Below are 56,766 nucleotides of genomic sequence, written 5' to 3' on the forward strand. Positions count from 1 at the left end.
GCGCATCGCGAGCAACGCTCGCTCCTACGTTTGTTTCGGGCCAATTATTCCTGGGGCAAACGCGCGCGACCGCCCTGGCGCATGACGCGATATCGCGTCGAACAAACAAGGCGGTCGCGCGCGCCTGTCACAGGCGTTATTGGCCAAAAACAAACGTAGGAGCGAGCGTTGCTCGCGATGCGCCGCGCGGGCGGCGCACGATCTCACAGGCGCCAAACCCCTCACGGCGAACACCCTGCTCAATCATCCCAACTCCCAGGGCATCCCGCACACCCTTCCATATTTGCCTCCTGAAAATTCCCATAATGCTGCCGCGCCCCACGCAGGTCGGCTTGCGCCAGGTTGCTCTGGCCAAACTTGGCTTCCTGCAGGTTGGCATCGCCGAGGTTGGCCCCTTGCAGGTCGGTTTTACTCAGCCAGGCCATCTCCAGGTCCGCCGCCCGCAGGTTGGCCTGGTGCATGTTCGCCCCGGAAAGCCTGGCGAACTGCAGGTACGCCGCACTGAGGTCGGCCTTCTCGAACTGCGCCCCCTGTGCAAACAGCCCCCAGCCTTGAATGGCAATCAACGTGCTATGGCTCAGGTCTGCCAACCGCAGGTTGCTCTGTTGCAGGCTGGCGCGGGTCAGGTTGGCGCCTTGCAAGCGGGCCTTTTCCAGGTTGGCCAGGTCCAGGCGGGCATGGCGCAGGTCGGCATCGCGCAGGTCAGCGCCGGCCAGGTTCATCTTGCGCAAGTCCTGGTTGGCCAGGTTGGCGCCACGCAAGTTGGCGCCCGGGCACTGGCTGCCTTCGGCAATTACGCAGCCGTTGACGGTCAAGGGGGCATCGTTGTCGTCGTCGGCATTCACCGCCAGGGCAGGGGCAAGGACCAACAGCAGGGCAAAGGGCAGGTAATTCATGAGCGAAGACTCTGGGTGACAGTAGGGTAGGTGCGGGGAGCGCGCTGGGCGCTCCCCGCAGGCGATCACCGCTGCGCGGTCTTGTTGTCCCAGCTTGGGATCTTGAACACCCAGAACGAGCCGCCCTGGGCCACCGGCTTGGTCAGTTCGGCCATGTCGCCGCCCCACAGCGGCACCGCGCCGCCATAGCCCACGGTCACGCCGATGTACTGCTCGCCGTCCTGTTCCCAGGTGATGGGTGGCGAGACGATGCCGCTGCCGGTCTGGAACTTCCACAGCTCCTTGCCCGTCTTGGCGTCGAAGGCCTTGAAGAAGCCGTCGCCAGTGCCGGTGAACACCAGGTTGCCCTTGGTCGCCAGTACGCCGGCCCACAGTGGCAGATGCTCTTTGTGCTCCCAGACCAGCTTGCCGGTGGCCGGGTCCATGGCGCGCAAGGTGCCGACGTGGTCGTCATACATACGCTTGATCCGGAAGCCCATGCCCAGGTAGGCCGAGCCTTTCTTGTAGTTCACTTCTTCGGTCCAGTACTCCTCCTTCCACTGGTTGCCGGGGATGTAGAACAGGCCGGTGTCCTGGCTGTAGGCCATGGGGTTCCAGTTCTTGCCCCCCAAGAATGGCGGCGAAACTTCCACCGGCTTGCCCTTGGTTTCACCCGGCAGCGGCTTGGCCGGCCGCTGGCCAGGGTTTTCCACTGGGCGCCCGGTCTTGAGGTCGATATGGCTGGCCCAGGTGATGTTGTCGACGAAGGGGAAGGCGTTCTGCAATTTGCCGTTGTTGCGGTCTACCACGTAGAAGAAGCCGTTGCGGTCGGCGTGGCCGGTGGCCTTGACCACCTTGCCGTCCTTGTCTTTGTAATCGAACAGCACCAGCTCGTTGTTGCCGGAGAAGTCCCAGGCATCGTTCGGCGTGTGCTGGTAGAACCACTTCACCTCGCCGGTGCTGGGGTCGACGCCGACCTGGCCCGAGGTGTAGAGGCTGTCGTAGTCGTGGGGGTTGCCGTCCTTGGACGTGCGCGCCCAGGTGTTCCAAGGGCCAGGGTTGCCGGCACCGACGATGATGGTGTTGCTCTCGGGGTCGAAACTGGCGCTCTGCCAGGGTGCGCCGCCGCCGTGGCTCCAGGCCTCGACCTTGCCGGTCTCGGTGGTCGGGTCGTCTGGCCAGGACGGCGCCTTGACGTCGCCGGTCGGGGTGCTGTCCTTGCCGTTCAGGCGGCCCATGTGGCCTTCGACGAAGGGCCGCATCCACACTTCTTCGCCGGTGTCCGGGTCGCGGGCGAACAACTGGCCGACCACGCCGAACTCATCGCCAGAGCTGCCGTGGATCAGCAACACCTTGCCGCTGGTCTTGTCTTTGATCAGCACTGGGGCGCCGGTCATGGTGTAGCCGGCGCTGTGGTCGCCGAACTTCTTGTTCCACACCACCTTGCCGGTGCGCTTGTCGAGGGCGATGAGGCGGGCGTCGAGGGTGCCGAAGTAGATCTTGTCGCCGAAGATGGCCGCCCCGCGGTTGACCACGTCGCAGCACGGGCGAATGTTGTCTGGCAGGCGGTGGTTATAGGTCCACAGGCGTTTGCCGGTCTTGGCATCGAGGGCAAATACCCGCGAGTAGGAGCCGGTGACGTAGACCACGCCGTCGCTGACGATGGCCTGGGATTCCTGGCCGCGCTGTTTTTCGTCGCCGAAGGAATAGGACCAGGCCGGGGTCAGCTTGAACACGTTCTGGTCGTTGACCTGGGCCAGCGGGCTCCAGCGCTGGGCATTGGTGCCCATGCCGTATTGCAGCACGTCCTGGGTGGTCAGGTGGTCGTTGGCGATGTCTTCCCAGGTCACCTTCTTGCTGGCAGGTGCCGCGGGGGCGGTGGCCGCGGTGGCCGCCGTGCAGAGGGCCAGGCTACCGGCCAGCAGCAGGGCCCGCACGCTGAGGGCCAGAGGGGAAAGGGCGGGTAGCGATCTTATTGTCATGGTTGCAGTTCCCTGTGGAGGTTTTGGCCTGCACAGGGTGGCGGCGGGACGGCGGCTGGGGATACGGAAAAAGTCCCGCCCTTGCCGGGAATAGTTCCCGGGCGGCACCTCATTTGGCCCTTCGCCACAAGCCCTACTACCAAGGGAGTAAGGCCCGGCCACCAAAGCAGCATACGGCCGCGCGCGGGCTGTTTCTAAGATGGCGGCACGGCCTCTGTGGTTGAGGCCTTGCGTGCAATCTTGAGGGCATAACAATGACAAAAAAACGCAACGTCTTGCTCGCTACAGGCCTGCTGGCCGGTGCTTTGCTGACGGGCACGGTGTGGGCTCATGGCAATGTGGTGCCCCAGGCGGTGGAAACCCAGGGCCTGACCCCGATCAAAGACGCTGGGGTAAGCCTGGACGGCGACGGCTGGGCCGCGGTCAACCCGTACCGCACCTCCCCAGAGCACGACAAAGCCGTGGAAATCGGCGCCTCGGCCTACAACCAGAACTGCGCTGCCTGCCATGGCCTGGAAGCCAAGTCTGGCGGTATCGCCCCGGATTTGCGCCTGCTCGATGTGGGCGAGGCCGGGGATGAGTGGTTCGTCGAGCGGGTGCGCCACGGCGCGGTGCGTGACGGGCGGGTGTACATGCCGAAGATGGCCGATTACCTGAGCCAGGAAGCCCTGTGGGCGGTACGCACCTACCTGGACAGCGTGCACGTCGAGGAGTGATCGCCATGCGTCTGTCGGCCGTGCTGTTGAGTGGCCTGCTGCTGTGCTGTGCGGCAGTGCAGGCTCAGGTGCGCAACTACGACGCGATCATCGCTGCCGGTGAATTGAAGGTGGCGGTGTACAAGGATTTCGCGCCCTACAGCTTCGAGGACCACGGCCAGCCGCGTGGCGTCGATGTGGAGCTGGCGCAAGCGCTGGCCACGGCCTTGGGGGTGCACCTGCAATTGATCTGGGCGCCGCCAGGGGAAAAGCTCGACGACGACCTGCGCGACTACATCTGGCGCGGCAGCCCGCTGCGCCACCAGCAGTTGGGCGACCTGATGATGCGGGTGCCCTACGACCACGCCTACGCGCAGAAGCGCAACGAGCTGGGCGAGCTGGAAAACGCCCAGGTGGTGATGTTCGGCCCCTATCAGGAGGAGCGCTGGCAGGTGGCCTATGACCGCCGCCGCCTGCCCTCGGTGGCCAGTGTCGCGGTGTTCCAGCAGCACCCCATCGGGGTCGAGGTGGACAGTGTGCCGTCGTTCTACCTGACCTCGGTGTTCAACGGCATGCTCAGCGCCAACACCCACCATTACCCCAGCGTGCAACAGGCGTTCGGCGCGCTACAGGCCGGCCAGGTGGACGCGGTGATGGCGATGCGCGGCGAGGTTGACTGGCAGTTGCATCAGGCCGCCGACCCGCAACTGGCCCTGGCGGAAAACGCCTACCCGAACTTGGGCAAGCAGGCATGGGACATCGGCATGGCCGTGCATGAAAGCAACCGGCAGTTGGCCTATGCGGTGGAGGAAGCCCTCGAGGCGATGATCCGCGATGGCCGGCTGAAGGCGCTGTACGCCACCTACGGCCTGCGCTACGAGGTCCCGGAGATGTACCAATGAACTGGCGGGCGACCTTACTGCTGGCCTGCTGGATGCCTTGGGCAGCCCAGGCCGGTGAACCGAGCAGCAAGACCGACCCGGTGCCCTCGGTGATGTGGGATTTCTACCACAAGCAACTGCTGGGGCAAGCGCCGTTCGTTTTCGATGAGCGGGTCAAGCTGCTGGCGCCGCCCTTTGCCGAGGACGCCCGGCAAGTGCCGCTGGAGATCGACGCCCGCGCATTCGCGGGCGACGTGGTACGGATTCTCGCCTGGGCCGAACTCAACCCCCTGCCGCGTATTGTCGACTTCGAGCCTGGCGAACGTGTGCTGCCGTGGCTGTCGATCCGCATCCGCATCGAACAAGCCACACCGCTGCGCGCTGCGGTGCTGACGCGTGACGGCCTGTGGCATGTCGGCTCGACCCTGATCGATGCGGCAGGCGGTGGTTGTACCGCACCCAGCGTAGTGCGTACCCAACCTGGCTGGGAGGAGCATGTCGGTGAGGTGCTAGGCGGGCGCTACCCGCGCGGTGATGGCAGCCGCTTGCGCCTGCAGGTGTCCCACCCGATGGACAACGGCCTGGTCAGCGGCATCCCTGAGTTCTTCCTCGAACATGCCGAATTGCAAGGCGCCGATGGCCAGCGCCTGGCCAGCCTCGCGCTGTATCCGGCAGTCAGCGAGAACCCCAACCTGGGGTTCGATATCCAGGGCCCCGGGCTTACCCGGCTACTGTTGCGGGACAACAGCGGTAACCAGTTCGAAGCGGCGGTGCCCTGAGCGCGTTGCTCGCCTTCACCCCCTGACCAGAGGCGCCTGTCATGCGTTGGATGCTGCTGTTGTTGCTGTGCCTAGGCCTACCGGCCTGGGCTGACTTGGACTATCGACTCACGCCCCGGCAAATCGCGGAAGGCACTTGGCTGCTGGAGGGCAGCACCGACAATTTCGCCAAGGCCAACGGCGGCAATATCGTCAATACCGCGTTCATCGTCACCGACAGCGGCGTGGTGGTGATCGACAGCGGGCCGTCCAAGCGCTACGGCGAGGCCCTGCGCCAGGCTATTGCCGCCACCACCGACAAGCCGGTGGTTGAAGTGCTGCTGACCCACCATCACCCCGACCATGTGCTGGGCAACCAGGCCTTTACCGATGTGCCCATCGGTGCCCTGGCTGGCACAGGCGACCTGTTACGCCAGCAGGGCGAGGCGATGGCCGAGAACATGTACCGCCTGGTCGGTGACTGGATGCGCGGCACCGAGGTGGTGCTGCCGACCCGGGTGCTGGAACCGGGTGTGCATGAGGTGGGTGGGCACCGGTTGCGGCTGTTGGCGCTGGGCGGGCATACCGGCGCCGACCTGGCGATTCTCGATGAGAAGACTGGCGTGCTGTTTGCCGGCGATTTGGTGTTTTACGAGCGCGCCTTGACCACCCCCAACAGCCCAGGGCTGGACGTTTGGCTCAAGGACCTGGACACCTTGCAGGCCTTGCCCTGGAAGCAGCTCGTGCCGGGGCATGGGCCGGTGGCCAGCGATGCTAAGCCTTTTGCGCAGATGCGTGATTACCTGGGCTGGCTGGATGGCCTGATGCGCGAGGGGGCAGCGCGTGGGGATGACATGGTCGAGATGATCCGCAGCCCGATCCCTGAGCGGTTTGCCGGTATCAGCCTGACCCGTTATGAGTTGATTCGCAGCGTCAGTCACCTGTACCCGCGGTATGAGCGTTTGCGGTTGCAGCGTATCGACGGCAAGCCGCCTCTCTGATGAGTTAACTCGGCCTATTTGTAGGAGCGGCCTTGCGTCGCGAAAGGGCTGCGAAGCGGCCCCGGGATTTCTGCATCACCGCTGAAATTGCTGGGGCTGCTTCGCAGCCCTTTCGCGACGCAAGGCCGCTCCTACACCGGGCCGCGTGAGGGCAGGCCCTGTACCAAGGAACTAGAAAACTCCACATTGCGGGCAATTGTTGGCAAGCAGGTCGGGCACAAGAATTCTCGGCACACCGGGAAAATTTCCCGGGCACAACAAAAAAACCAAAGGTAGCCGTCATGACCCGATCCCCACGTCGTCCCTTGTTCGCCGTGAGCCTGGTGCTCAGCGCCATGCTGCTGTCCGGCGCGGCACAGGCCGCTGTCAGCGATGAAGAAATCCTCCAGGACCCGAAAAACCCGCAGCAGATCGTGACCAATGGCCTGGGGGTCCAGGGCCAGCGCTACAGCCCGCTGGACCTGCTCAATGTCGGCAACGTCAAGGAACTGCGGCCAGTCTGGGCCTTTTCGTTCGGCGGTGAGAAGCAGCGCGGCCAGCAGGCCCAGCCGCTGATCAAGGACGGCGTGATGTACATGACCGGCTCCTACTCGCGGGTGTTCGCCGTCGACGCCCGTACCGGCAAAAAACTCTGGCAATACGATGCGCGCCTGCCAGATGACATCCGCCCTTGCTGTGACGTGATCAACCGCGGCGTGGCGCTGTACGGCGACCTGGTGTTCTTCGGCACCCTGGATGCCAAGCTGGTGGCCCTGAACAAAGACACCGGCAAGGTGGTCTGGAGCAAGAAGGTCGCCGACCACAAGGAAGGCTATTCCATCAGCGCCGCGCCGATGATCGTCAACGGCAAGCTGATCACCGGTGTGGCCGGGGGCGAGTTTGGCGTGGTGGGCAAGATCCAGGCGTACAACCCGGAGAACGGCGAACTGCTGTGGATGCGCCCGACCGTGGAAGGGCACATGGGCTACGTCTACAAAGACGGCAAGGCCATCGAGAACGGTATCTCGGGCGGCGAGGCGGGCAAGACCTGGCCCGGCGACCTGTGGAAGACCGGTGGTGCAGCGCCGTGGCTGGGCGGTTACTACGACCCTGAAACCAACCTGTTGCTGTTCGGCACTGGCAACCCGGCGCCGTGGAACTCCCACCTGCGCCCAGGCGACAACCTGTATTCCTCGTCGCGCCTGGCCCTGAACCCGGACGACGGCACCATCAAATGGCACTTCCAGAGCACGCCCCATGACGGCTGGGATTTCGACGGCGTCAACGAGCTGATCTCGTTCAACTACAAGGACGGCGGCAAGGAGGTCAAGGCCGCCGCAACCGCTGACCGCAACGGCTTCTTCTACGTGCTGGACCGCACCAATGGCAAATTCATCCGCGGCTTCCCCTTCGTCGACAAGATCACCTGGGCAACCGGCCTGGACAAGAATGGCCGCCCGATCTACAACGAGGCCAGCCGGCCAGGGGCACCGGGCACTGAGGCCAAGGGCAGTTCCGTGTTCGTCGCACCGGCCTTCCTCGGCGCCAAGAACTGGATGCCCATGGCCTACAACAGGGACACCGGGCTGTTCTACGTACCGTCCAACGAATGGGGCATGGACATCTGGAACGAAGGGATCGCCTACAAGAAGGGCGCGGCGTTCCTCGGGGCCGGTTTCACCATCAAACCGCTCAACGAAGACTACATCGGCGTGCTGCGCGCCATCGACCCCGTCAGCGGCAAGGAAGTGTGGCGCCACAAGAACTTCGCGCCATTGTGGGGCGGGGTACTGACCACCAAAGGCAACCTGGTGTTCACCGGCACGCCGGAAGGTTTCCTGCAGGCGTTCAACGCCAAGACCGGCGAGAAAGTCTGGGAGTTCCAGACGGGCTCCGGCGTACTTGGCTCGCCCGTGACCTGGGAAATGGACGGCGAGCAGTACGTCTCAGTGCTGTCTGGTTGGGGCGGCGCGGTGCCGCTGTGGGGCGGCGAAGTGGCCAAGCGGGTGAAGGACTTCAACCAGGGCGGCATGCTCTGGACTTTCAAGTTGCCTAAACAGCTGCAGCAAGCGGCCAGTGCCGAGGCGCCAGCACCCAGCGCCAAGCCGCAAAGCTGACACCGGGCCGCTTGCGCCCCTACTACCAAATGACGAGAGCTCCGCTGCCAACGATGCATACGTCTGGCACGCGGGGCTTTTTACCATCGGTCCATCGCCTGTCGTTGGACAGGCATCGACCCGCAGAGGCTCAGCATGATCTACGCACAACCCGGAACCCCAGGCGCCATCGTGTCGTTCAAACCCCGCTACGGCAATTTCATCGGCGGCGAGTTCGTGCCGCCGTCCGGTGGCCAGTACTTCACCAACAGCTCGCCGGTCAATGGCCAGCCGATTGCCGAATTCCCACGCTCCACCGCCGCGGACATTGATCACGCCCTGGACGCCGCGCATGCCGCTGCCGACGCCTGGGGCAAAACCTCGGTGCAAGACCGCGCCCTGGTGCTGCTTAAGATCGCCGACCGCATCGAGCAAAACCTGGAAGTGCTGGCCGTCAGCGAAAGCTGGGACAACGGCAAGGCCGTCCGCGAAACCCTCAATGCCGACGTGCCGCTGGCGGCGGACCACTTCCGTTACTTTGCCGGCTGCATCCGTGCCCAGGAAGGTGGGGCGGCAGAGATCAACGAGCTGACCACGGCCTACCATTTCCACGAACCCCTGGGTGTGGTCGGGCAGATCATCCCGTGGAACTTCCCGCTGCTGATGGCCGCCTGGAAGCTCGCCCCGGCCCTGGCCGCCGGTAACTGCGTGGTGCTCAAACCCGCTGAACAGACCCCGTTGTCGATCACTATTTTCGCCGAGCTGATCGCCGACCTGCTGCCAGCAGGTGTGTTGAACATTGTCCAGGGCTTTGGCCGTGAAGCCGGTGAGGCCCTGGCCACCAGCAAGCGCATTGCCAAGATCGCCTTTACTGGCTCCACCCCGGTGGGCTCGCACATCATGAAATGCGCGGCCGAGAACATCATCCCGTCTACTGTCGAGCTGGGCGGCAAATCGCCGAACATCTTCTTTGAAGACATCATGCAGGCCGAGCCTGCGTTCATCGAAAAGGCCGCCGAAGGCCTGGTGCTGGCGTTCTTCAACCAGGGCGAGGTGTGCACCTGCCCGTCGCGGGCGCTGATCCAGGAATCGATCTACGAGCCGTTCATGGCCGAGGTGATGAAGAAGATCGCCAAGATCACCCGTGGCAACCCGCTGGACACTGACACCATGGTGGGTGCCCAGGCCTCCGAGCAGCAATACGACAAGATTCTCTCCTACCTGGAGATTGCCAAGGAGGAGGGCGCGCAGTTGCTCACCGGCGGCGCTGCCGAGCGGCTCGACGGTGACCTGGCCACCGGGTACTACATTCAGCCGACCCTGCTCAAGGGCCACAACAAGATGCGCGTGTTCCAGGAGGAGATCTTCGGCCCGGTGGTGGGCGTGACCACCTTCAAGGACGAAGCCGAAGCGCTGGCCATCGCCAACGACAGCGAGTTCGGCCTGGGCGCAGGCCTGTGGACCCGTGACATCAACCGCGCCTACCGCATGGGCCGGGCGATCAAAGCTGGCCGCGTGTGGACCAACTGCTACCACCTGTACCCGGCGCATGCTGCGTTTGGCGGTTACAAGAAATCCGGCGTGGGCCGCGAGACCCACAAGATGATGCTCGACCACTACCAGCAGACCAAGAACCTGCTGGTGAGCTATGACATCAATCCGCTGGGCTTCTTCTAAGGGCACACAGGCCCGGCGGTAGGGTGCCGCCAGGCCTGGATGCAACGACGCACGTGGGGAGGGCTCTGGGTGGGCGCCTCCCCGCGTGCGTCACCCGTGTGGGTAAAAGCCCGCGTCACCCCCTACCAACGCACGCGGCAAGTTCGTTCCAAAGTAGCATTCGGCCCCGCCGCCCCCCGTGCATTAATGCCTCTACCGGAATTGCCCGGCACAAGAAGAGGACTGCCCCATGTGGACTAAACCCGCCTTTACCGACCTGCGCATTGGCTTCGAAGTGACGATGTATTTCGCCAATCGTTGATGGCTCTGCGGCCATCGTAGCGATGGCCGTTCCTTCTCTGGGGATCGTTGTCCATGCACATTCGTGTTCTCGGCTCCGCCGCTGGCGGAGGTTTTCCGCAGTGGAACTGCAACTGTCGCCAATGCACCGGTGTGCGTAATGGCAGCCTGAGGGCGCAGCGGCGCACGCAGTCTTCGATCGCGGTGAGCGATGATGGCGAGCAGTGGATCCTGTGCAACGCTTCACCCGACATCCGCGTCCAGCTCGAAAGCTTCCCCGCTTTGCAACCGGCGCGCCGCCTGCGCGACACGGCAATTGGCGCGGTGGTGCTGCTGGACAGCCAGATCGACCATTGCACGGGCCTGCTCAGCCTGCGCGAAGGCTGCCCGCACACGGTGTGGTGCACTGAGCGGGTGCGTGAAGACCTGAGTAGCGGTTTCCCGCTGTTCACCCTGCTCAAGCACTGGAACGGTGGCCTGCAGTGGCAATGCATCGGCCTGGACCGCGAACCGTTTCGCATCGCTGCCTGCCCAAACCTGCAATTTCGCGCGATCCCGTTGGTGAGCAACGCGCCGCCGTATTCGCCCAACCGCGGCAACCCGCAGCCGGGCGACACCCTTGGCCTGCTCATCGAGGACCGGCGCACCGGTGCCTCGGTGTTCTACGCGCCGGGCCTGGGGCAGGTCGATGCCGAGGTGGCGAGCTGGATGCGCCATGCCGACTGCCTGCTGCTGGACGGCACGCTGTGGCGCGACGACGAGATGCGAGTGTGCGAAGTCGGCCAAAGCCTGGGCAGCGAAATGGGCCACCTGGCGCAGAGTGGCCCCGGTGGCATGCTCGAGGTGCTGGAGGGCTTCAGCCGCCAGCGCAAGATCCTCATCCACATCAACAACACCAACCCGATCCTCGATGAAGACTCGGCCGAACGGGCCTTGCTGGATCGACGGGGGATTGAAGTGGCGTACGACGGCTTGTCTATCACGCTGTAAGGGCTGGCACCGCGTGCCCTGGAGAACCGCAATGACCGACACCCCCATGACACCCCCTGAATTCGAAGCGGCCTTGCGTGCCAAGGGCGCCTATTACCATATCCACCATCCCTTCCATCAGGCGATGTATGCCGGGCGTGCGACCCGTGAGCAGATTCAGGGCTGGGTTGCCAACCGCTTCTACTACCAGGTCAACATCCCGCTCAAGGACGCGGCAATCCTCGCCAACTGCCCGGACCGCGAAGTGCGCCGGCAATGGTTGCAACGGGTGCTCGACCACGATGGCGCGCCGGGCAGCGAAGGCGGTATCGAAGCCTGGTTGCGCCTGGGGGAGGCGGTCGGGCTGACGCGTGAGCGCATCCTCTCCCAGGAGATGGTCCTGCCTGGGGTGCGTTTTGCCGTGGACGCCTACGTCAATTTCGCCCGCCGCGCAGGCTGGCAGGAGGCTGCCAGCAGCTCGCTGACCGAACTGTTCGCGCCGCAGATCCATCAGTCGCGCCTGGACAGCTGGCCCCAGCACTACCCCTGGATCGATGCCGCCGGCTACGACTACTTCCGCACACGCCTGGGCCAGGCGCGGCGCGATGTCGAACATGGCCTGCGTATCACCTTGGCGTATTACGTCACGCGTGCCGGCCAGCAGCGGATGCTGGAGATTCTGCAGTTCAAGCTCGACGTGCTCTGGAGCATGCTCGATGCCATGAGCATGGCGTATGAGCTGGAGCGGCCGCCTTATCACAGCGTGACCCAGGAAAACGTCTGGCATCGGGGGATCGCCCTGTGAAACTGATCGACGGCGAACAGGTGCTGGGGTTGCGCCGTGGCTACCGCCTGCAATGGGAGCCGCGCCAGGATTGCCATGTGCTGCTGTACCCCGAGGGCATGATCAAGCTCAATGCCAGCGCCGGTTGGGTGTTGGAGTTGCTGGACGGCCAACGGTGCGTAGCGGCGATCATCGACGGCTTGGCGCAGCGCTTCCCCGATGTACAGGGGCTGGACGAGGATGTGCTGGCGTTTCTGGAGGTGGCCCGTGGCAAGCACTGGATCGAATGACACCCGCCCGGGGCCGCCGCTGTGGTTGCTGGCGGAGCTGACGTACCGCTGCCCGTTGCAATGCCCGTATTGTTCCAACCCGTTGGACTTTGCCCAACATGGCCAGGAGCTGAGCACTGAGGAGTGGATCCGCGTGTTCCGCGAAGCGCGGGCGATGGGCGCCGCGCAGTTGGGCTTTTCAGGCGGCGAACCGCTGGTGCGTCAGGACCTGGCGCAGCTGATCAAGGCCGCGCGGGACATGGGCTACTACACCAACCTGATTACCTCGGGTATCGGCCTGACCGAACAGAAAGTCCGCGACTTCAAGGTCGCCGGGCTCGACCATATCCAGATCAGCTTCCAGGCCGCAGATGAGGCGGTCAATAACATGCTGGCCGGTTCGCGCAAAGCGTTCGCCCAGAAGCTGGCGATGGCCAAGGCAGTCAAGGCCCAGGGTTACCCGATGGTGCTGAACTTCGTGACCCATCGGCACAATATCGACCAGATTGCCGACATCATCGAGCTGTGCCTGGCGTTGCAGGCGGACTTCGTGGAACTGGCGACCTGCCAGTTCTACGGTTGGGCCGAGCTCAACCGTGCCGGCCTGCTGCCGACCCGCGAGCAATTGCAGCGGGCCGAAGCCATTACCCAAGCGTATCGCCAGCGGCTGGAGGCCGAGGGGCATCGGTGCAAGCTGATTTTCGTCACGCCGGACTACTACGAAGAACGCCCCAAGGCCTGCATGAACGGCTGGGCCAACCTGTTTCTCGATATCACCCCAGACGGCACTGCGCTGCCGTGCCACAGCGCCCGCCAGTTGCCGGTGGCTTTCCCCAACGTGCGCGAGCACAGCATCGAGCACATCTGGAACGATTCTTTTGGCTTCAACCGCTACCGTGGCAATGACTGGATGAAGGAGCCCTGTCGCTCGTGCGATGAAAAGCACCAGGACTTGGGCGGCTGCCGCTGCCAGGCGTACATGCTCACCGGCGATGCCGCCAATGCCGACCCGGTGTGCAGCAAGTCGCCGCACCACGGGGTGATCCTCAAGGCCCGGGAGCAAGCGCAAACAGCGGGGCAGGGCATAGCGCAGCTGACCCTGCGCAACGAGCAGGCGTCGCGGCTGATTTTTCGTGGCTAGGCTGGGCCCCCGCTTTGGTCTGGTTGCTTTCGCCGCGGGATGCTTTACGCTGGCGATTACCTTCCAGAACAATAAGAACAGGCTTTCCAATGAGCCAGAGTTTCAGCCCGCTTCGCAAGTTCGTTTCGCCTGAAATCATCTTTGGTGCCGGCTGCCGGCACAACGTCGCCAATTACGCCAAGACCTTCGGTGCGCGCAAGGTGTTGGTGGTCAGCGACCCCGGCGTAATTGCTGCGGGTTGGGTGGCGGATGTCGAGGCCAGCCTGCAGGCCCAAGGCATCGACTACTGCCTGTACACGGCCGTGTCGCCCAACCCGCGGGTCGAAGAGGTCATGCTCGGTGCCGAGATCTACCGGGAAAACCACTGTGACGTGATCGTCGCCGTCGGCGGCGGTAGCCCGATGGATTGCGGCAAGGCGATCGGCATCGTGGTCGCCCACGGGCGCAGTATTCTCGAGTTCGAAGGGGTGGACATGATCCGCGTGCCCAGCCCGCCGCTGATCCTCATCCCCACCACGGCTGGCACCTCGGCGGACGTGTCGCAGTTCGTGATCATTTCCAACCAGCAGGAGCGCATGAAGTTCTCCATCGTCAGCAAGGCGGTGGTGCCCGACGTCTCGCTGATCGACCCGCAAACCACCCTGAGCATGGACCCGTTCCTGTCTGCCTGCACCGGCATCGATGCGCTCGTGCATGCCATCGAGGCGTTTGTGTCCACCGGCCACGGGCCGTTGACCGACCCCCATGCGCTGGAAGCCATGCGCTTGATCAATGGCAATTTGGTACAGATGATCGCCAACCCGACCGATATCGCCCTGCGCGAGAAGATCATGCTGGGCAGCATGCAGGCGGGGCTGGCGTTTTCCAATGCGATTCTGGGTGCGGTCCACGCCATGTCCCACAGCCTGGGCGGCTTCCTCGACTTGCCCCACGGCTTGTGCAACGCGGTGTTGGTGGAGCACGTGGTGGCGTTCAACTACAGCTCGGCACCCGAGCGTTTCAAGGTGATTGCCGAGGTGTTCGGCATCGACTGCCGCGGCCTTAACCACCGGCAGATCTGCGGGCGCCTGGTGGACCACCTGATCGCCCTGAAGCACGCGATCGGCTTCCACGAAACCCTGGGCCTGCATGGGGTGCGTACGTCCGACATCCCGTTCCTGTCGCAACATGCGATGGATGACCCGTGCATCCTCACCAACCCCCGCGCGTCGAGCCAGCGTGATGTCGAGGTCGTTTATGGCGAGGCCCTCTGACGAGCAGCAGCGAGCGCTCGCCGGGCTGCTGGGGCTGGGCGACCACTCGGCACGCAAGAGCCATTACCCGGAGCTGGCAGCCCGCCTGGACGAGCTGGAGGCCGAACGCAACCGCTACAAATGGCTGTTCGAAAATGCCGTCCACGGGATTTTCCAGGCCAGCCTGCAAGAAGGCATGCGCGCCGCCAACCCCGCGCTGGCGCGCATGCTTGGCTACGACAGCCCGCAGGCGGTGCTGTTTTCCCTGACGGACCTGGCCGCCAACCTGTTTGTTGGCGGCGCCGAAGAGCTGCATGCGATCACTGCGACGCTCGCGCGCGAACACAGCCTGCACGGCTACGAAACCCGCTTGCGGCGCCGCGACGGCAGCCACCTCGATGTGCTGATGAACCTGCTGCTGAAGCCTGGCCACGAAGGGCTGGTCGAAGGATTTGTCGCCGACATCACCGAACGTAAGCAGGCCCAGCAGCACCTGCAGCAACTCAACGACGAACTCGAACAACGGGTCGCCGCGCGGACCGATGAACTGCTCGAGGCCAACCGCAACCTGCAGCAGCAAATCACCGAGCGTAAAGCGATTGCCCGCGCCCTGCGCGATGCCCGCGACGCCGCCGAAACCGCCAACCGCAGCAAGGACAAATACCTGGCTGCTGCCAGCCATGACCTGCTGCAACCGCTCAATGCCGCCCGCCTGTTGATTTCGACCTTGCGCGAACGGCAGTTGCCGGAGGCGGAGCAGGTGCTGGTGGAGCGTACCCACCAGGCCCTGGAGGGCGCCGAAGACCTGCTGACCGACCTGTTGGACATCTCCCGGCTCGATCAGGCGGCGGTCAAGCCCGACGTGGCCTTGTACCGCCTCGACGAACTGTTTGGCCCGCTGGTCTCGGAGTTCAGTTCGGTGGCGGACGCTGAAGGGCTGAAGCTGCGGGCGCACATTGGCGACTATGCCATCAACACCGACCTGCGGCTGATGACACGAATTTTGCGCAACTTTCTCAGCAACGCCTGCCGCTACACCGACGAAGGCAAGATCTTGCTCGGGGCCAGGCGTCGCGGCAGCCACTTACGCCTGGAGGTCTGGGACACCGGGCGGGGCATTGCCGAAGATCGGTTGGAGGCTGTTTTCCTTGAGTTCAACCAACTGGACGTCGGCCGTGCTGCCGATCGCAAAGGCGTGGGCCTGGGGTTGGCTATCGTCGAGCGGATCGCCAAGATTCTCGGTTACCGCGTCCAGGTACGATCGTGGCCGGGGCGTGGCTCGATGTTCAGCATCGAGGTACCGATCGGCACAGAAGTGCCGCTGCCTGCTCACCCGGCTATGCCGCAAGCCAGCGCCGGAAACCCGTTACCCGGCCGCCGGCTGCTGGTGATGGACAACGAAGTGAGCATCCTCGAAAGCATGGGCGCGCTGCTTGGGCAGTGGGGCTGTGAGGTGGTGACTGCAACCGATCAGGCCGGTGCCCTGTTGGCCTTGCGGGGGCAGGCGCCGGAGCTGATCCTGGCGGATTATCACCTGGACCACGGCGTTGTGGGTTGCGAGGTGGTCAGGCACTTGCGCGAGCATTTTGCCGTCGCCATTCCCGCGGTGATCATTACCGCGGACCGCAGCGATCAGTGCCGGCGGGCCTTGCAGAAGCTTGGCGCGCCGCTGCTGAACAAGCCCGTCAAACCGGGGAAGTTGCGGGCGGTGTTGAGCCAGTTGTTGGGGTAGGGCGGTTAGGGCAAAAGGGTCCGCTGCGATGGGCTGCGCAGCAGCCCCAATAACAGCCCACTCAGTCGCCCAGGCAATCCTGCACGATCCTCACCCAACAATCCGAACCCAAGCCAATCAACTCATCATTGAAATCATAATGTGGGTTGTGCACCGAGCAACCATGGAACTCGCCTTCTCCATTCCCCAAGAAGAAGTAGCACCCCGGGACCTCTGTGAGCATCCAGGCGAAATCCTCAGTGGCCATCAGCTTTTTGCCGCGTGAGAGCAGTGCCTGCGGCGCGAACAAGGGCGCCAAGCTTTGCCGCACCTGGCGCGTTTGCTGCTCGCTGTTAACCAGCGCAGGCGCCAGTTGAACTGTTTCAAGGGTGATCGTCACGCCATACACCTGTTCATGCCCACGCACAATCTCTTCCAACCGACGGTTGATCTTCTGCTCGGTTGCTGGGGTATCGGTGCGCACGCTCAGCAGCATCGAGGCAGTGTCTGGAATGATGTTGTAGACCGTGCCGGCCTTGACCATGCCAATGCTGATCACGGCATGCTCATCGACCCCCAGGTTGCGCGACTTGATGGTCTGGATGGCATTGATCAGGCTGGCTATTACCGGGAACGGGTCGACGCTGCGTTCGGGCATGGCACCATGCCCGCCGCGCCCTTGAATCTGGATGCTGACTTGCTGCGAAGCGGCCATCGTCGGTCCGGCTTGCACGATTGCAGTGCCTACGGGCACGCCGGGGAGGTTGTGCAGTGCAAAAATGGCGTCGCACGGGAAACGGCTGAACAACCCGTCATCCATCATCGCTTTGGCGCCGCACAACCCTTCTTCATCCGGTTGGAAAATCAGGTTGAGCGTGCCATCGAATTCGACTGACTGCGCGATGCGCCAGGCCGCGGCAAGCAGAATCGCGGTATGCCCGTCATGGCCACAGGCATGCATGCGCCCGTCAATGCGGCTGGCGTGGGCAAAGGGGTTTGCTTCCTGCATGGGCAGTGCGTCCATGTCGGCACGTAAGCCGATGCTGCGGGTGCTGGTGCCTTTGCGCAGTACCCCGACTAGCCCATGGCCGCCGATACCGCAGTGCACCTCATAGCCCCAGGAGGCCAGTTTGTCTGCCACCAACTGCGCAGTGACAGGCGTGTCGCCACCCAGCTCGGGGAGGCTATGAATTTCGCGTCGCAGGCGGACGAAGGCTTCGAGTTCTGCCAGCGAAGCGGCAGCGGTGAGGGTATTCATAGGGTCATTCCCGTCCAGGGTTTTCAGGGTATAGCGCCAGGCAGATCAGGCTGATCACACCGCCGACGAACAGATAGAGGGCGGGCGCTAGGGGGCTTTCGAGTGCACCGGTCAGCCAGGTGGCAATCAAGGGCGAAAAGCCGCCGAACAGCGTCACGCCGAAGCTGTAGCTCACTGCCGTACCCAGCGCGCGCGAGCGTTTCGGGAAGGCTTCCATGATCAGCGCGAAGAACGCCCCGGAGCCTATGCAGCCAGGCAGTACCAAGACTGCGATAACCAGCATGGCCAGCATCAGGTTGTTGCTCAGACTCAGTACATACAGGGCAGGGCCTGCAAGTACGACCGGCAAGGCAATGGTCCAGACCAGCAGTTTTTTGCGCAGGACATGGCGATCGGCAAAGCGTCCGGCCAAGGGCGTGATGATGGCCAGGCAGGCGCTGGCGACACAGGCCACTGCAAGGGCGCTACGTTGCGGGTAGCCGAGCGAAGACGTGAGGTACGCAGGCATGTAGAAAATGAACAGATAGATACTGATGGTCGCACTGGCCATCAGGCCAATGGCAAGCAGCGTATGGCGCATGTCGAAATGGTCACGCCAGTGCCCCTGGTTTGTGGATTCTGCTTCATGGGTTTCCGGCAGGCAGCGGCGGATGTACCAACCGACCGGCCCTATCAGCAAACCCAGCATAAAGGGAATGCGCCAGCCCCAGTGCTCCAGCGCATCGGCCGTGAGGCAACTGCTCAACAACAGCCCGATGCCAGCACCAACCAACGCGGCGTATCCTTGGCTGGCCGCTTGCCAACTCACGTTGTGGCAGCGGTTGGCTGTGGTGCTGGACTCCATGAGAAACACCGACGCGGTGCCGATCTCGCCACCTGCCGAGAACCCTTGGGTCAGGCGGCCTACGATCAAAATGACTGTCCCCAGCACGCCGATCTGGTGGTACGTGGGCGCGAACGCGATCATCGCCGTGCCCAAGGTCATCAAGCCGATGGTCAACCCCAGTGCTGCCTTGCGACCCTGCCGGTCGGCAAAACGGCCAATCACCACAGCGCCCACAGGCCGCATCAAAAAGCCCACGCCAAAGGTGGTCAGGGATAACAGCAACGAGGCCATTGCTGATTGGGCGGGGAAGAAGTTTTTAGCGATCACCACGGCAAAAAAGCTGTAGATGGTGAAGTCGTACATCTCCAGGGCGTTGCCTAGCGCGCAAGCTACAGTGGCCTTTCTTGACGCAGGTCGTGTGCTGCGGGAAGCGCAGGCGAGGGAGGGCGCGTGTGCAGTGGACATCAAGGTGGTCCCGTCTTGTTATGGTGTCCACCGACTATCAGTTATTTTGTTGTCCCTGGCGCTTACGCTTTTGGGCGCGACTTAACCATTGGTTAATCCATTACGGATTGCTGGGTGGCTAGCGCACTCAAACCGAGCCGTTGCCGTCGTTTTATCGAGCGCCTGCACCTTCACTGCACAGCAAGGCACCTGAACATTGGGCCAAGGTTCGATCACAACAGGGGATACGCGCCTGATACTGCAGGGCAGGCGGGGTACTTAACCAAACGGCAAAGCGTTGCGTTAATTCGATATCAAATGGGCCCACATGCTGCCGCGGGTCATGCGCGCAGCGGCTCGCTGGTGCTCAGCGTCGCACGAATCTCGTAGTACAAGTCGCGTGCAGACGTCGTCATGCTGTGCCGGTCTGTGCAGACTTGATAGATGGGGTACTCAGGAATGCTCTCTTCGACCCGCACCTGGACCAGGTCCTCGCTCAAACCGTGGGTCAGCATGTTGTCCAGGGCGGCTTCGCTCAGTGTCATGATGGCATCGGAGTGGTGCAGCAGGTGCAGGGCCAAGTGTACGGACGAGCATTCGGTGATCCGCGAAGGGAGTTGAATCTGATTGTCCTCGAACATCTGGTAGAACTGCGAGGAGTGATCATCCATCGCATCAAGGCTCACCCAACTGGCCTGCAACAAGTGGCGCAGTGAGCGCGCATTTCTGAGGGGATGGGTTTTGCGGCAAACGACAAGCCCGGGCATGCGGGTTAGCGCTTCCCAGTCGAGGTTGAGGCGTTGAGTGTGCTGCTGCGAGGTCACTGCAAAATCCAGTGTGCCGTCGCGTATCTGCTGGATGATCTGGTAGGGGCGCAGTTCGATCAACCGGATCCGCACACGCGGGCTACGCGCCTGAAAAGCGGTAATGCTGGTCCCCAGGCCTTTCAACACCGCGGTCAACGAGGTCACGCCGACGGTGACCTCGCCAATCTGCATGTCCTTGATGTTTTCGGCTTCTAGTTGCAGACGTCGCAGGCTTTCCATCGAAGACTGCGCGTGACGGATCAGGCGCCGCCCTTCTTCTGTAAGGGTCATGCCTTTGTGCGAGCGCTGCATGAGCGACAGGCCAAGTTCACTCTCCAGTTCCTTGATCGATCGGCTCAATGCAGGTTGAGTGACATGCAGCGCTTGAGAGGCCTCGCTGAGGCTACCGGTCTGATGTACTGCGACCAATGCTCTGATTTGGTGAAATTTCACGTGCAGTCAGGTCCTTGCTCTGGCGTGGGGAAGCGAGCCTGTACCGGGGTTTACAGGGGCTGACATGCTCAATGATTTGACTTCACCTATCAAGATGGGGCGTCAAGACTTCAGCGGCACAGGCGCTCAATCTAGAAGTGGTAATACATGCCGACAGCCAGGTTGCGGGGATCATCGCCCGTTTCTTCGAGCGGGATGCCCGCGTAACTCAGTGACGATTTGGCGCTGTTATGGATCATCGCTACGCGTCCATAAACCGCCCAGTTGGGCTTCAGAAAGTGGTCGTAGCCAATCATCACGCCTGTGGCGTCTTTGCCACCTGTTTCGACATTACGCTGCACCACCAGCAAACGCGCAACGTCGGTTTTACCGACCGGTGCCATGAGGCCGAGCGTCCAGGCCGTCATGCTAGGGGTGTTGTGCTGGTCCACCTCCTGGCGTTGCCACGTCAGGCTGGATGAGAAGGGGCCGAAATCGTAGAACGCAGAGGCGCTTGTAAAATGGTTGTGTGTTTGGCGCTGCTGGCCATTGTCCTGCCAAGGGTCGCTGAGGTAGTCGTTGAATGACCCCAGCAGCATCATCCTGGCGTTGGCGTACTGGAGCTTCACGCCTTTCCCCCGAACAGTTTTGCCCGCACTTGCGGTGTCATCAAAGCCGAACGTGACTGCCGTGCCTACGCTGAACCCGCCTAGCGTTGGCGTGGTGTAAGCCAAGGTATGCTTGGGGCGCATGTCCAGATAGTAGGCACCTTTGCCTGATGGCGGCAGGGTCAGGAAGGTGTAGGGCGACCCATATACAGCGAGAAACGGATCGGCGTAGCTGGGTGTACTCATGTTGTACGTTTTACCAAACTCCAGCTTGCCATAGCGCTTTGAGCGCAGCGCGGCTACCGCCAGGCGTAGCGAGCCCACTTGCTTCCAGTGATGCTCAAGTGCTTCGCCATTGAGGTTGAAACCCTCTTCGATATCCAGTTCCAGTGCCGTGTCATCCGCGACCGCCTTACGCAGGTAAAGGCCCAGTTTATTAGTCCATGCGCCACCCCCCTCGACCCGCAGGCCTTCGTGGTGTTGCGCGTCATGGTAAGAGGCAAAGGCGTCGACGGTTCCGTACAGCTTGAGGGTGTCGTCATAGCCTTTATCCACGTTGTAGTACCCGAACCCTGGGGCGATCCTTGCCAATGCAGGAAATCCTTCGGCATTTGCCTGCTGCACACTGCCCAGGCTCACCACCATGATCGCCAGTAACGCGTGTTGCTGATGAAAAGAAATGCACATGCCCGAGACTCCTTGCGCCTCAATGAACCCTGTGCGCAGCCTCCATCAAGTTTGCTCAGACCAACATTAACTGTTTGGGCAGCCTATGTTTCTTGGCTAACGTGCGGCGCAAAGGGCCTGAATAGACAGGCAGACATGTACGCGTTGAATGGTAGGGGCGTGCGGGTAGGCGTGGGGCGTGTGCTGGAAACGCTGGAAACGGGTGCACACGGCCACTGCGAGGGCGATAGGCGCACCTGAAGTAGGCATTTCAGTGAGCCTGTTTAGGCACGCTTTACCTAAATGGTTAAGCCCTTGCACAAAGGGCAAGGCTTGCATTGAGCCCTTGCCGACGCTGGATGGCGCGCCGGCTAGCCTCGAATGGCAATTCAGTTCACTTCAGTTCGACAAGCCTGCCTTATCCAGCACCTTGTCGAGCCACGACTGGTCCAGTTTACCCGTGGCAATCTCTGCCTTGACGGCCTCTTCGTGAGCCTCATGTTCGCGCGCTTTGCCTAGCACGAGTTCAGCCAGGTTCTGGGGGAACGCGACGATGCCGTCTTCGTCAGCGACGATGATGTCACCGGGTGAGACGAGCATGCCACCAATCGAAACCGGCACGTTGATTTCGCCCGGCCCGCTCTTGTAAGGGCCGCAGTGCACGACAGCCCGTGCATAGCAAGGGCTGGTCTTGAAGCTATCAACGTCGCGAATCGCCCCGTCGACGATGAAACCAACGCAGCCACGCTGCTCTGCGTAGAGCTTGATCAACTCGCCGATGACCGCATTGTTGGTGTCACCCTGGGCATCGATGACCAGTACGTGACCGGGTTCGAGCAGTGTCAGTGCCTTGTAGATGAACAGGTTGTCGCCGGGGCGTGTTTTGACGGTCAGCGCAGTGCCGACCAGCTTGCCCGAGGTGTTGTAGCGGTTAAGCCCTCGCGCGCCAATGTGTCGACCCAGGTTGTCGCTGATGTGCGGCGTGACGACCGATCGGAACGATTCGATCACATGCGCAGGGGCGAGTGTTGGCGACGGCAGGATACGAGACCCGGGTAACAGCATGACAATCTCCTGAATGGCTTGACCCAGTGGGGTATGGGTCGATGGTAGGAGAGAACTGCCGTTACTTTTAGCGATATTTTTTGATTAAAAAACATCGCCTCAGGTGATGATAAGCCGGGTGAAGTCGCAGGCCTGTTGCGCCAACCGCGCCACTTCATTGCTGAGCCCTTGGTAGCGGTCAGCCCGGTGCACGCAGACATAGCTGATCGGCGGCAGTGGCAAGTCGGTTTGTATGACCTTCAATCGGCCCTGCTCGATCATCGAGCTCATGCATTGCCTGGGCAGGTAGCTGAGCCCGACACCCGAAATCGCCAACCCGACTTGTGCGACCAGGTAGTTGCTGGTGAGTGTCTTGGTCAGCCGCACGTCATGTTCCGCCAGCCAGCGTTCGTAGGTTTTCCCGGTGCCTGAGCTGCCTCCCTGGGTGAGTACCGTAAACGACGACAGCGATTGCAAGTCCATGGGCGCGTCACTCGGGTACAGCGAGGGTGAGCACATCCACGCGTTTTCGACAGAGGCGAGCGGGGTACTGATGAAGCGGGCATCGCGGAAGATGTCAGGCACGATGATCAGGTCAAGCTCGTCAGCCTCGAGCCGGCGCAACAGGTCGGTGCTCAACTCGATCGAGGGTTCCAGATCGACCTTGGGGTAGGTCTGGTGAATTTGATCGACCAGGTTCGGCAACCACGTGAGCGCCGTGAGTTCCGTTACGCCAAGCCTGAAGCGTCGGACCAGCGTTTCTTTAGAGCTGATGCGCTCCAGCAGGTTATCCCGCTGGCGCAACATTTCAACGGCGCAGCCATGCAGCTCCAGGCCTTTTTGGGTCAGCCGGGCGCTGCGTTTCGAGCGGTCGAAGATGGCTACGCCAAAGGCATCCTCGAGCTCTTGCACGCGTTTGGAGATCGCCGATTGAGACATGTTGAGTTTGGCGGCAGCCGCTTCAAAGCTGCCCAGCTCGACAATCCAGTAGATGGCCTCGATTTGCTTCAGCGTGATCATCGCGTGCTCCAGGTATGAAAAGCCCGTTTCAGAGCGGCCCCGAAGTGATTTCAAGGCAGGTGAGTGAAAGCGATTGTCCACTAAAAGTGATGATAAGTGGTGAGTATTTGTCGCTTTTTTTCTACCTTTGCGGCGCCTAGATTACCGCCGAATTACAAAAACAAAGGTATGTACCTATGTCGATCGCTGAAGTTGCCTATGCCAAAGGGCGCAGCAGTTACCGGTGGATCGTGGCTGGCATGATCTTCTCGATCTACACCATCGCTGCCGCCGACCGCGCCAATCTCGGCGTGGCGCTGCCTTTTATTCGCAAAGAGTTCGAGATGAGCAACGCCGAAGCGGGTGGGCTGATGAGCCTGTTCCTGCTGGCTTATGCCTTGGCACAAATCCCGGCAGGCTTGGCCTTCAGCCGCCTGGGCGTGAGCCGGATCTTGCCGACCGCCATGGTCATGACGTCGGTGCTGACCGGGTTGGTGGGTACCGCAGGCTCACTGCTGGCGTTGAAAATCTATCGGTTCGGCCTGGGCCTTGCCGAAGGGCCGCTGCCGATCAGCATGACCACCACCATCAACAACTGGTTTCCGCCGAGAGAAAAGGGCATTGCTTCAGGCATTTTTCTGTCTGCGGTCAAGTTCGGCCCGGTCATCGTACCGCCGCTGTGTGCCTTGATCATCGCGGTGTGGGGCTGGCGCGAGGTGTTCTATTTCTTCGCCGTGCCGGGCATTTTGCTGTCGATCGCTTGGTACTTTCTGATTGCCGACCACCCTTCGAAAAGCCGCTTCGTCAATCAGGCGGAGCTTGATTACATCACTGACGAAACGCCGCGCGACAACGTCGCCAGCACTGAACCCACCGTGCAGACGACCTCAGGGCGAGGCTTCGAGCGCCTGGACTTCTTCATTCGTCGGCGCGAGGTAGCGGCGCTGGAGACCAAGCGCCAGGTCTTCGGTTCGTGGTTGATCTGGGGGAGTGCGCTGGCGTACTGCTTCCAGCTGGGTGTTTCCAGCGTATTGTTGTCCTGGATCCCCACCTACCTGATCACCGTCAAAGGCTTCTCGTTGATGAATATGGGGCTGGTCTCGGCTGCGCCTTGGGTAGGGGCAGTGCTGGGCAACCTGTTGGGCGGCTATTGCTCGGACCGTTGGTTGGGCGGGCGGCGCAAGCCTGGGATGCTGCTTTCAGCTCTGGGTACCTCGGTGATGATGTACCTGTTGATTCATTCGCCTGCCGACCCGTTCTCGTATGGCCTGTTGCTGATGGCGACCGGCATCGTGCTGAGCTTCGGGTTCTCTTCTTACATGGTTTACCCAATGGCACTGGCGACCAAGCAGACGTTCCCCGTCGCCAACGCCATCGTCAACATGGTCGGGCAGCTAGGGGCCGCAGCGACGCCGTTTTTGACCGGCTTGTTGCTTGACAGTTATGGCTGGAACTACGTGTTCTCTTACCTTGCGATTGGTTCGTTCGCCAGCTTTGTACTGTTGCTGACGATTCTGGAGCCGGTGCCGAAGACTCAAAAGGCGTGACCTCACGGCCTGTGGTGTCACCCGTTGTGATCAATCCGTCTGTTTGAAAGGAGCTAATGATGCACGCAGAAGATAAAGCGCTGGTCGCACTGTTCGAAGGCCTGGACACGCCCGGCGTCTCGGATGCCTTGGACAAGCTCGGCCTGCCTGGCCATTGCTTTGGTGTGATGCCGCTCGACAATTACAAACAGGTGGTCGTGGGGCCGGCGTTCACGGTGAAGTACGTGTCGGCGAGCGTGCCACCGGGCACCGTTGGTGATTTCATCGAAGAGGTCGCTGAGGGCGATATCGTGGTGATCGACAATGATGGCCGCACCGACTGCACCGTGTGGGGCGATATCATGACTCAGTATGCCGGGGCCCGGAAGATTGCTGGCACGGTGATCGACGGCGTCTGCCGCGATGTGAACAAGGCCTTGGGCGATGGCTATCCGCTGTTTACCCAGGGGCGCTTCATGCGCACAGGCAAGGACCGTGTCCAGGTCGAATCGGTCAACCAGCCGGTTTCCATCGGCCAGGCCCGTGTCTGCTCCCGTGACATCATCGTTGCCGATGCCAACGGCGTTGTTGTAGTGCCGCGTGAGCGGGCGCAAGAGGTTGCCCAGGTTGCCCGTCAGATCGAAGCAGTCGAAGCGGATATCCGTGCGTTGATCAGCGAAGGGCGCACCCTCAAGCAAGCGCGCGATGCGCTGAATTACCACACCTTGCAACGCAAGTCCTAAGTGGCATTGTGCTGACCCTTGCAGGTGCAGGGGTCAATAGCTGTTATGCCCAGAGGGTTTAGCACCGCTCGCAGCATCGCCTTAAACTAGGCGCGTGCGTCCCGCGCACTGATTCGTTCGTCTTGTTGAAGGTTTACCGTGCACGCCGAAGCTCGTCTACCCGGGGCCCCTGGCATTTTTTGCCTGGGCATGCTGCAGATTCTGGTCTGGGGCGGCTCGTTCTTCTTGCTGGCGGTCATGGGCGAGCCGATAACGCGCGAGACCGGTTGGGGCAGCCAGTGGGTGTACGGTGCGTTGTCGCTGAGCTTGATGGTCTCGGCCCTGCTTGCGCCGCTGTCGAGCCGCCTGGTTGCCCGTTACGGTGGCCGGACACAACTGGCCAGCAGTGGCGTGATCGTTGCTCTCGGGTTGTTGATCATCGCGGCTAGCCAGACGTTGCCGACGTTTTTGCTCGCGTGGGTGATCATCGGTGTTGGCATGGCCGCCGGGCTCTACGAAGCGCTGTTCGCGACATTGGGTGCGCTGTATGCCGAGCGTGCGGGTAAAGCCATCACCGGCATCACCCTGATTACAGGGTTTGCCACAACGCTGTGCTGGCCGCTGGTGGCATTTGCCATCGAGCATGTGGGCTGGCGCTACGCGTGTGTCGGCTATGCCGCAGTGCTTCTGGTGACCACGCCGTTCTACCTCAAGGTACTGCCGAGCGCTGTCCGGTCAGCGCCGCGCAAGCGCCTCATCGAGCAGAGCAGTGCGGGCGTTAACCGACGCGTGTACCTGCAACTGACGTGGATCTTCGCGCTGGGTGCGGTCATCATGACCGCCATTTCGGTGCAACTGGTCGCCGTTCTGCAAGGGCTGGGCTATTCGCTGGCTGTAGCCATCGCGCTTTCGGCGTTGTTGGGGCCGAGCCAGGTCGCCTCGCGGGTGTTGCAGATGCTTGCAGGCAAGCGTCACCCCATTTGGACTGCATTGGTGTCAGTCGTGCTGGTTGCGGTAGGCGTATTGCTAGTCGCGTTTGTGCCAGGCGCGACAGCGGCAGGCTTGTTACTCTACGGCCTGGGCAACGGGCTGCGAGCGATCGTGCGCGGCCTGCTACCGCTGGCGTTGATGCCACCGTCGCAGTACGTGGTGTTGATGGGCAAGATGTCGCGGCCTTCACTGATCGGCCAGGCACTGACACCGTTAGTTGGCGGCTACCTGCTGCAGCACTTCGGTGCCATGGGGGTGCTCATGGCGTTGGGTTGCTTGGCGTCAATCAATGTCGGGCTGGTAGTGATGGTGTTGCGCGCGTTGCCAGCAGCCAAGTCGGCACCGAATGAAACGGACGAAACGATAGCGGTCGATGGAGATAGCGATGCACGATGATGCACGAAGCGAACAACTGATCACGGGCCCGGCCGGGCTGATCGAATTGATTGTCGATGAACCGGTGTTGCCCGTCAGGGGCATTGCGGTGGTCAGCCATCCGCAACCCTTGCTGGGCGGCAGCCCACACCACGTGGTACCGCTGACCTTGGCCCGCAAGCTGTGCGCTGCAGGCTGGCGCGTGGTGCGCCCGAGCTTTCGCGGAGTGGGGCAAACCGCTGGCACACATGCCGAGGGAGTAGGTGAGGCCGAAGACAGCATTGTCGTCGTCAGGCACCTGCAGGAACGTTACCCCGGGCTGCCCATCGCACTCGTCGGCTTCTCGTTTGGTGCGCACGTGTTTGCCCGGGTCGCGGTCACGCTGGAAAGCTCGCTGCATGCTGTCGCGTTGTTGGGGCTGCCGGTGGGAGAGGTGCCTGGCGGGCGGTTCTACCCAGCGCTGCCGTTACCCTCCCGCTGCCTGTTGCTGCATGGTGAGCACGACGAGATGGCACCGCTGGCCAACCTGCTTGATTGGGCACGGCCAGAGCACCGCCCGGTCATTGTCTATAGCGCGGCCAATCACTTCTTCAAAGGCTGCCTGGCGCAGGTAGCGGACCAGGTGGTCAGGCATTTGAACGAGAGAAGCTGAAAGCCAGGCAGGATTGATGTATAGCTGCCTGGTATCTCAGGCATTCGCGGGAAACACAGCTTTCCCTAGGGATGCTCCGATCAACTGTTGTCGAGCCATCCACAGGTTCGACAGGGCGAACAGCGTGGTCAACTGAGCGGTGTTTTACATCAGCCCACGAAAGCGCACTTTCACGTAGCCAAACTGACGCCTGACCACCCGAAACCGATGCTCGACCTTGGCGCCGATATGCACCTTCATGCCGAAGAAGTATTGGTTACCTTTCTTCGTCTGATGCATCTCGGGGGTTGGTAATGTAGTGGTCATGCAGTGTCCGGCACTCTCAAAACTATCACTTTTATCAGGTGTTGAAGTGTTCCCGTGTGTGTAACGTTGCTGAACGCACCTGCGCGTTTGTTTTCCTTACCTTGGACGGCTCCAACTGCATCGAAGGATTGAAAAAAATGAGCTCAACAGTGATAGCCCTCCCCGTTAATCCGAATAGCATTGTGCCAGGCAGTTCTGCTGGCATTGACGATCTGCGCATCGAGTTTGATCTTCACTTGAAGAACCGCTATCCGAAAGAGGCGATTTCAGATTATCCAAGTCCTATGGTCATCGGTGCCACCTGGCCTGTCTCAATCGCGGATGTGGGTATCAACCACGAGGAAGTCTGGGACCCTGACGACGGCGTGGTGGTCGTCATCCCTGCCTTCAAGGGCATGGCCGTGGATGATTGGATCATCGCAGACTGGAGCGGCAAGAGAGTACCCGCGAAGGTCGTAGCGGACGACGTGAGCAACCAGTATCTGACAGTGATCGTGCCCAGTGCCTTCATCAAGGGAAAAGATGACGCGCAAGTAAAGTATTCCGTTACACGCAAAACAGCGCTGGCGCCTATGGCACTGTGGGCACTTCACAGGTGTTGATTGTTAAGGTGCGATTCGGCCAACCGGGGCATGTGGGTAACGCAGCGCCTGTGCCGTTGAATGCACCCACCCTGACAACGCCGGCCACGGGGCCGGTAGGCGAAAGCGACGCCAAGAGCGGCGTGCAAGTGACGATTGCGGCTTACACGGGCATGGCGCCCTTCGATACGGTCGTACTGTATTGGGGCCATGAAACCGTTGAGGATAGCGTGGAGGCGGCGCACGTGGGCAAGCCGATTGTCGTCACCGTGCCGGAGGCTACAGTACTGGCAGCGGGAGACAGCAAAGACCTTGAAGTGGATTACTACGTCGTTGATGAGGTTGGCAACGAGTCCGAATGGTCGGTAACCACCCGTGTACAGGTCGCCGTATCGAAGCTTAAGTTTACTGCACCCACCCTCAGCGATCTGGAAGACCTGAAACGCACTATTGTCCAACCTTTCAATTTGGACATTTATGGCAGCAGGGGGCTGGAAATTAAAGCTGACCCCGGCAATTTCCAGCCAGGCGATAGTGTAACCGTCAAATGGAAAGCCACTACCGAAGCAGGCCTTGCTCAAGCATCCGATCTGGGAACTGTGGATATAACAGCTGCTGGCGAAGTGCTTACCTTTACACTGCCCCACACGGAGTTATGGGGCCTCGCCAATGGTTCAGGCAGCGCTTATTACGAAGTAAAACGCAATAATACGGTCACGCTGTCACAGTCAGCCACCCTTGATTTCATCGGCACGCGTGCATCCAACGCATTGCCCGCAGTGTCGATAGACGGCGCCGCAAGTGTGGATAATGGCTGGTGGATCGACTCTGATCTGGCGGTGGCAGACCTGGTCATTCCTCAACTGGCCAATCTGATGACGGGTGATGTTGTTGACGTCGTGATGCGCGGGGTTGCTGCCGACGGTCGTAGCCTGGTATTCAAACCCAGAAAGCATCGTGTCACCGCAGTCCAGGTCGGCAGTGAATTGCGGTTACGCTTGGACGGGCCTAAGTTCCTGCTGCCCCTGGAGGGTGGCTATGTGGATATCTACTACACCGTGAAGCGGGGCAAGAACAAGGTCAAGTCGTTATACCAGCGATTCTACGTTGGTTATCTTGCCGAGACGCTGCCGGCGCCCACCACTGAAACCGATCTTTCCGGTTCCAATAATGTGTTGGACCCCGGCCGGCAGGAGTTTGCACACGGTGTTTATATCGCGCTGCCGGATCTAAGCGCGGTGAAGGGGGATTATACGCTTCAAATGATCTGGGAAACCTCGGAAGGGGGGTACCATGAGCAGTCGCAAGACATAGACGCAGGCGATACCCCGACCTCGTTCCAGGTGCCTGCCGCTGAACTGACGCTCAATGGAAACCCGATTGATGTTGTTGTTTACTACATTGTGTCCCAGGCCAACACACCTGATCGTGCGTCTGCGGACCTGGAATTTACAATCGCAACGCCTGCGATGCTGGTTGCCCCGTTGGATGTCAGCCAAGCCCCGATGGTGCTGCGCGGAGGGGCCATCGAGATGTGTCAAATGGTGGCCAATGCCTGGGCCGTTATCCCGCCCAAAGTCAATGGCAATATCGCAAGGTCCCAACAGCGATTGCCCACCGGCGGCACCCCTCCGTATACCTATGCTTCAAGTACCCCAGCCATTGCTCGGGTAGATGCCGACGGTCGTGTCTGGCCATTACGCAATGGCGACGTAACCATCACGATCACCGATGTGGCGAACAAAACCATCAGCTATCCGGTGCAGGTGAGTTATTGCTTCAGGGTGCTGATCGGCCCAGGAAGCTACAATTTGGTCAGTGCCGAGAGTTTTGTCAGAGCGGAGTCGGCCCTGCCTGTGAACGACGACTTGATCCCGGATCTGCGTGTATTATACGGGGCACAGTTGCCATTAAATCGTCATACTTGGACAGGCCATAGGCTTTTTCATGAAGGGTTCAACAATGGCCCAGGCTCCGGGTCTTTCTATCACGTGGCAACAAAGACAATTCACTTTGCGAATTCTTATAACACGAATGTCACAGGCGCCATGGCAATGAAACCTGTCTAGGTTTTGTACGAAAAGTATGGTCATCCATCGTTGTGGGAGCGGGCTTGCCCCGCGATCTGCCGCAACGCGGCTGCACAGCAGCCCCAATAACAGCCGATGACGCTTAACTGACTGGCATTAGGCTAAAGCCCTGGTTATCAGGTCTTACCGGCGCACCCTCCGCAGATTTCACCGCGAAAACTGCGTGATCATTTGCGGCGCTCTTTCAGCACGGGTCAAGCGGACTGCGCTGGCTATATGGGCGTTTACCTAGCATTTTTGTCAGTTGTGGGCACTCAGTGAACGGTTCAAGAATGGCGCCATGATCCTGATCGGCATGGAGCTCTGCGTAATGTCAAACAACATTTCCGAAAGCAGTATCGACGCCAAACAGACCTTCCAGGTGCCCTACCTGATCACCAACCAACCCGACGGCTACCTGCCCGACATGCAGGACTTCGGCCTAGAGCGGGCGGGTACTGCTGAAGGTGGCTGGTACAGCCTCTGTCCGCTCAAGGCCGAGCGCGCCTTAGTCGAGGACGAAGTTGTCAGTGCCTGCCTGGTGCACCGTCGCACCGGCGAGCTGACCCGTATCGACTACACCGCGCAGGCCGGCAAGTTGCGGGACACGCAGTGGCTTCAGGACTTTGCCCAGAAGGTCGCCGAGGCCGGCATGCCCATCGCGGTCAACGGCCTTGGCGGCAGCAACGATTTTCCCAGCAGCCACGCGCTGCCGCGCCTGTGGTGCCAAGCCGACTACCGGGCGTTCAGCACCGCGCCGTTCAGCAGCAACCTGGTCCAGGTGCTGGCCTGTAACCATAACTTCCTGCTGGCTCAAGGGCAGACCCTGAGCCTGCAGGTACGCGACCTCAAGACCCAGGCCCTGCACGAGCAGCACCTGTTCACCGCCGAGGCGGACAGCGGCTGGGTGCAGGCCCTGTGCGCGCAGGTCAACCGTGACAGCCGTCTGCTACGAGCTGGGGTGCCGGGCGCCGACTGCTCGGTGACGCCGGGCGCGGTGAACAACGCGTTCTGGGGCCCGCAGCACGCCGAGCTGTGCGTGACCCTGGCCGAGGTCAACTGGTGGGCCAGTCGCACCCTCGATGACGCGGCGCTGCCTAGCGATAGCACGCTGCAGGCCTGGGTCTATGATGCGTTCTCTCAGCGCCTGCTCGGCCACTTTGCCTGGAGCCCGAGCGACGAGGCGCAACGTGCCAAGGACAAATGGCCGAAGGACTGGGCCGAAGCGCTGGCAAAATCGGATGTGGCGCCCTACTTGCGCGTCAACACGACCAGGTCGATGCTCGAACAGCGCGGCGACGGCCTGCGCATCGTCGTTACCCTGCCGGGTGACGATTATACGGTCGAAGGCCCGCTGCTGGCGTCGGCGTTCAAGGCGCCCGAAGATGCCGTGCTGGTGACCGTGCGCCCCCCCGGCAACGGGGCCTTGCTGCACCACGCGCTGTTTAGGCCCCAGGATTGTGCTGACGATGAAATGCCCAGCAAGCAGGAAACCTGGATACAGGCGCTGGCCAGCTTCATCGAAGCGCAGCAGTGGCCAGAGTTGTGCGTCAAGGACGGCGAGCAGCTGTGGCTACCGCGGCACGCCGAACTGCGGGTCGCGCTGGATAACGTTGGCGACGGGAACGGCTGGAAAGCCGAGGACTATGGGCTGGAACTGCTGAACGCCGATGAATGGCCAAGCGAGGAGGCTGCCGAACCGGCGCAGGTCACCCTCGAGCCGGACGAGGGGCGGACGGGGGTGACCATCAGCTCGCAGGGCGCAGAGCTGGAGTTTCGCTTGGACAAGGCGGCACGCGATAAAGGCTACCGGGTGATGGCGTGTGCCGAGGCAGGCAGCGGCCAAGCAACTAAGAGAGGCGTACATCAGCTATGTGGAGGCTTGTGTCAAGGCTCGTATCCCTGTCGCCATCTCGTTTGCCGAAGTCGGTACGTTAACGGCCCTCGCCGCCGCTGCTGCCGTCGTCATCGCCATGGAGTCGACCCCCCATGATTGCCCCGGCGCCATGGGCTTGGCCATCATCGGCACCGCAGCCGTCCTTACCGGAGGCACCGACTTCGTAGACACCGTTGCCGCCCGTGTGGTCGCCATTCGCGCGGATTTCCTCCGCGCGAATGGCGACGTCGCGAATTCCCTCCGCAATGGCGTCCGCCGCGCGGCCGCCGCCGCCGCCGACGCCCGCGACCGGGCCGGCAAAGACGCCTGTGCCGGAAAAACCTACAACAGCGACGCCCAGGGAGCCTACGCCACCGCCTACACCGCCGCCAACGCCGAAGCCGTCGCCGCTACTTACACCAGCGCCAAAGCCGAAACCAAAGCAGACGTTGCCGCTTACGCCACCGCCTACGCCGACGCCTACGCCGCTGCCTACGCCGTCGACGTCGCCGTCGTTAAGCTCGTCTGCACCGCCGCCGACGCCTACACCGCTGCCTACGCCTACGCCGACGCCAACGCCTACGCATACGCATACGCAGCCGCCGGTGCCGCCTACGTCGCCGCCGACGACCACGCCTACGACAACTACGCCGCCGCCGAAGACGACGACGCCTACGCCGCCGCCGCCGTTAAGCTCGTCTACGCCATTGTCGTCGCCCACAAGGAACCCCCTGCAGTGTGGCCAGCCTCGGTCACCGGCGACACCATCACCTGGCAAGGCCCACTGACCGGAACCCTTGTTCAAGGCGGACTACGTCACGCCGCAGGAGAAGACCGCGCAGGTAAAGATGCAGGTCTGGCCGCAGAGCAAGACCGAGCAGTACGAGGTCAAGCTGGAGCTCAAAGACTATCTGCTGCGCACGCTCAGGCGCGAGCAAAACGGCAGAGAGCTGCAGCAGGTCGACTGCGATTACGACGACGACCCGACCCTGGACCGGGTGCTGTGCAGCCTGCGCGAGCTGGACGGCTCGGTGGAGTGCGTGAAGTACCAGCCGTGGCAGGCAAAGTACGCCACACAGAAAGACCAGCGCCCGGGCCTGCCTCGGGTTGCGCTGCACACCCTGGTGCCAGGCGATGGGCAAGAGAACCAGGTGGCGACCTACCGTTACGACGGGGACTTCCTGGCGCCCGACCAGCGGGTCGTCAGCGTCGAGTACGAGAGCGGTGTGCATGCGACCCGGGAGCATCACCTGCTGGTGCACGGCAATGTCATGCACAGCGATCGCCTTGTGCGTTTCGAACTGTTGCGCGGGGTTGCCTCGGGGCAAGACCACTGGCTGGCCTTCTCCACACAAGAGACCGAAGAGGAGAACGACCAACGCAGGGTGACCAAGGGCTACCGCTACACGGGGGTGGGCGATGAGTTCGCCGAACTGCTCCACGGCCTTGAGGCCGGCGCCAACAAAGGCACTGTCAAGCTGAAGCTCGAACGGCAGAAGGCGCTGCGCAAATGGTTCTTTAGACATTCCCAAAGAGCCCACCGACCGAAACTGGCTGCGTGCATCACCCGGATGGTGGCCCATATCCCCCCTGCAGAGCGCGACGCGCTGGGGCGTACGGTGGAGGTGGCGACGCATGGTGAGGACAAGGCTGGCAACGTGCTGTGGCTGCACAAGAGCGACGAGCACCGGCTGTACCGCTGCTATTACACCGAGGCCGGCGGCAACCTGTTCACGCCCAAGGATGTCACGGGGCTGAAGGGTGTGGAGGGCCTCGGCAACCTGCCGGCCCTGAACTGCCCGTTCATCCCGGCGCATGCCTCGTTGCCCGTCATGGCTGAATACCAGTGTGACCCCTTCGGCAATCCCCAGGGCCTGCGCTTGTTCGGTTATAACAAAGTGACGCGTGGCAGTCGGGAGCTGCTGGAGCTGAGCGAGGTGGTGACGGTCGAGGGGGTCAAGGGCACGCTCACTAACGACAGGCTTGACGCCACAGCCACCTGGGCGCTGGCCGACTCGCCTGCCAGGTTGCTGTGGCGCCAGCGCAGCATCGAGATCACCGTGGTCACGCCCAAGGCTACACCGAGCGGGGAAAGCAAGGTCAAGCAGTGGTCGGTCAAGGATACCCAGCGCAGCTACCTGGGCGCGCAGATGTTCAAACTGGAGAGCGTCCAGCATTTCGAAGACAACCCGACCAATGACGGCATCGTGGTACGCGTCACCAGCAGCACCGAGCACGGTAGCGAACTGGTCAGCAATGTGCAGCGCTCACGGCATGGCTGGCGCTGCCTGGGTCGGCTAGAGCCAGGGACGCAAGTGCACTGGCAGTACGATGCGCTGGGGCGGGTGACCCAAGAGAAGCGCTTCCGGCTCAAGAAGGACGCCACCGGCCAGTACCTGAACAAGGACAAGGACCAGCAACCTGACGAGCAGATCGACACCGTGTATTCGCTTGATGGCAAGGTCGCGATGCACACCCATGCGAACCAGGACATAAGCCGCAGCTACCTGGACGGCTTGCAACGGGCCTGGGGGCACGAGTGGCGCAAGCACGGCACCCCGCACTATGTGCCGGTGGCTCAATACAGCCTGCAAGGGCTGGATACGTCGCAGCGAGTGGCCAGTTGCGAGTGGGACTACTTGCCGGGCGGGCAGGCCGTGGTGGCGATGGCCCCGCAGGTGTCGGCCGTGGGGCCGCAAACCTGGGTTAGGGAGCAAGGGGGCCTGGATGGGCCGGGTACACGAGCCCGGCTCGAAGAAGAAAAAGAAGAAGAAGAGGCTGCCAACGCGCAAGTCCCGGCGCCCGATGTGTTCTCGCTTGAACCCTTTGCGGATCAAGACATCTTGAGCAAACGCATCGTCGAAGAGGGCTTCGACGAGCACTCCCTGTACCAGCGCACCCTCGATTACATCTACTGCAAGGACGGCACCTTCGAGCAGGTGGAACACGTGACCGACGGTGCTGGGCAAGCGCAGTTGCAGGTGCGCCAACGCTTCGACGACTCGGGGGCCGTCATCGCTTATGGCCGCACCGTGGGCGGGAAAACCCGCGTGTATAACCTCGAACGCGACGCCGTGGGCCGGGTAACCAAGGTCACGCGCCCCGACCGCTCTACCGTCGAGTACCGCTACCATGGCCTGAGCAACCATGCCACCGAGCTCAAGGTGGACGGCAGGGTGGTGGCGACACAGACGGTGAATAACCCCAGCACCTTGACCTCGCGCACGGTAGGCGGGCGCGCGTACAGCTTCATGGACGATAGCGTGACCTTGCCCGACAAGACCACCCTCACCACCCCGCGCAATGCCGAGGGCCTGCGTTTCAAGGTGGATGATCGCACCCTCTCCAGCCTTACCGAGAACGACGACACACTGACCCTGGCCTCGGCCGCCAGTGACGCCGCGCTGAAGACCGACTGGGCACAGACCTACCGGAGCGCGAGCCTGCCCGGCCGGCAGTGGGTTGCGCAAACCTCGCCGCGCGCCAAGCGCCAGGGCTGCCGCTGGTTGAGCCTGCATGGCCGGCCGCTGGCCTCGCTGCGCGCCGACGGCCACTGGCAGCGCGTGTTCAGCGACGAGCAGGGCCGTGTGCTGCGCACCTGCCAGGACCACGAAGAGGTGGTGTACCGTTACGACGCCCAGGGCCGGCTGCAGTCACGCCAGGCCCAGGCGCTCAAGGCCGGTGGGCAGTGGCAGGTGCTCAGCGCGCATGACGGCTTTGGCCAGGAAGTCACCCGGCGGTTCCTGCACAACGGCAACGAATGCTTCAAGCAGTGCCTGACCTGGCGCGGCGACGGCCGTCTGACCAGCAAGGCGAGCTACGAAAGAGGCACGCTACTGCGCGCCGAGCGCTTCACCTACGATGTGCTCGACCGCCTGCAGCGTTATGAGTGCGAGGCGGACAAGGCCGAGCATTGCCCGCAGGACGCCCACGGCACGGCGGTCAAGGCCCAGGACTTCAGCTGGGACGCGCTGAGCAACCTGACCCGCTGCGTCACCACCGGCTTCGATGGCACGACGCAGACCGAGGAGCTGGCCTATGCGACCAGCGACCCGACCCGGCTGACGCGGATCACCCGCGGCCAGGACCAGCGCGCGCTGGCCTGGAACAGCAATGGCTACCTGACCGACGACGCTGACCACGGCAGGGAACACCGCTTTAGCTATAACGCCGCCGGCCAGCTCGACAAGGTCAGCGACAGCGCCGGCCAGTTGCTGGCCCGCTACGAGTACGACGGCAGCCAGCGCCTGGTGGCGCAGTACCTCAAGGGCGACGAAAGCACCCGTGAGCTGCGCTACAACGGCGATGAACTGATCGGCGAAATCCGCTATGACAAGGCCGGCAAGGTCAGCCAGACCACCAGCCTGTCCAGTGGGCTGGCCCAGTACGATGATAACGAGGTGCGTTGGCTGATCAACGACGCGAACGCGGGCGTCGCCGGGCAATTCAAGGACGGCGCGCTGGAGCTGGCACCGCTGCTGCCGTTCGGCGATGGCAAGGCGCTGGAAGGGCTGGTCGCCGGCTACAACGGCATGCGCCGCGACCCGCTTACCGGGCACTACCACGCCGGCAATGGCTACCGCAGTTATGACCCGACGCTGCGCCGTTATGCCCAGCCGGACTGGCTCAGCCCGTTCGGTGAAGGTGGGCTCAACGACTACGCCCACTGCCCGGACCCGATCAACCTACACGACCCCAGCGGGGCGATCATGCTCAGCCGCTGGGACCAGAATCACCAGCTGGCCACTTACGAACAGGCGCTGCAGGACACGCAGAAGATGAAGGTTGGCAGCCGCTGGCGGGACCTGGCGTTTTCGCTGACGTTGGCCGTGGCGGGCGGCGCGCTGACCGTTTTCAACGGGGGGCTGACGATGGCCATGCTGGCGTTCGTCACGGCGATGAGTGTGGCGTCGTTCGCTTTCGAAGTGGCGTCGGTATTGACGGAGGAATCCAACCCTGGATTGTCCAAGGCGCTGGGCATCGTCTCGGTTGTCACGGGGGCATTGAGTTGTCTGGGCTTCGCCGGGGTGATGAAGTCTGGCTTCAAAGGGCTACAGTTCGCGCACAAGGGGCCCAAGTTGATCGGAAACGGTGCCAAAGTGGGGAGCGCTGCATCGCGTGTTGGACGTGCAGGCTCACGCGTGGGAAGTGCAGGCTCTCGCGTTGGAAGCGCAGGTTCACGCGCTGGACGTGCAGGGCAGATTGCCGATAACGCGCTGGGGAGTCTTTATGTCCCTCGCACGGTGAGTGGTTTTATTGGCCCTCAAAACGTGGGCGCCCTGAGCCGCTTTAAGTACAACTACTTGGACCCCGCGGCGCAGTGGTTGGCTCGGAACGGCCTGAATGGCGCTCGGAAGCGGGCTTGGAGCTACCTGACAGCCCCCGTTGAAATTGCTGAACAACCCACGTCCACCTCGGGTTGGCTAGGGGGAATTGGCAATTATTTTCGCTCGTCGCTCGCGACACCCGGCACGTCGCGGCTCGGCTCGCTCGCAATTTACGTTACCAGCACGACGATTGAGTCCTACATTCTGTATTCGACGATCGACTCCAGCATAAGCCTGGCGCAGAAAAAAGAGGCTACGGTCAGTGCGAGGGGCGGGGGCGGTCATGAACCTGTCAAAGTGCCCAAGCTTCCGTCTTTGAGCATCGTGCAACACGACTTGCCAGTGGCCACGCACGGCGTGCGGTTCTGGTAGTGAGTGTGCCGAGGCCTGGCCATGGGGTACCTGACAAAAGTGCCAGTATCTGGGCGGTGGCAGGCGCAGTAGGCTTTTCCCGTACCCGCGTTTGGGCGCGGGGATAGCATCCACAGACAATGACATTGAGGATCGAAATCATGAGCACAGTAAAAACGGGCAAGCAAGGAACAGTGTGTCAACTCCATGCCACCCAGAAGTTCGGTTTCATCGAAGTCGAGGGCGATGAAGAGGGTGATCAGGTGTACCTGCCGCCCGCGGAGGCTGGGGACCTGAAGCTAAAGTCCAAGGTCAGGTTCAATATCAAGTTGGTGAATGGAGAATATCACGCCACTGATGTGGAGGAGATCAAGTAGGCCGAAGCGTACGCGACCGCGCCCAGCGCCAAGCAGCGAGGGTGCGGTCATTTGGCGGAGTGGCGCAACGCTGGCTGGCTTCGAACAGTACCTGGCACCCTCAATGCTTGTATATGAAGAAATTCCCCTGCTCGAGGCGGCGCTACGCAATTTCACCGCCGATCAAAGCGTGGCGGGCGGACAGCCGAAGGGCAGACGCCGCTGGAGCCTTACAGCGAGTGGCGTTGACAGGCGCATCTAAGGCGCGCTCAGCCGCCTTACGTCCACCACCGGCAGCCCACCGCGCCGCGCTGCCTCCAGGCCTTGCTCGCTGTCCTCGAACACCAGGCAGCGAGCAGGCGGCAGCCCCAGTCGCCGGGCGGCCTCTAGAGGGATAGCAGGATCAGGCTTGGCCTTGCCGACATCGTCGATGGTCACAATGGCGTCGAACAGCTCGGCCAAACCCAGGGCGGCCAGTGAGTTCAAGACAATCTCGCGTGATCCACTGGATGCCACCGCCATGGGCTTCACCCCGGCAAACCGCCTGGCGATGGCAGTCACCTGGCTGATCTCACGCACATGCCGGGAAAGGTTGGCCAGGTAGTGCTGGCGCATCGTCGCCACCACCCTGGGGCGATCCAGCGTGACCTGGTGGCTCTGTTCGAAATGCGTCATCAATTGCGTCTCGCAGAGCCCGCAGCGGGCGGCGTGCCATGCGCTGTCCATCCCCTTGCCAGACGCAGCGAAGCCCGCGCGCCAGGCGCTGGCGTAGGCGGGCAGGCTGTCGATCAGGGTGCCGTCGCAGTCGAAAATCAGGCCTTCGGCGGCCAGCAAGCGTGTTTCCAATGGGGTGTCGAGTGGGTGTTTCATAGCGCGTCGACCTGGCCGGGGTAGCGGGTTTGCAGCACCACGGCGAGGGCGTCCGGGCGCCAGAATTCCTGGTCGAACTCCACGGGCTGGCCGCGCTCGCCGAAGCTCAGGCGTTCCAGGTAGAAACTGCTCGAGCCTGGGGAGACTTGCAGCAGATCGGCCTGAAAGTCGTTCATCGTCTCAGGGTGCATGCACAACTCGCTGCGCGACTGCACGCGGCCGAAACGTTCGCGCAGCAGGGCGGTCAGCGAGGTGTTGAGGTCGGCGTCGAGCAAGCCGGGGCACCAGTCGGCAACCAGCACATTGCACTCGAGCAGCACCGGGCGTTGGTCCACGTAGCGACGGCGCTGCAGGTAAAACACCGGCTCCTCCGCATGCTCCAGGCCCATGCGCTTGGCCAGCCAGGCCCCGGCTGGGCGGCGCTCGGCTTGCAGGCACTCGGTGCGTGGCGTGCGGCCCTGGGTGGCGACGTACTCCATGAAGCCTGTGATGCCGGTTGGGTCGTAGCGGATGCGTGGGGGGCTGACGTACCAGCCGCGGCGGTCCTGGCGGTAGATGACGCCGTCGGTTTCCAGCAATTGCAGTGCCTGGCGCAGGGTCACCCGTGTGCAGCCGAAACGCTCGGCCAGGTCGCGCTCTGCGGGCAGCTTGCTGTCGGCGGGCAGGCAGCCTTTAGCCAGGTCACTGGCCAGTTGATCGCGGATACGCAGGTAATGGGGCTGGCTGGCGCGCCAAGTGGCCTGTGGCTGCGACTCGCTGACGAATGAGGTGCGAAACGGGTTCATGGCACTACCTCGGCGCCTGCAGGCAGGGGCTGTTGCTGGGCCAGCAGTTCGTTGCGCCAGGCCAGCAGGCCGTAGGCGGCCAATACCACGAAGCCGGCGTACAGGGCCGCCGTGAGTTGCAGGTCCTTGAACAGGAACAGCCCGACGTAGGCGCTGTCGAGCACGATCCACAGCCCCCAGCTGGCGACGTATTTGCGTGCCGCCCAGAAGCTGGCCACCAGGCTGAGCGAACTCAGCAGCGCGTCGATCCACGGCGCCGAGGCATCGGTGTAGCGCTGCATGACGGCGCCAAGCAGTACTGCGCCAGCAAGCCCCGCCGCCAGGCTGATGATGGCCTCGCGGCGCGGCAGGCGTTGCACGCCGACCTTGCCGGCGACGCTGTAACCCTGGCTCCAGCGCCACCAGCCGTAACCTTGCAGCACGGCGAAGACCAGTTGCAGCAGCATGTCGCAATACAGCTTCACGTCGAAGAATATCCAGGCGTAGAGCAGCACGGCGACCACGCTTACTGGCCAGCACCAGCGAATACGTTGGGTGGTCAGCCACACGCCGAGGATGTTGAACAGCACGGCGATGATTTCTAACGTTGACATGGGCGCCTCCTCGGCAGCGTCAGTACTGGGGCTTCAAGACCTTGTGCTTGAAGGCACGCTTCTGTTGTTCCGACAACCCTTCGCGCCCCTGATACGGCGCGCTGTACCAGCCGCCATAGGTGGGGTTGGGCAGCAGGAACCAGCGTTCACCCAGCCAGGCGAAGTAGGGGCGGGCCGCGTCGAGCTGGGCCTGCTGGCTGCCGCGGGTGGCCATGAAATCACCGAAACTGTCGCCCAGCTGCATCAGCACCCGCGCCTGGGTCCCCACCCAACGACGGCGGCAGGTCTTGTCCGAACCGCTGGCCTGGCAACCGCCAATGGCGGTGCCGGCGGTGAGAATCTGGGCGCTGCTGTCGATGGGGAAACCGGCGCGGCGCAGGTTTTCCAGGGTTGCCTGCTCCTGGCCTGGCGCTCGATTGGTCAGGTAATACGGCGTGACACCACGGCGCGCGGCGGCCTGCAGGAAGCCCACCGCGCCGGGCAGGGCAGGGGCTTTGGCGCGGTCGACCCACTGGTACCAAGCGTCGTAGTCATAGGGGCGGTCGTTGATAATCGAACGGGCGTTGAGCGGGACGTTATCCAACAGGGTTTCGTCGATGTCGATGATCAGCGCCGGTGGCAAACCGTGTAGCGCGCGCGGTGCCTGTGCCAGCGCATCCCAGGTGGGGTCGGCCAAGGCCCTATCGAGGTGCTGGGTAGCACTGGCATACACCTGGCGGAACAGCAGGTCGTGTTCCACCGACGTCTGGGTCCAGAGCACTGCATCGAGCTGGTCGTTAGCGGGCGGGTGCTGCTGGCAACCGGTGAGCAGCGTTGCCAGCAGGGTGGCGATCAGCGAGACGGACCGGGTCATGGCGATTCCTCAGAAATTCACGGTGGCGGACAGGCGAGCGGTGCGCGGCGCACCCTGGAACAGGTAGCCATCCCCCATGTATTCGCCCACATCACGCCAGTAGCGTTTGTCGAAGAGGTTGTCCACGGTCAGGCGCACTACGGTTTCGTAGCCTTCCAGGTCCAGGGTGTAGCGCGCCCCGGCATCGAACACCGTGTACCCGTCGACCTTCACGTTGCCGGCCTGGCTTGCATACTTGCTGGCGCTGTAGCGCAGGCCGCCGAGCAGGGCCAGGCCCTTGATGCTGGCGACACTGTAGTCGGCGTGCAGGCTGGCGCGCACGTTTGGCACGTTGATCGCCTGGTGCCCTTCGTAGCTGTCAGTGCCGCTGTCCTCGACCCGGGCGCGGATGGCCGCGGCACTGGCCGACACCTGCAACTGCTCGGTCAGGTGCCCGCTGGCGGACAGTTCGAGGCCGATGTTTTCCTGGTCGCCTTGCTGCACGTAGGTGAAGCTGCCGTCGCCATTGGGGCGTGAATACTGGTAGGCCTTGCTGATGCGAAACAGCGCGGCGCCGAGGCTCAAGCCCTGCCAGTCACGCTTGGCACCTACCTCCAGTTGCCGTGAAACCGTGGGCGGCAGGATCTCGTCGGCATTGGTGGTGAACCACGCCGCTTCGCCGCCCAGTGACAGGCCTTTGCTGTAGCTGGTGTACAGCGAGATGTCCGGGCGCGGTTTGTAGATCAGTGCCACGTTGGGCAGGAACTCCGAACGTTGGGTATGGCGCGTGGTGTTGCCGTCGATATCGAAGGTTTTTTCGTCCAGCCGCACCTGGCGGCCACCCAGAATGGCCTGCCAGTGTTCGCCGTAGCTCAGCCGGTCGCTGAAGAACAAGCCGTACTGGCGGCTGTCCAGGCGCCGGTAGGTGTGGCCCAGCGGTTCGCTGGTCGGCGCAAAGTCGGGTACCGGCTGGTAGATGTTGGCAGTGCCCACCCATTCGTTGACCGAGTCGCGGCGGTCGACGATACGGCGCAGGGCGCTGCTGCCGACGGTCAGCTCATGCTGCAAAGGGCCGCTGTCGAAGCGCCCGCTCAGTGCCGCCTGAAGCTCGTCGTTGCGGCGGGTATCGTCGGGGTTGCGGAAGTCGTAGACATCGTAGTCGCCCTCGGGGCTGAAGTAGTTGGGCACGGCTGAGCTGGCGCAGCTCGGGGCGCCATAGCAGCCCCAGGCGAAGGCGCTGTAGTCGTCGATCACCACCCGGCTGCGCGAAGCGCTCAAGTTGGCGCTCCAGTTGTCGTCGAAGCGGTACTCGAAGCGGCTGCCAAGGTTGAGCGAATCGATACCCACCGGTTTCGACCAGCGCTGGTCGGCCAGGCGGTCCTTGGGGTCGATGCCGCTGGGCACCACGCTACCACCGAGTAGCTGATAGCCCGGCACCGAGCGCTGTTCGCGGGTCTGGTACTCGGCATCCAGCTGCAGCAGGGCGGCATCGCTGAGGTTCCAGTCCACGGCCAGGGAGGCGAAATCGCGTTTGCCGTCCGAGTTGTCCACGTAGGAGCGTATGTCTTCGTGGGCGAAGTTGGCGCGCACGCCCAGGCGCTGCTCGCTGTCCAGCCAGCCGCCAAGGTCGGTGGCCACATAGCGCTCGCCTGATTCGTTGCTCGCGACGGTGACTGAACGTACGTTCTGCGGGCGCTTGGTGACGTAGTTGACCAGCCCGCCCGGCTCGGAAACGCCACTTTGCAACCCGGAAAGGCCTTTGAGCAGCTCGACCTGCTGTTTGTTTTCCAGCGCGACGTTCTGCTCGCCAGTGATGGTGCTGCCGTTGATCTTGTAGCTGTTGGCGGCGCTGAGGGAAAACCCGCGAACCACGAAGTTTTCGTAGTAACCGATCGGCGCATAGCTTTCGCCGGTCGAGGCGTCGTTGCTGAGCACGTCGCTGAGCAGCCTGGCCTGGCGGTCCTTGAGCAGTTGCTCGGTGAACACCGCAACCGAGGCTGGCGTATCGAGCAGTGGCGCTTCGCCCAGCCCCCCCACCGAGGCTGAGGTGGCTTGGTAGCTGTTGGCTTGGGCGCCCGTCACGGTGATGGCCTCCAGCAGGGTGCTGTCTGCCCAGGCCAGGGCCGGGTTCAATGACAGGCTCAGCAGCCCCAGCGCGAGGCCGTGGCGGTGTTGAAAAGACAAGGATGAAGCCATGAACGAACTCCTGGGTGACCAGCGGTGTGGCACCGAAAATCGGGTAAACCTGTGCTCGCGATGCCGCGCCTATGCAGCGGCGACAGCATCGTTGAGCGGGCGCTTGAAGGGGGTGTAACTTCAGGCCGGCGTTGCTCCGGTGGTCATTGGTAATGCAGGGTCAGCTGCCCATTCCTGCAGCGAGCCGTCATAGATCGAAACGCCCTGGCGCCCCAGGCGCGTCAGGGCCAGGGCAGTGGCGGCTGCGGAAATACCGCCGCCACAGTAGAGGACCAGTGGCTGGGTGCCTTCGACCAATGCTGGGCCGAGTGCGCGGGCCAATGCGTCGGGCGCCAGGTAGCGGCCCTGCTCGTCGAACAGTTGCCGCGCCGGTCGGTTGAGGCTGCCGGGGATATGGCCGCGTCGGGCATAGCGGGTCACCGCGCTGCCCTCGAACAGCCCCTTGGACAGCGCACACACCAGCGTGCCTGGCGCTTGTCCATCGAGTACGGCCAGCACGTCTTCGCGGTTTGCCCAGTACCCTGGATGGACGGTGAGCGACACTGGCGAACCCGCTACACCAGGCTGAGCTTGCTCACCGCGGGCCAAGGGCAGGTTGGCCTGGCGCCAGGCCTTCAGGCCGCCGTCGAGCACCGACGCGGCCACGCCCAGGCTACGCAGCATCCACCACAGGCGTGCAGCCCAAAAACCCTCATGCCGGTCGTAGACCACGATATGCCGTGCCTCGGCGATGCCCAGGCGTGCCAGCGCCGCGGCTGCCTCCGTCGGAGAAGGCAGGGCGAAGCTGTAGCTCGCTGCGGTGTCGGCCAGCTCGCGCGTCAGGTCGGCATGCCGCGCCGTCGGGATATGTTCGGCCAGCCAGGCCGCATGGCCACTGGCGACGCGGTAGTCGCCATCGAACTGGGCGGCGGCCAGTTCCACACTGGCGTCGAGCACCACCAGCCCCGGCTGTTGCAGGGCGTGGTGCAAGGCGTTGGGTGAAATGAGGATGTCGGGCATAGGGGCTCCTGTCAGCGCGCGCGTGCGATGCGGTGCAGATGATCGAGCAGGCGGGTGCCTTCGCTGTTGCCAAACCATTGGCCATGGCCGATCAAAAAATGGTGGTAGGCGATGTCGGCGTTGCTCCGGGACCCGACGATGCCTTGGAAGTAGTCGATTTCGGCGAGGGCGAAATCCACATGGACTAATGGCAGCAGCGCTTTGAGCGTGAGCAGGTCGGCCTGTGTCAGGGGCCGCTGGCTGTGGTAACCGGCCAGCAGTGCTTCGACGGCGTCGAGGTCGGCGGCGGCGCGCCCGCCTGCATCGAGTTCAAGCCAGGGAATGCAATTGCGTTCTACCGCAGTGGCCAGGTCGAACACGGCGAAAGTCCGGTCACTCAAGCCGAAATCAAGGACGCTGCGCACCTGCGTGGCGTCAGCCGATTCGTCCCACAGCAGGTTGGAGGCGTGCCAGTCGTTGTGGGTCCACAGCGCCGGCTGGTGCTGCAGCAGCGGCAGCAGGGCGCGGTGATGGGGCAGGTAGAGTTCGCTCAGGGCCTGCTGCCAGTGTTTGTCTGCGAGGTAGTGAGCCAGTGCGGGCTGCTGCGCCAAGGCCGTTTCGATGGACGACAGCGGCGCGTGGTGGCTGAAGAACCGCAGGTTGGCAATCAATACGGGCGTGCGTCGGGCGCCCGCAGTGAAGCCTTCGGCGGCCAGGTGCAGGCGAGCAAGGGCAACGCCCGCCGCATGGGCGTGCGGCAGGCTGAGGAAGGGTGTCCACGACAGCGCGTCACGGTACAGGTCGTGGCCCTGCGCGCAGGGCAGCACCTCGTAAGTCCATTCACCCAGGGCCACCACGCTGTCGCCGTTGCGGTCGAGCAACGGGGTAACAACGGGCGCGCCACGCTGTTCAAGGTGCTGAACGAAGCGGTGTTCTTCCAGCAGCCAGGCGGGCTGGCGGACACTGCGGTGGTGGCGTTTGACGAACAGCTCGCCCTGGTCTGTGCGCACCTGCGCGGCAGCCGAGAAGGGGCGGGGGCTGTGCCAGTGCAGCGGGCCCACGGTGCCAAGCCGCGGGAAATGGCTCAGTACCGCTTCCACATCCACCTGAGTCAGCGCGGGCCAGTCGGCTTCTACTGGCTGCACGCCCATGCCATGGGCCATGCGCAAGGGCTTGTTCATGCCTGTGGCTCCGGCAGGTAACGGTTACTGGTGGCACCACGCCAAGCGTCGGCGTCGGCCAGTACGCCGTGGTGGTGCAGCCACTGGGCGTAGGGCGCGATCAATTCTTCGCGTTGCTGGCCCCAGCGCTGCTCATGCAGCCAAGTGGGTGCGATGTGCTGTAGCGATTGGCTGAGCAGCGCCCTCGGAAAGTAAGGGGTGGCGGCCTCATAGGCGCCCAACGCGCTTTGCGGGTCAGCGGCCGCCGCGCGAAAGCCACGCTCGGTGGCGGCGAGAAAGGCGCGGGCGATCTCGGGGTTTTCCTCGAACCAGCGTTGCTGCCCGCCCAGCAGGTAGCTGTGATATCGCGGTGCGCCAATGTCATCGACTGGCCAGACCACACGTCGCTCGGCCGCAACCGGGCTGTCCATCAAGGCCTCCCAGGCCCAGTAGCCGCCAAAACTGGCGTCGGCAATGCCTGCCGCCAGGTCTTCCGGGCGGAGTTCGCGCACTTTGCTGTCGACGATGATCACGGCATCCGGGTCGCCGCCATCGGCGGCCACCAGATGGCGCACCATGGCCAGGCCACGGGGCGTGGGGTTGAGCGCCAGGCGTTTGCCAGCCAGGTCCCTGGGGCGGCGAATGCCGAAGTCGGTGAGGGTCTGGATCGATTCAAGGCCCCGATGGTTGATGGCCGCGACACCCAGCAGCGGCTGGCCGAGGCTGCGCCTGACCAGCAAGCGATTGCTGGGAAACACGCCGACATCCGCATCGCCGTTGAGCAGGTGCTCCAACGTGTCGCCATGGAAGGGGTCGGGCACTACCAGTTGCACCGACAAGCCGGCGTCCTGATACCACCCGCGCTCCCTTGCGACGTAGAACCCTGCCGAATTTGGCCAAGGGTGGAAATATTCCAGCATTACCCGTACCGCGTTCATCCTTTCGTGCTCCTTGGTGCCCTCAGGGCTCAGGGAGCAGATTTAACGGGTAGACATCTGGTATATACCAATATCGTTCGGTGCTATTTTTATTCCTTCAGGTAATAAATTGGCCTGCTTTAATTTCTTTTTGGCTGTGGCGCATTGGGTTCATGCAGCCCTTCGTTCGCCCTTGAGCATTTTCCTGTGCGCCTCCATGGCAATGCCCATCTCTTCCAGCTGATCTTTGCCCAGCAGTTTTTTCGCCGTGGGGAACAGCTCGCCTTCCTCTTCTTCGATGTGATGTTCAAGCAGCTCTTTCATCACCTTCACCCGCCCGGCAAATTCCAGGGTGCCGGTTTCGGTATGAAGCAGATCAGGAAGCACCAGCGAATCGACGGTACGGTGTTCTTCCTTGGCTTCGTAATACATCTTCGCCTCTTCCTTGCCGCCGGCTTTCTTGATGGCCGGGTAGAGGATGTCCTCCTCCAGTGCAGTGTGGACTTGCAACTCCTGCTCGATCCGGTGCAGCAGTTCGGCGCGCTTTTTCACCGCTCGCTCGGTGGTTGAAGACAATTCAGCCAGCAGCTTCTTCACCAATTTATGGTCTTGAATCAACAGGTCGATAGCGTTCATGCAGGCACCTCATGGCGGTCGGGGGAAACACGGATTGCTGGGTACAAACTCATCGGTTCTGTTGCGGTGGACGTGATGGGCGTGCGAATGGTTCAAGTCTTTACCGCATGGTTCGCAGCGCGCAGATGAAGCGGCGAGGCCTGCAACAGCAAGCCTCGTCATGGTCGTCAGAGGATCGGTTTGCCGCCCGTGACGCCGTAGCGTGAACCCGAGATATAACTGGCTTCATCAGAGCCCAGCAAAACGTAGATCGGCGCGACCTCGACCGGTTGCCCTGGCCGCCCCATGGGGTAGCCCGAGCCAAAGTTTCTGACGGCCTCATCCGGCATGGTGGCGGGGATAAGCGGTGTCCAGATCGGGCCTGGCGCCACGCTGTTGACCCGGATGCCTTGCTTCGCCAGCAACTGGGCGAGGCCTGCAGTGAAGTTGGCAATGGCGCCTTTGGTGGCGGCGTAGGCCAACAGGCTGGGTGACGGGTCATCGGAATTGACCGAGCTGGTGTTGATGATCGAGCCGCCCTTCGGCATTGACGGCAATGCCCGTTGGCAGATGCGGAAGATGGCGGTGATGTTGGTGTCGAACGTCTTCACCCATTCCTCATCGTCAATGTCGTCCAGGCTTTCATGGGCCATCTGGAATGCGGCGTTGTTGACCAGGATGTCGATGCGACCGAACTGTTCCACGGTCTTGTCGACAATGGCGTAACAGTGCTGTTTGTGCGCCAGGTCACCGGGTAGCAGGAGGCACTGGCGGCCCGCGGCTTCGACCCAACGCGCGGTTTCTTGCGCATCTTCGTGCTCATCCAGGTAGGCGATGGCAACGTCTGCACCTTCACGCGCATAGGCAATCGCAACGGCCCGACCGATGCCGCTGTCGGCGCCGGTGATCAAGGCGATTTTGCCTTCGAGCCGGTTGTGGCCTGTATAGGTCTGCTCACCACAGTCCGGGTACGGCTCCATCTTGCGCTGCGAACCGGGGACGCTTTGCGGTTGCGAGGGGAATGGCGGAGTAGGGTAGTCGCTCATGGTCGAAGCTCCTGCAGTTGAGAACGGTCATTACTGTTCGAGCGGTGCGAGCAGCCAGCGTTGAAGTGGATGCTGGATTTGAACGACGGACGGCCAGTAAGCCACTTGCAATGAATTTTCGTTGAAGGGATCGCTCTATCGCTGATCAGCAGTGCGCTGTACTCACGATTTTCAGGAGCGTCCCAGTGCCTCGAATCATTACGCCCACCACCTCTGAGCATGAAATCGATCAGCAGAATGCGCGGATGTTCGGTACGCCCAAGGAACGCCTGGATTTCTATCGACGCGAAATCCAGTACGAGACCACTATTCTGGCCAACCGTACCGATGCGTATCTGGCCGCTCAGTCGTTCCTGGTCATTGCCTTCGTGTCTTCGATGAGCAACCTGAACCACAGCTGGGGGGAAATGTTCACGTTGATCGTGCCAGCGTTTCTTGCCCTGCTCGGCGTGTTGAGCTCGTTGAATGCCTGGCCAGGCATCCGCGCGGCGTTCCGGATCATCGAGCACTGGCAGTTGAAGCAGAGCCACTTGCTGCGCAGTGAACCGATGATGGGGCTGGCCTATGACGAATCGCCGTTGTTTTGCGAGGCTGAAACGTCCCGGGCCGGGCACCGGAAATCGCTGCTGTTCTCCCTTCGCACGCCTTGGATTTTTCTCGGGTTCTGGGTTTTGCTGGGCAGCTACTCGGTGTATATCCAGCTCGCGTGACGGGCACGCTGCTTTAAGCAAATGACTGCCAGCAAGCCCTAGCGGCGCCTGCGTTGCGAACGCGTGAAGACAAACCCGGCAATGACACCCAGCAGCGCCGCACCCACCCATAAAGAGGTTTTATCTTTCTGAGTTCTCCAGCCACCGTCCACACTTCGCCGGTCATCGGGTGGCTCGAACAGATTCCCGGAAGATATCGCCGCGCTGGGGCTGCGGTTCAAGCCCCAGCGCGTGAGCCACCCTGACAACTGAGGCAGCCCCGGTACCAGGTAGCTGGCCAGATGGGCGAGGCGAGCGGCAGCGCCGACAGTGGTGCGCGCGCTCGGGGAAATGGCGCAGGCTACCATGGCGTTTGCCACCCGTTCCGGGTCGTAGATCGGCCCTGGGGGTGTCAGCGCGTGGCCGGTGTAGTTGCCTGCGTCTCGCAAGCCTGGCGTGTCCATGACGGCCGGATAGAGGTCGCAGACATGAATGCCGGGGAACTCCGTGAGCTCACCGCGCAGCGCTTCGGTCAGGCCACGCAGGCCGAACTTGCTCGCCGAGTAGGCTGCCGCATAGGGTTGGGCGATCCAGCTGCCAAGCGACAAGGTGTTGATCAGTATGCCGCTGCCCTGTGCCTTGAAGTAGGGAAGCACCACGTAAGCGCCGCGCAGATAACCGACCAGGTCGGTTTGAATCACCTGCTCATGCGCCTCAAGCGCTGTTTCGTCGAAGCTGCCTAACGCGCCAACCCCGGCGTTGTTGATCCAGATATCGATACGTCCATGGCCAAACTCGGCAGCTTGGGTGGCCAGGGCTGCCACCTGATCGCTGTGGGTGACGTCGGTGGTGATGGCGACAGCGTCCGTGCCGCAGTCGGTGCATTCATCCAGCACGTCGAACAACGCTTCCTCATCGCGTGCCGCGAGCACCAGTCGGGCACCTTTGCAGGCAAACGCATGCGCAGCCGCCCGGCCTATGCCGCTGGAGGCGCCGGTGATGACCACGACCTTTCCGCGCAATGGGCTTTTGATCGGTGTCGGGATCATTGGCATGGCGTGCTCTGGGGCTGGTCTGTCTTCACGGTCGATAGACCCGAGGGTGGCACTGGCCTCTATGGGGGTGAGATCAAGGGTGGTTCCGTCGGCCATTACCAGCTTCAAGCCCTCGATGGTGCCCGCTACCCGATCCGGGAAGACGGGTTCGCCTTCAGCATCCAGGCTGTCGTAGATGAACTGCGTGCCTTCGAGCCAGCCGACCGCAGTCAGCAGTTCGGGGCCGAGGTAATACTTGCCGTCTTGAAAGTACCCCGGGAACTGATGGGCGCGCTCGACGTTCTCCACGCAATAGCGCTCGCCTGGTTTCATACCTGTCGCTTGATCGATCATGGTGAAAACCCCTTTTCTGAAAGCCGGCTGTGCAGCAGATATTGCAGTGAGTAAGCAGGGGAATCCGTTGGGCAGGACAAAGTTCAGAGCAAGCGTTTCAGCGGTTTTTTTTTTGCGGCGGATGGCCAGTGCTTACCGTTTGTTGAAACCTATACAAAAAGCTATTCTTGTACAGGATTTTCCCAATTGTTCGAGGTAAGCATGGTGCCTCCTGCGCGTTGGGCCAGCCTGTGCTTGCTGATGGTTGCGCTGTCGACCGTGGCAGCAGACTGGCGAGCCGAATTGCCAACGGCGCAACCGTTGGGTGCTGGCGATTTCACGTGGTTCGGCGTGCGCCTTTACAGCGCCCGGCTGTGGACGGTGGGCCCGGTTCAGGACTGGAACCAGCCCTTTGCCCTGGAACTGCGCTACCACCGATCGCTGTCCAAGGAGACGCTGGTAGACGCCAGCCTTGCGGAGATACGCCGCCTTAACGCCAACATCACGCCGCAGCAGCGCGCAGCGTGGAGCAAGGCCCTTGAAGGGGCATTCGTGGATGTGCGCCCAGGTATGCGTATCACGGGTGTGTACCTGCCAGGCCAAGGGGCTCGCTTCTATGTCGATGGCACACTCAGCCAGGTAATCGCCGACCCGGAATTTTCCCGAGCATTCTTCGCCATCTGGCTCGACCCACGGGCCAGGGACCCACAGCTGCGCCAGCGCCTGCTCGGGCGGGCGGGCAACGACCGAGGGACGTAAACATGTACAGAGCACTGTTACTGGTTGGCTGCCTGCTCCTCGGCAGTTGTGGCAACGTCGGTGTCGAGCACTATGCCAAGGAGCAACCAAAACTCGACCTGGCGGCATTCTTCTCGCGACCGGTGCAAGCCTGGGGGATGTTCCAGAAGCGTTCCGGCGAGGTGGTGAAGCGCTTTCACGTGCGTATCGATAGCCGCCGCGACGGTGAGCGGCTGATCCTCGATGAGCATTTTCTGTACAGCGATGGCACGCGTCAGCAGCGAACCTGGACGCTGGTGCCGGAAGGTGCGGGCCGCTGGCGAGGAACAGCGGGTGACGTGATCGGTGAGGCCCGTGGCGAATCGGCCGGTAATGCGCTGCGCTGGCGCTACCGGCTGGACCTGCCGGTAGACGGGGAGCATTGGCAGGTGGACCTGGACGACTGGATGTACCTGATGGATGAAGACACCCTGATCAACCGCTCGAGCATGAGCAAACTGGGCGTGGAGATTGGGCAGATCACGCTGTTCTTCCGCCGCTTGCCGGAGGGCACACCATGAACCTGAATGCGCTTACTCAACGGGTTACGGCCGGTGAAGTCAGAGAGCTTGAACTGCTGTCGCTCGAAGGTGGCTTCTACATCCTCCGCGCACTGACCGGTGCCGGCCCGGTCACGTTGATTGATGATCATGGTCAGCCCGTTCGCCTGCGCTCCACCACCGAGCTGCGCCACTTGTTGGCCGAGCTGCCACCGGTGCCGTGCATGCTGGTGCAGCAGGTGGTGCATGATGAAATGTGTGGGCAGCGTGACGGGCCTATCGCGCCGCTGCGGGTGCCCGTGACGCTGACGACCCAATGGTAGCCCGGCCCCTGCGGCTGGGGTTGGTGCTCGGTGACCAACTGTCGTTCGACCTGGCAAGCCTGGCGGCCCTGGACCCTACCCGCGACGCTATTCTGATGGCGGAAGTGGAGGGCGAGGCCCGCTACGTGCCGCATCATCCACTGAAGATCATCCTCATCTTCAGTGCCATGCGCCATTTCGCAAAGGCGCTGCGGGAGCGGGGTTGGCAGGTGCACTATGTCGAGCTCAACGCTGCCGGCAACAGCGGTAGCATCGCGGGCGAGCTGCGTCGCTGGCAGCAGGCACTGGGCGCCACGCACATTCACCTGACAGAGTGCGGTGAGTGGCGCCTGGAGCAGGCGCTGCGCGATGCGCAGCTACCGCTTGTGTGGCATCGCGATACGCGCTTTTTGTGCTCGCGTGAAGCCTTCGCGCGGTGGGCGCAGGGGCGTAAGCAACTGCGCATGGAGCATTTCTACCGCGGCATGCGCAAGCGTTGCGGGTTGCTGTTGGAGGCCGATGGCAGCCCGGCAGGCGGTGCCTGGAATTTTGATGGGGATAACCGCAAGCCGTTGCCGCGCCAGTTGCGAGGGCCGTTCGCTGCGCAGTTTGAGCCAGACGCGATCACGACAGCGGTAGTGGCCCTGGTTCGCCAGCGTTTCAGTGACCATTACGGGGCCGTGGACGGGTTCAACTACCCCGTGACCCATGAGCAGGCCCATCAGCTCTGGCAGCATTTTCTCGATTTCGGCCTGGCGGCGTTCGGTGACTACCAGGACGCCATGGCGGAAGGCGAACCGTACCTGTTCCATGCGCGCATCAGCGCGGCACTCAACATTGGCCTTCTGGATGTGCGTTGCCTGTGCGACGACGTCGACAAGGCGTGGCGTGAGGGGCGGGTGCCGCTGAATGCCGCCGAAGGCTTCATCCGCCAGTTGATTGGCTGGCGCGAGTATGTGCACGGCATCTACTGGCTGCGCATGCCTGAGTATGCAGGGCTCAATCATCTGGGTAACCAGCGTGCCTTACCGGAATTCTACTGGACGGGCGCCACCCGCATGCGCTGCATGGCGCAAACCATCGGGCAGACGTTGCGCTTGGGTTACGCCCACCATATCCAGCGGCTGATGGTTACCGGTAATTTCGCCCTGTTGGCCGGCATCGTGCCAGACGCCATTTGCGAGTGGTACTTGGCCGTGTACATGGATGCCTTCGACTGGGTCGAACTGCCCAACACGCTGGGCATGGTCATGCATGCCGACGGTGGGTACCTGGGGTCGAAACCGTACTGTGCCAGTGGTCGTTACATTCAGCGGATGTCCGACCATTGCAAGGCGTGCAGCTACAAGGTCGACCATGTGATCGAGGAGGATGCCTGCCCATTCAATGCCTTGTACTGGCATTTTCTGATACGTCACCGCGCTCAGCTGTCGGCCAATCCACGCCTGGCCATGGTCTACCGTAACCTGGACGGCATGCCGCTTGGCCATCGCGAAGCGGTGTGGCAGCGTGGCCAGTCACTGCTGGCGCGGCTGGATGCTGGCGAGGTGGTATGAAAAAGAGCCTGCTGCCCAGCAAAACCTGCGTGGTATGTGGCCGACCCTTCAATTGGCGCAAGCGCTGGGCACGCTGCTGGGCCGAGGTGCGCTATTGCTCCGAACGATGCCGCCGGTCAGCGCCGCGCCGCGATGCGCAGCAGTAATGGCAGGGCCAGGGCCCACACCGGCATAAGCAACAAGCCGGTTTCAATCACACCCAGCGGCAGGCCGACCCCCGCCAACCTGGCGCCACCGACGTAGGCCAGTGGGGCGCCAAAGGCGCCCAGCAACGCGCCGCGCCAGTAGGGCCGGCCGGCCCAGGCCAGGCTATGGCGAAGGCCGCTGGCCAGCACCCACCACAGCAATACCAGCCACAAGGGCAGGGGCCACGTATCGAAGCTGAATACGCCCAGTGCCCCCAGCACGCTATCCAGCACGCAGCCGGCCAATGCGACACGCAACAATGCCTTGATTTCTGCCTTGTAGTCAGGGCACAGCCACAGGTGTATGGCCAGGCCGAGTGGTACCAGCAGCAATAAGCCAGGGTACTGAGCACCCAGCACGCAAGCCCACCAACCAGCCTGCAACCAGAGTGCATTGGCGACCAGCCAGCTGCTTGGCATCATTGACCGGCCGGACAAAAATGGGCGTCTAGATTGCCCCTTGTAAGATTATTGAAGGGCCTGGCGAATGGCTGAAAAACGGACATGTTTGGCATCCAGATGCTCCTCAAGCAACAGTGAACTGTTGAAGGGATATAGTTGAAGCCTATGACTAAATTTGTACAAGTCAACGAAGTTGTACAGCTTTTATTCAGTCCTGGGCTCACTCAACGGGTACGTAAGTGAGCGATTTCCGCTTACAGTTCGCGAACCCGCTGTTCGGTGTTCATTTTGATACTGAATGACCGGATGAGTGCTACGAAGGAACCTATTCCGCTTTTCAGTCAAGCTGGCCAAGGCCGTCACGCATGCGGGCCAGTGCTGACCTTGTAACGTCGCTAGCGCAGTGCGTCGGATCCACAGACGGTGTCGCGCATGGACTGGCAGCGTTGGGTATAGGACTGTGCAAACAGCCTGTACCTCGATGGCTTCCTTTTGAAAGTGTGAAACATTCTTAAGGATTGATTAACCATGGACACGCGCTTCGCCTCGGTAACATGCCGTTCTTTTTTCCTGCGGAGAACGTTCCAATGCGTCGAATGCTGCCCTTTACTGCCCTGCTGATTACGTCAATCGCCTGCTCGGCTGCTGACGCCGCGCAAGCAGGGGCTCAAACGCTGACCGTCCTGAGTTCAGGCGGCATCATGGGCGCTATCCGGGAAGTGGCCCCAATCTATCAGAAGAAGTTCGGTGTGAAGCTGGAAGTACTTGCCGCGCCCTCTATGGGGGAGACCCCACAGGCGGTCCCGAATAGGCTCGCCCGCGGTGAGCAGGCGGATGTTGTCCTGATGGTGGGCTCGGCGCTAGACAACCTGGTGGCCGACGGCCAAGCGGACAAAACCAGCCGCGTCGATCTTGGGAAATCGTTCATCGCCATGGCCGTACGCAAGGGCGAACCGAAGCCGGATATCAGCACCATGCAGGGATTGCGCACGGTGCTGCAAAACAGCAGCGCTGTCGCCTACTCTGACAGCGCGAGCGGGGTATACCTCTCCAAGACCCTGTTTCCTCGCATGCAGCTCGGTGAACAGTTCGAGGCTAAGGCTCACATGATACCGGCTGAACCCGTCGGTGCAGTGGTCGCGCGCGGCCAGGCGCAGATCGGCTTTCAACAGCTAAGCGAGCTCAAGCCGGTAAAGGGCATCGACATCGTTGGTTTGATCCCGGCCGAAGCGCAGAAAATGACAATGTATTCGGGCGCGGTCGTCAGTAAGAGCCAACATCATGCCGCAGCCCAGGCGCTACTCGACTACCTTGCCTCGCCACAAGCCGACGCCGCGATCGAAGACAGTGGTCTGACGCCACTGCCTCATACCGCCAGCTAACCATAAATGCGGGCGCCGATACCGAGGCTGTAGCGTACTTACGACCAGCTGAACCGCCTAGGCTCTGCAAATACCTTTAACATGGCTCAGCACTTGGGCCAGTCGTTGAAAGAGACTTGTATGGAGCTGCGTCAACTTCGCTATTTTCTGGGTGTATTGGAGTACGGCAGCCTGGGCAGGGCTGCGGTCGAGCTTGGGGTTGGCGCCTCTGCATTGAGCCAGCAACTGTCGAAGCTGGAGGGTGAATTAAGTACCCGGCTTTTGACACGTTCGAGTACCGGCGTCTCCCCGACGGCAGCGGGCCTGGCCTTCGAATACCATGCTCGCCTGGCGCTGCGCCAGGCAGAACATGCCGTCCTGGCGGCACAAAGCGGGCGCATGAGCGGCTATGCCAGCGTGGGGCTGGCATCGACCACGGCGTCGATTCTAGGCCTGGCATTGATCGACAGGATGCGCGAACGCTATCCCAACATTCGTCTGCACCTGGTGGAAATGCTATCTGGCTATCTGACCAACCAACTCAATACCAGGCACCTTGACCTGGCGGTGTTGTTTCAGACGGAAACAGGGCCGCGATTAGAGGTGCGGGCGCTTTTGACAGAGCGACTGTTCGTGCTGGTTCCTGCGCCGCTGGTCAACGCTGAGTGGGGCGAGTCGTTAACACTGGAGCAGATCGCGACGCTACCCTTGGTGATGCCCAGTACACAGCATGGTTTGCGCACCACAATGCGCGCGATTTTCGAACGGGCGGGGCTTGAGACCCGCATCGTCATGGAAGTTGATGGCCTGTCGTTATTGATGGATTGCGTCTGTGCCGGTCATGCCGCCACCATTCAGCCCGGCGCGACGGTGGCCCGGGCGCATCAGGCTGGCTTGCGCGTGTTCGCTATCGATGAAGCACAGGCGCAGCGTCGCAATGTGATTGTCAGCCTGACCGATGACGAGCTTTCGCCGGCCGCGTTGGCGACACGGATCGTATTGCAGGAGGTCGCCCGGGACTTGGTGGAACAGGGCCGATGGCCTGGGGCCCGGTTGCTTTGACCCAGGCTCGGGGGCCTCTCACCCAACCCC

51 protein-coding genes and 1 pseudogene are annotated in these 56,766 nt (G+C 62.3%); 30 read left to right on the top strand and 22 right to left on the bottom strand.

Annotated elements, in window-relative coordinates:
- Window positions 1-239 precede the first annotated feature (239 nt).
- On the bottom strand, window positions 240-896 hold the full coding sequence (locus tag HU750_RS02180) for a pentapeptide repeat-containing protein (RefSeq protein WP_186676214.1): 657 nt from the start codon (window positions 894-896) through the stop codon (window positions 240-242).
- Between the two features lie 65 nt (window positions 897-961).
- On the bottom strand, window positions 962-2,857 hold the full coding sequence (gene exaA, locus HU750_RS02185) for a quinoprotein ethanol dehydrogenase (protein WP_186676217.1): 1,896 nt from the start codon (window positions 2,855-2,857) through the stop codon (window positions 962-964).
- 254 nt (window positions 2,858-3,111) lie between these two features.
- Between exaA and pedF the strand changes: the two genes are divergently transcribed.
- From pedF to HU750_RS02250, 13 genes are all read left to right on the top strand, one after another.
- The gene (gene pedF, locus HU750_RS02190) at window positions 3,112-3,573 is read left to right on the top strand and encodes a cytochrome c-550 PedF (RefSeq protein WP_027596444.1); all 462 of its coding nucleotides are present in this window, start codon (window positions 3,112-3,114) and stop codon (window positions 3,571-3,573) included.
- Between the two features lie 5 nt (window positions 3,574-3,578).
- A complete protein-coding gene (locus HU750_RS02195; RefSeq protein ID WP_186676221.1) occupies window positions 3,579-4,454 on the top strand; it encodes a substrate-binding periplasmic protein in 876 nt (291 codons plus the stop codon).
- Window positions 4,451-5,212, top strand: a complete 762-nt coding sequence (locus tag HU750_RS02200) for a quinoprotein dehydrogenase-associated SoxYZ-like carrier (protein ID WP_186676239.1) — start codon at window positions 4,451-4,453, stop codon at window positions 5,210-5,212. The genes HU750_RS02195 and HU750_RS02200 overlap by 4 nt, the downstream gene beginning before the upstream one ends.
- A 41-nt stretch (window positions 5,213-5,253) precedes the next feature.
- A complete protein-coding gene (locus HU750_RS02205; protein WP_099429604.1) occupies window positions 5,254-6,192 on the top strand; it encodes a quinoprotein relay system zinc metallohydrolase 1 in 939 nt (312 codons plus the stop codon).
- Between the two features lie 281 nt (window positions 6,193-6,473).
- Window positions 6,474-8,288: a PQQ-dependent alcohol dehydrogenase PedH gene (pedH, locus tag HU750_RS02210; protein WP_027596448.1), complete on the top strand. Its 1,815-nt coding sequence runs from the start codon at window positions 6,474-6,476 to the stop codon at window positions 8,286-8,288.
- A 135-nt stretch (window positions 8,289-8,423) separates the two neighbouring features.
- Window positions 8,424-9,944 carry an acetaldehyde dehydrogenase ExaC gene (gene exaC, locus HU750_RS02215; RefSeq protein ID WP_186676243.1) on the top strand — a complete coding sequence of 507 codons (1,521 nt, stop codon included), beginning with the start codon at window positions 8,424-8,426 and terminating at the stop codon, window positions 9,942-9,944.
- A gap of 229 nt (window positions 9,945-10,173) precedes the next feature.
- A complete protein-coding gene (gene pqqA, locus HU750_RS02220; protein WP_003253598.1) occupies window positions 10,174-10,245 on the top strand; it encodes a pyrroloquinoline quinone precursor peptide PqqA in 72 nt (23 codons plus the stop codon).
- Between the two features lie 53 nt (window positions 10,246-10,298).
- The gene (pqqB, locus tag HU750_RS02225; protein WP_186676246.1) at window positions 10,299-11,213 is read left to right on the top strand and encodes a pyrroloquinoline quinone biosynthesis protein PqqB; all 915 of its coding nucleotides are present in this window, start codon (window positions 10,299-10,301) and stop codon (window positions 11,211-11,213) included.
- 31 nt (window positions 11,214-11,244) lie between these two features.
- Window positions 11,245-11,997 (top strand): pyrroloquinoline-quinone synthase PqqC, encoded by a 753-nt coding sequence (pqqC, locus tag HU750_RS02230; RefSeq protein ID WP_027596451.1) that lies wholly within the window; start codon window positions 11,245-11,247, stop codon window positions 11,995-11,997.
- Window positions 11,994-12,266: a pyrroloquinoline quinone biosynthesis peptide chaperone PqqD gene (gene pqqD, locus HU750_RS02235; protein ID WP_027596452.1), complete on the top strand. Its 273-nt coding sequence runs from the start codon at window positions 11,994-11,996 to the stop codon at window positions 12,264-12,266. The genes pqqC and pqqD overlap by 4 nt, the downstream gene beginning before the upstream one ends.
- Window positions 12,217-13,386, top strand: coding sequence for a pyrroloquinoline quinone biosynthesis protein PqqE (gene pqqE / locus HU750_RS02240; protein ID WP_189674429.1), 1,170 nt, complete (start codon window positions 12,217-12,219; stop codon window positions 13,384-13,386). Before pqqD ends, pqqE begins: the two co-directional genes overlap by 50 nt.
- 89 nt (window positions 13,387-13,475) lie before the next feature.
- A complete protein-coding gene (gene ercA / locus HU750_RS02245) occupies window positions 13,476-14,639 on the top strand; it encodes an alcohol dehydrogenase-like regulatory protein ErcA (RefSeq protein WP_186676248.1) in 1,164 nt (387 codons plus the stop codon).
- Window positions 14,623-16,350, top strand: coding sequence for a PAS domain-containing hybrid sensor histidine kinase/response regulator (locus HU750_RS02250; protein ID WP_186676249.1), 1,728 nt, complete (start codon window positions 14,623-14,625; stop codon window positions 16,348-16,350). The genes ercA and HU750_RS02250 overlap by 17 nt, the downstream gene beginning before the upstream one ends.
- A gap of 61 nt (window positions 16,351-16,411) precedes the next feature.
- Here the strand turns inward: HU750_RS02250 and HU750_RS02255 are convergent, their stop codons facing one another.
- From HU750_RS02255 to HU750_RS02280, 6 genes are all read right to left on the bottom strand, one after another.
- Window positions 16,412-17,587: a M20 aminoacylase family protein gene (locus HU750_RS02255; protein WP_186676250.1), complete on the bottom strand. Its 1,176-nt coding sequence runs from the start codon at window positions 17,585-17,587 to the stop codon at window positions 16,412-16,414.
- A gap of 4 nt (window positions 17,588-17,591) precedes the next feature.
- On the bottom strand, window positions 17,592-18,878 hold the full coding sequence (locus tag HU750_RS02260) for an MFS transporter (RefSeq protein WP_186676251.1): 1,287 nt from the start codon (window positions 18,876-18,878) through the stop codon (window positions 17,592-17,594).
- Between the two features lie 320 nt (window positions 18,879-19,198).
- Window positions 19,199-20,116 carry a LysR family transcriptional regulator gene (locus tag HU750_RS02265; RefSeq protein WP_186676252.1) on the bottom strand — a complete coding sequence of 306 codons (918 nt, stop codon included), beginning with the start codon at window positions 20,114-20,116 and terminating at the stop codon, window positions 19,199-19,201.
- A 131-nt stretch (window positions 20,117-20,247) separates the two neighbouring features.
- Window positions 20,248-21,390: a porin gene (locus HU750_RS02270; protein ID WP_186676268.1), complete on the bottom strand. Its 1,143-nt coding sequence runs from the start codon at window positions 21,388-21,390 to the stop codon at window positions 20,248-20,250.
- A 378-nt stretch (window positions 21,391-21,768) separates the two neighbouring features.
- On the bottom strand, window positions 21,769-22,434 hold the full coding sequence (locus HU750_RS02275) for an RraA family protein (protein ID WP_186676270.1): 666 nt from the start codon (window positions 22,432-22,434) through the stop codon (window positions 21,769-21,771).
- A 99-nt stretch (window positions 22,435-22,533) separates the two neighbouring features.
- On the bottom strand, window positions 22,534-23,433 hold the full coding sequence (locus HU750_RS02280) for a LysR family transcriptional regulator (RefSeq protein ID WP_099453863.1): 900 nt from the start codon (window positions 23,431-23,433) through the stop codon (window positions 22,534-22,536).
- Between the two features lie 176 nt (window positions 23,434-23,609).
- On the opposite strand from HU750_RS02280, the gene HU750_RS02285 reads away from it, so the two are divergent.
- The 4 genes from HU750_RS02285 to HU750_RS02300 all read left to right on the top strand — a co-directional run bounded on the left by HU750_RS02285 (window position 23,610) and on the right by HU750_RS02300 (window position 27,677).
- Window positions 23,610-24,959: an MFS transporter gene (locus HU750_RS02285; protein WP_186676272.1), complete on the top strand. Its 1,350-nt coding sequence runs from the start codon at window positions 23,610-23,612 to the stop codon at window positions 24,957-24,959.
- 59 nt (window positions 24,960-25,018) lie between these two features.
- Entirely contained in the window at window positions 25,019-25,681 is a 663-nt protein-coding gene (locus HU750_RS02290) for an RraA family protein (RefSeq protein WP_186676274.1), read from the top strand.
- A gap of 189 nt (window positions 25,682-25,870) precedes the next feature.
- On the top strand, window positions 25,871-27,046 hold the full coding sequence (locus HU750_RS02295; RefSeq protein ID WP_186676276.1) for an MFS transporter: 1,176 nt from the start codon (window positions 25,871-25,873) through the stop codon (window positions 27,044-27,046).
- Window positions 27,036-27,677, top strand: coding sequence for an alpha/beta hydrolase (locus tag HU750_RS02300; RefSeq protein WP_186676278.1), 642 nt, complete (start codon window positions 27,036-27,038; stop codon window positions 27,675-27,677). The genes HU750_RS02295 and HU750_RS02300 overlap by 11 nt, the downstream gene beginning before the upstream one ends.
- 36 nt (window positions 27,678-27,713) lie before the next feature.
- On the opposite strand, the pseudogene HU750_RS02305 reads toward HU750_RS02300, so the two are convergent.
- Window positions 27,714-27,962: pseudogene (locus HU750_RS02305) on the bottom strand (hypothetical protein); the annotation flags it as partial.
- A 158-nt stretch (window positions 27,963-28,120) separates the two neighbouring features.
- Between HU750_RS02305 and HU750_RS02310 the strand changes: the two are divergent.
- The 3 genes from HU750_RS02310 (at window position 28,121) to HU750_RS02320 (ending at window position 32,626) form a co-directional block, all read left to right on the top strand.
- The gene (locus tag HU750_RS02310; protein WP_186676280.1) at window positions 28,121-28,585 is read left to right on the top strand and encodes a hypothetical protein; all 465 of its coding nucleotides are present in this window, start codon (window positions 28,121-28,123) and stop codon (window positions 28,583-28,585) included.
- Window positions 28,564-30,633, top strand: a complete 2,070-nt coding sequence (locus HU750_RS02315) for an immunoglobulin-like domain-containing protein (protein WP_186676282.1) — start codon at window positions 28,564-28,566, stop codon at window positions 30,631-30,633. Before HU750_RS02310 ends, HU750_RS02315 begins: the two co-directional genes overlap by 22 nt.
- A gap of 331 nt (window positions 30,634-30,964) precedes the next feature.
- Window positions 30,965-32,626: a hypothetical protein gene (locus tag HU750_RS02320; protein ID WP_186676284.1), complete on the top strand. Its 1,662-nt coding sequence runs from the start codon at window positions 30,965-30,967 to the stop codon at window positions 32,624-32,626.
- Here HU750_RS02320 and HU750_RS02325 read toward each other — a convergent pair.
- Window positions 32,568-33,230, bottom strand: coding sequence for a hypothetical protein (locus tag HU750_RS02325; protein WP_186676286.1), 663 nt, complete (start codon window positions 33,228-33,230; stop codon window positions 32,568-32,570). The two genes, HU750_RS02320 and HU750_RS02325, sit on opposite strands and share 59 nt — an antisense overlap.
- A 76-nt stretch (window positions 33,231-33,306) precedes the next feature.
- Between HU750_RS02325 and HU750_RS02330 the strand changes: the two genes are divergently transcribed.
- Both HU750_RS02330 and HU750_RS02335 read left to right on the top strand, forming a co-directional pair.
- Window positions 33,307-38,208: an RHS repeat domain-containing protein gene (locus HU750_RS02330; protein WP_186676288.1), complete on the top strand. Its 4,902-nt coding sequence runs from the start codon at window positions 33,307-33,309 to the stop codon at window positions 38,206-38,208.
- Window positions 38,209-38,348: 140 nt separating this feature from the next.
- A complete protein-coding gene (locus HU750_RS02335) occupies window positions 38,349-38,564 on the top strand; it encodes a hypothetical protein (protein ID WP_186676290.1) in 216 nt (71 codons plus the stop codon).
- A 237-nt stretch (window positions 38,565-38,801) separates the two neighbouring features.
- Here the strand turns inward: HU750_RS02335 and HU750_RS02340 are convergent, their stop codons facing one another.
- The 10 genes from HU750_RS02340 to HU750_RS02385 form a co-directional block, all read right to left on the bottom strand.
- Window positions 38,802-39,413: an HAD family hydrolase gene (locus tag HU750_RS02340; protein ID WP_186676292.1), complete on the bottom strand. Its 612-nt coding sequence runs from the start codon at window positions 39,411-39,413 to the stop codon at window positions 38,802-38,804.
- Window positions 39,410-40,198 (bottom strand): GntR family transcriptional regulator, encoded by a 789-nt coding sequence (locus HU750_RS02345; RefSeq protein ID WP_186676295.1) that lies wholly within the window; start codon window positions 40,196-40,198, stop codon window positions 39,410-39,412. The genes HU750_RS02340 and HU750_RS02345 overlap by 4 nt, the downstream gene beginning before the upstream one ends.
- A complete protein-coding gene (gene pnuC, locus HU750_RS02350) occupies window positions 40,195-40,791 on the bottom strand; it encodes a nicotinamide riboside transporter PnuC (protein WP_186676298.1) in 597 nt (198 codons plus the stop codon). Before pnuC ends, HU750_RS02345 begins: the two co-directional genes overlap by 4 nt.
- Window positions 40,792-40,810: 19 nt before the next feature.
- Window positions 40,811-41,644 (bottom strand): HAD family acid phosphatase, encoded by an 834-nt coding sequence (locus tag HU750_RS02355; RefSeq protein ID WP_186676301.1) that lies wholly within the window; start codon window positions 41,642-41,644, stop codon window positions 40,811-40,813.
- 9 nt (window positions 41,645-41,653) lie between these two features.
- Window positions 41,654-43,819, bottom strand: a complete 2,166-nt coding sequence (locus HU750_RS02360; protein WP_186676303.1) for a TonB-dependent siderophore receptor — start codon at window positions 43,817-43,819, stop codon at window positions 41,654-41,656.
- 120 nt (window positions 43,820-43,939) lie between these two features.
- The gene (locus HU750_RS02365; RefSeq protein ID WP_186676305.1) at window positions 43,940-44,818 is read right to left on the bottom strand and encodes a sulfurtransferase; all 879 of its coding nucleotides are present in this window, start codon (window positions 44,816-44,818) and stop codon (window positions 43,940-43,942) included.
- Window positions 44,819-44,829: 11 nt separating this feature from the next.
- Window positions 44,830-45,978: a phosphotransferase enzyme family protein gene (locus HU750_RS02370; RefSeq protein ID WP_186676310.1), complete on the bottom strand. Its 1,149-nt coding sequence runs from the start codon at window positions 45,976-45,978 to the stop codon at window positions 44,830-44,832.
- Window positions 45,975-46,895, bottom strand: coding sequence for an ABC transporter substrate-binding protein (locus HU750_RS02375; RefSeq protein WP_027596484.1), 921 nt, complete (start codon window positions 46,893-46,895; stop codon window positions 45,975-45,977). The genes HU750_RS02370 and HU750_RS02375 overlap by 4 nt, the downstream gene beginning before the upstream one ends.
- 150 nt (window positions 46,896-47,045) lie before the next feature.
- Window positions 47,046-47,510 (bottom strand): PA2171 family ribosome-binding persister protein, encoded by a 465-nt coding sequence (locus HU750_RS02380; protein ID WP_186676313.1) that lies wholly within the window; start codon window positions 47,508-47,510, stop codon window positions 47,046-47,048.
- 167 nt (window positions 47,511-47,677) lie between these two features.
- The gene (locus tag HU750_RS02385; RefSeq protein WP_099429576.1) at window positions 47,678-48,535 is read right to left on the bottom strand and encodes an SDR family oxidoreductase; all 858 of its coding nucleotides are present in this window, start codon (window positions 48,533-48,535) and stop codon (window positions 47,678-47,680) included.
- A 185-nt stretch (window positions 48,536-48,720) separates the two neighbouring features.
- Here HU750_RS02385 and HU750_RS02390 point away from each other — a divergent pair, with 185 nt between their 5' ends.
- Window positions 48,721-49,245, top strand: coding sequence for a hypothetical protein (locus HU750_RS02390; protein WP_186676316.1), 525 nt, complete (start codon window positions 48,721-48,723; stop codon window positions 49,243-49,245).
- Window positions 49,246-49,283: 38 nt separating this feature from the next.
- Here HU750_RS02390 and HU750_RS02395 read toward each other — a convergent pair whose 3' ends face one another.
- Window positions 49,284-50,612 (bottom strand): SDR family oxidoreductase, encoded by a 1,329-nt coding sequence (locus tag HU750_RS02395; RefSeq protein WP_186676318.1) that lies wholly within the window; start codon window positions 50,610-50,612, stop codon window positions 49,284-49,286.
- Between the two features lie 201 nt (window positions 50,613-50,813).
- Here HU750_RS02395 and HU750_RS02400 point away from each other — a divergent pair, with 201 nt between their 5' ends.
- The 5 genes from HU750_RS02400 to HU750_RS02420 are packed head-to-tail and all read left to right on the top strand — an operon-like array spanning window position 50,814 to window position 53,872.
- Window positions 50,814-51,350, top strand: coding sequence for a chalcone isomerase family protein (locus HU750_RS02400; protein ID WP_099455826.1), 537 nt, complete (start codon window positions 50,814-50,816; stop codon window positions 51,348-51,350).
- A 2-nt stretch (window positions 51,351-51,352) separates the two neighbouring features.
- Window positions 51,353-51,889, top strand: a complete 537-nt coding sequence (locus HU750_RS02405; RefSeq protein ID WP_027596490.1) for a DUF3833 domain-containing protein — start codon at window positions 51,353-51,355, stop codon at window positions 51,887-51,889.
- Window positions 51,886-52,191: a DUF6482 family protein gene (locus tag HU750_RS02410; RefSeq protein ID WP_027596491.1), complete on the top strand. Its 306-nt coding sequence runs from the start codon at window positions 51,886-51,888 to the stop codon at window positions 52,189-52,191. Before HU750_RS02405 ends, HU750_RS02410 begins: the two co-directional genes overlap by 4 nt.
- An 8-nt stretch (window positions 52,192-52,199) precedes the next feature.
- Window positions 52,200-53,726, top strand: coding sequence for a cryptochrome/photolyase family protein (locus tag HU750_RS02415; RefSeq protein WP_186676934.1), 1,527 nt, complete (start codon window positions 52,200-52,202; stop codon window positions 53,724-53,726).
- The gene (locus HU750_RS02420; RefSeq protein WP_186676319.1) at window positions 53,723-53,872 is read left to right on the top strand and encodes a DUF2256 domain-containing protein; all 150 of its coding nucleotides are present in this window, start codon (window positions 53,723-53,725) and stop codon (window positions 53,870-53,872) included. Before HU750_RS02415 ends, HU750_RS02420 begins: the two co-directional genes overlap by 4 nt.
- Here HU750_RS02420 and HU750_RS02425 read toward each other — a convergent pair.
- On the bottom strand, window positions 53,843-54,331 hold the full coding sequence (locus tag HU750_RS02425; protein WP_186676936.1) for a DUF2878 domain-containing protein: 489 nt from the start codon (window positions 54,329-54,331) through the stop codon (window positions 53,843-53,845). The two genes, HU750_RS02420 and HU750_RS02425, sit on opposite strands and share 30 nt — an antisense overlap.
- 569 nt (window positions 54,332-54,900) lie before the next feature.
- On the opposite strand from HU750_RS02425, the gene HU750_RS02430 reads away from it, so the two are divergent.
- Complete coding sequence (locus tag HU750_RS02430) at window positions 54,901-55,695, top strand: substrate-binding domain-containing protein (RefSeq protein ID WP_186676320.1); 795 nt, start codon at window positions 54,901-54,903, stop codon at window positions 55,693-55,695.
- A 120-nt stretch (window positions 55,696-55,815) separates the two neighbouring features.
- On the top strand, window positions 55,816-56,736 hold the full coding sequence (locus HU750_RS02435; RefSeq protein WP_186676321.1) for a LysR family transcriptional regulator: 921 nt from the start codon (window positions 55,816-55,818) through the stop codon (window positions 56,734-56,736).
- The last annotated feature ends 30 nt before the right edge of the window (window positions 56,737-56,766 follow it).

Origin of the sequence: Pseudomonas sp. SWRI50 (assembly GCF_014269095.1) — a bacterium.
Lineage (GTDB): Bacteria > Pseudomonadota > Gammaproteobacteria > Pseudomonadales > Pseudomonadaceae > Aquipseudomonas > Aquipseudomonas kermanshahensis.

What these genes read in the sequence shown, in the direction of transcription:
- HU750_RS02260 (WP_186676251.1), bottom strand. Translation starts at nt 18,878, where the DNA reads ATGTCCACTGCACACGCGCCCTCCCTCGCCTGCGCTTCCCGCAGCACA.
- HU750_RS02280 (WP_099453863.1), bottom strand. Translation starts at nt 23,433, where the DNA reads ATGATCACGCTGAAGCAAATCGAGGCCATCTACTGGATTGTCGAGCTG.
- HU750_RS02275 (WP_186676270.1), bottom strand. Translation starts at nt 22,434, where the DNA reads ATGCTGTTACCCGGGTCTCGTATCCTGCCGTCGCCAACACTCGCCCCT.
- HU750_RS02380 (WP_186676313.1), bottom strand. Translation starts at nt 47,510, where the DNA reads ATGAACGCTATCGACCTGTTGATTCAAGACCATAAATTGGTGAAGAAG.
- pqqB (WP_186676246.1), top strand. Translation starts at nt 10,299, where the DNA reads ATGCACATTCGTGTTCTCGGCTCCGCCGCTGGCGGAGGTTTTCCGCAG.
- pqqC (WP_027596451.1), top strand. Translation starts at nt 11,245, where the DNA reads ATGACCGACACCCCCATGACACCCCCTGAATTCGAAGCGGCCTTGCGT.
- HU750_RS02375 (WP_027596484.1), bottom strand. Translation starts at nt 46,895, where the DNA reads ATGAACGCGGTACGGGTAATGCTGGAATATTTCCACCCTTGGCCAAAT.
- HU750_RS02285 (WP_186676272.1), top strand. Translation starts at nt 23,610, where the DNA reads ATGTCGATCGCTGAAGTTGCCTATGCCAAAGGGCGCAGCAGTTACCGG.
- HU750_RS02320 (WP_186676284.1), top strand. Translation starts at nt 30,965, where the DNA reads ATGTCAAACAACATTTCCGAAAGCAGTATCGACGCCAAACAGACCTTC.
- HU750_RS02420 (WP_186676319.1), top strand. Translation starts at nt 53,723, where the DNA reads ATGAAAAAGAGCCTGCTGCCCAGCAAAACCTGCGTGGTATGTGGCCGA.
- HU750_RS02335 (WP_186676290.1), top strand. Translation starts at nt 38,349, where the DNA reads ATGAGCACAGTAAAAACGGGCAAGCAAGGAACAGTGTGTCAACTCCAT.
- pedH (WP_027596448.1), top strand. Translation starts at nt 6,474, where the DNA reads ATGACCCGATCCCCACGTCGTCCCTTGTTCGCCGTGAGCCTGGTGCTC.
- HU750_RS02180 (WP_186676214.1), bottom strand. Translation starts at nt 896, where the DNA reads ATGAATTACCTGCCCTTTGCCCTGCTGTTGGTCCTTGCCCCTGCCCTG.
- HU750_RS02425 (WP_186676936.1), bottom strand. Translation starts at nt 54,331, where the DNA reads ATGCCAAGCAGCTGGCTGGTCGCCAATGCACTCTGGTTGCAGGCTGGT.
- HU750_RS02200 (WP_186676239.1), top strand. Translation starts at nt 4,451, where the DNA reads ATGAACTGGCGGGCGACCTTACTGCTGGCCTGCTGGATGCCTTGGGCA.
- HU750_RS02255 (WP_186676250.1), bottom strand. Translation starts at nt 17,587, where the DNA reads ATGAATACCCTCACCGCTGCCGCTTCGCTGGCAGAACTCGAAGCCTTC.
- HU750_RS02400 (WP_099455826.1), top strand. Translation starts at nt 50,814, where the DNA reads ATGGTGCCTCCTGCGCGTTGGGCCAGCCTGTGCTTGCTGATGGTTGCG.
- pedF (WP_027596444.1), top strand. Translation starts at nt 3,112, where the DNA reads ATGACAAAAAAACGCAACGTCTTGCTCGCTACAGGCCTGCTGGCCGGT.
- HU750_RS02430 (WP_186676320.1), top strand. Translation starts at nt 54,901, where the DNA reads ATGCGTCGAATGCTGCCCTTTACTGCCCTGCTGATTACGTCAATCGCC.
- pnuC (WP_186676298.1), bottom strand. Translation starts at nt 40,791, where the DNA reads ATGTCAACGTTAGAAATCATCGCCGTGCTGTTCAACATCCTCGGCGTG.
- HU750_RS02355 (WP_186676301.1), bottom strand. Translation starts at nt 41,644, where the DNA reads ATGACCCGGTCCGTCTCGCTGATCGCCACCCTGCTGGCAACGCTGCTC.
- HU750_RS02345 (WP_186676295.1), bottom strand. Translation starts at nt 40,198, where the DNA reads ATGAACCCGTTTCGCACCTCATTCGTCAGCGAGTCGCAGCCACAGGCC.
- HU750_RS02290 (WP_186676274.1), top strand. Translation starts at nt 25,019, where the DNA reads ATGCACGCAGAAGATAAAGCGCTGGTCGCACTGTTCGAAGGCCTGGAC.
- HU750_RS02300 (WP_186676278.1), top strand. Translation starts at nt 27,036, where the DNA reads ATGCACGATGATGCACGAAGCGAACAACTGATCACGGGCCCGGCCGGG.
- HU750_RS02340 (WP_186676292.1), bottom strand. Translation starts at nt 39,413, where the DNA reads ATGAAACACCCACTCGACACCCCATTGGAAACACGCTTGCTGGCCGCC.
- exaA (WP_186676217.1), bottom strand. Translation starts at nt 2,857, where the DNA reads ATGACAATAAGATCGCTACCCGCCCTTTCCCCTCTGGCCCTCAGCGTG.
- HU750_RS02270 (WP_186676268.1), bottom strand. Translation starts at nt 21,390, where the DNA reads ATGTGCATTTCTTTTCATCAGCAACACGCGTTACTGGCGATCATGGTG.
- HU750_RS02195 (WP_186676221.1), top strand. Translation starts at nt 3,579, where the DNA reads ATGCGTCTGTCGGCCGTGCTGTTGAGTGGCCTGCTGCTGTGCTGTGCG.
- HU750_RS02310 (WP_186676280.1), top strand. Translation starts at nt 28,121, where the DNA reads ATGAGCTCAACAGTGATAGCCCTCCCCGTTAATCCGAATAGCATTGTG.
- ercA (WP_186676248.1), top strand. Translation starts at nt 13,476, where the DNA reads ATGAGCCAGAGTTTCAGCCCGCTTCGCAAGTTCGTTTCGCCTGAAATC.
- HU750_RS02395 (WP_186676318.1), bottom strand. Translation starts at nt 50,612, where the DNA reads ATGATCGATCAAGCGACAGGTATGAAACCAGGCGAGCGCTATTGCGTG.
- HU750_RS02250 (WP_186676249.1), top strand. Translation starts at nt 14,623, where the DNA reads ATGGCGAGGCCCTCTGACGAGCAGCAGCGAGCGCTCGCCGGGCTGCTG.
- HU750_RS02360 (WP_186676303.1), bottom strand. Translation starts at nt 43,819, where the DNA reads ATGGCTTCATCCTTGTCTTTTCAACACCGCCACGGCCTCGCGCTGGGG.
- HU750_RS02435 (WP_186676321.1), top strand. Translation starts at nt 55,816, where the DNA reads ATGGAGCTGCGTCAACTTCGCTATTTTCTGGGTGTATTGGAGTACGGC.
- HU750_RS02410 (WP_027596491.1), top strand. Translation starts at nt 51,886, where the DNA reads ATGAACCTGAATGCGCTTACTCAACGGGTTACGGCCGGTGAAGTCAGA.
- exaC (WP_186676243.1), top strand. Translation starts at nt 8,424, where the DNA reads ATGATCTACGCACAACCCGGAACCCCAGGCGCCATCGTGTCGTTCAAA.
- HU750_RS02365 (WP_186676305.1), bottom strand. Translation starts at nt 44,818, where the DNA reads ATGCCCGACATCCTCATTTCACCCAACGCCTTGCACCACGCCCTGCAA.
- HU750_RS02385 (WP_099429576.1), bottom strand. Translation starts at nt 48,535, where the DNA reads ATGAGCGACTACCCTACTCCGCCATTCCCCTCGCAACCGCAAAGCGTC.
- HU750_RS02205 (WP_099429604.1), top strand. Translation starts at nt 5,254, where the DNA reads ATGCGTTGGATGCTGCTGTTGTTGCTGTGCCTAGGCCTACCGGCCTGG.
- HU750_RS02295 (WP_186676276.1), top strand. Translation starts at nt 25,871, where the DNA reads ATGCTGCAGATTCTGGTCTGGGGCGGCTCGTTCTTCTTGCTGGCGGTC.
- HU750_RS02405 (WP_027596490.1), top strand. Translation starts at nt 51,353, where the DNA reads ATGTACAGAGCACTGTTACTGGTTGGCTGCCTGCTCCTCGGCAGTTGT.
- pqqE (WP_189674429.1), top strand. Translation starts at nt 12,217, where the DNA reads ATGTGCTGGCGTTTCTGGAGGTGGCCCGTGGCAAGCACTGGATCGAAT.
- HU750_RS02370 (WP_186676310.1), bottom strand. Translation starts at nt 45,978, where the DNA reads ATGAACAAGCCCTTGCGCATGGCCCATGGCATGGGCGTGCAGCCAGTA.